Origin of the sequence: Ferrimicrobium sp., assembly GCA_022690815.1 — a bacterium.
Taxonomy (GTDB): Bacteria; Actinomycetota; Acidimicrobiia; order Acidimicrobiales; family Acidimicrobiaceae; genus Ferrimicrobium.
The window spans coordinates 57,672-115,342 of sequence record JALCZJ010000002.1; the positions used below are offsets into that span (position 1 = coordinate 57,672).

The window sequence follows — 57,671 nt, forward strand, 5'->3', positions numbered from 1 at the left end:
CTCGAGGCCGACATCGATGCGATGCGCTCAAGACACAAAGCTGGCGCCAAATTCTTTAAGGACATGGCCGGTTATGCGCCAACGCTCGGCATCCTCGGCACGGTCATGGGCTTGATTCACGTGTTGGCAAACCTCTCCTCGCCGAACACGCTGGGTCCTGCGATCTCGGCTGCCTTTACCGCTACCCTGTGGGGCGTGATGACGGCAAATGTCATCTGGTTGCCGATCTCCAACAAGCTTGCTCACCTTGCTGAACAGGAACATATGGCAAAGCTCCTCATCGTCGATGGGGCGCTCGCGATCCAGAGTGGCTCGTCGCCACGACTGCTTGAGCAACAGCTCATGACCTATCTCCCACCGGCCGATCGGGCCGGCGGCGAGACCCCGAAGCCGAACAAGGGCAAGGCGGCCTAGATCATGGGTAAACGTACCGAGGGCGAGGCGGAGGCAGAGAACTCCGAACGCTGGTTGCTTACCTATTCCGATATGATCACCCTGTTGCTGGCGCTCTTTGTCGTCCTCTTTGCCATGAGTAGTATCTCGCAAAAAAAGTTCGACGAGTTCAAGACGGGTTTGCTGCAGACCTTCTCGCAGATGCAGCTCCAGTCCGCATTGAAGGGTGGGACCGGTCTGTTGGAACATCGTTCGTTGATCACACACCCGGGCATTACTCCTGGTCCTCCACAGATCTCCATTCCACAAACCGGCGGTGGGACCCCGTCGAGCACGGCCCAACAGCAGAGTGCACAGATCGCAGCCCAGATCAACGCGGCGCTTCAGCAGGCGAATCTCGCCTCCGACGTGCAGGTCGCTGTCGAAAAGCGAGGCGTCGTGGTTCGACTCCTTTCGGATAAGGTTTTCTTCAACACCGACTCAGCCTCGCTTGGACCCGTCGGCAGTGAGGTCGTCAACATCATTGGCCAGGTCGTCAAGCCGTTGCCAAACGATATCGATGTGGAGGGCTACACCGACTCAGCTCCGATCTATGGCGGACCCTTCTCGTCGAACTTTGAGCTCTCCGCTGTGCGAGCAGTTACCGTCCTCGAACAGCTGATGCGCACGGATGGTGTCAACGCCGATCGACTTTCGGCCACCGGCTTTGGCGCGACGCACCCCATCGTTCCAAACTCGACTCCACAGAACATGGCGCTCAACCGACGGGTAGACGTTGTCATTCTCAATTCACAAAGTACGAATCGACTCTAAGGAGGCACCGACGATGGCAGCAAGGACAGCGACACCACCAGCGGCTCAGGCCGAGGAGCCGAAGAAGAAGGGGAAGGCCAAGTTTTTGATCATCGGGCTGGTGGTCGTCATCGCGGCGGCAGCCGCCTACTTCTTCGTTCTGAAGAAGCCGGCCGCGTCGACCAAGAGCGCAAAGACGGCCGCGGAGCTGGCTAGCGTCTCCTACACCATGCCAACGATCACCACGAACTTAAACGATGGTCACATCGTACAGGCCCAGATGATCCTCGAGCTTGCGCCCGGAGATACCAAAGCCGAGGTCGCTAAGGAACTGCCCAAACTCAACAATGCGGCCATTTTGACCTTTGGTAGCATGACTTATAGCCAGCTCCTACCGACCACTGGGAGAACCCAAGCGGCGGCCACCTTAGCGAATGCGTTCAACACCGTGTTGCACGCAGGGCATAAGCCCTTTGCCACCGTTGAGTCAATCCTGTTCGCGAGCTTCATAGTCCAGTAGCGAGAAAACTTCTTCAGTCGAGGGTTCTACGGTCGATGAAGAACCCATGAGTGGGGAGACCATAGAAGAGCAGAAGAAGAGATCGGTTCGACCGGTCGACTTTCGGCTGCCAAGAAGTTTTGAGCGCTCGCATCTGCGTGGGGTCGAGCTTTTGCTTGAGAGTGCGTCGCGCCCTAGCGCCACCCTGATCGGGGCGGCCTTGCGTCGCAACGTCAAGATCGAGCTCTCCTCCATCGATCAGCTCTCCTGGGAGAGTCTGCTCGCCGAGTTGACCGGCTCTGGGCTGGTGATCACGTTTGCCTTACACCCACTGGCCTCGAAGGCGACCATCTATCTGCCAGCAGCCGTCACACTCCGACTCATCGATCTGAGACTTGGTGGCGACGGAGAGGGCGCCGAGATCGAGCCACGCGAACTCACCGATCTCGAGCAGAATCTGGCATCCAAGCTCTTCGAGGACATGGTGACCCAGGTGGCCAGCGCGATCTCGACCCAGACAACCGTCGTTGCGGACCGTATCCACACCGAGCCTTCGCTCGAATTCATCCAGGGCATTCCGTTCTCGGAGATGTGTGTGTGGGCCAAGTTTCGCTTCTCGCTAGGGGATGACCAGGTCAGTGAACTTTCCATGGTGCTTCCCTACTCGATGCTGCGACCGGTGGTGGAGATGATCTCCTCACGCGCTGTCGTCATGCAAGAGAACGGGACAGACTTTCAGGCGGCTTTTGGTCGGCGCCTTCAAGACGTTCCGGTGGTTGCTCGTGTGTTGCTGGAGCCGACGACGATCTCGTCGCAGGCGTTTTTGCGATTGAAGCCAGGTGATGTGATTGGGCTCGGACATCGAAAGAGTCGGCCGATGTCGGTGGTGGTGGACCGAGTTGAACTGTTCAAGGCGGTGTTGGGCCAGGCTGGCTCACGGGTCGCCGCGATCATCGTGGACGAGGAGGAGTAATGGTAGATAACGAGGAAGTCGTAGAGCCTGTTCGGCCAGAGACGGTCGATAACTTGGCGGTGCTTCGCAACGTTGAGATGGAGTTGACCGTTGAGCTTGGTCGTGCGAAGATGCCGGTAAAGGCGCTTTTGAATTTGACCAGTGGTGATGTAATCGAACTAGATCGGGCCGCCAATGCTCCCGTGGATGTGCTGGTCAACGGGACGCTCGTTGCCCATGGCGAGGTAGTCGTCGTCGACGATGAGTTCGGAGTCCGCATCGTCGAGGTCGTGAACTCTGAAGAGGTCGACAACTTGCGGGCAGGGCGCTGATGGGCTCGATTGCGACCGCGCTGGTGGCACTCGCCGCAGTGATCGGGCTCATCGTGGTGATGGGCAAGGTCGCCAAGCGGCGCACACTGGGGTCAGTCGGCGCCGACCGAGGGCGAGGCCCTATCAAGGTCACCCAACGGGTGGCGCTTGGCCAGAAGGCGAACATTTTCGTGATCGACGCAGGAGACAAGCGTCTGCTGATCGGGGTCTCAGGGACCCAGTTGCAACTGCTTGGCGAGCTCGACGGAGAGCTCACCCCCGAAGAGCCTGTCGAAGTCCTGGATCTGTCAACGATTGACGATCCAGAGCGTGAACTGATTGCAGCATGGGGTAGTAGGACGAATGGCGATATCTGGCATGGACGACAGAAGGAGAGCGTGGTAGCTGGTGTTCGCCGGTTACTTGGCGGACGACAGAGCTAGTCGATGGGCGCCTCAATTGCAGGGACGGCCCTTTTAGCCTCCGTCGGGCCAGCCACGAAACTCCCAAGTCTCAACATCAGTCTGCATGGAGCATCTGGACCGAGTGAATCGCTGATCATCATCTTGGTGCTCACCTTGTTGTCGGTGGCACCGTCGTTGCTAATCTTGTTGACGGGCTTTGTCCAGATCGTCGTGGTCCTCTCCATTACCCGCAACGCACTGGGGTTGACGGCTACGCCTCCCAATCAGGTGCTAGCTGGACTTGCACTGTTCCTGGCCATTTTCATCATGGCACCGACGATCAAGACCGTCGACCACATCGCGGTGCAGCCCTATCTCCACGGGCAGATCAACGCCGTTCAAGCCTATGATCGGGCACAGACCCCGATCAAGGAGTGGATGCTCTCAAATACGAGAACCCAAGAGCTGGAGCTTTTTGCCAAGGTCAATCATCAAGGTACCGTTGCGCCGACGAAGGTCTCTATGGACGCGGTCATCCCGGCCTTCCTCCTCTCCGAGCTGCATTCTGCCTTCATCATCGGCTTTGTCATCTTCTTGCCGTTCTTGGTGATCGATTTGGTGGTCTCCTCGATCCTGATGAGCTTGGGAATGATGATGTTGCCGCCGACACTGGTATCGCTTCCCTTCAAGCTGTTGCTCTTTGTGATGGTCGATGGCTGGACCCTGGTGGTCCATGCTCTCTTGGTGAGTATGAAATGAGTGAGTGATGAACGACGGACCGGTACTCCAAATCGCTGGACAGACATTGTATCTTGCGGCCAAGCTGGGAGGTCCGGTGTTGGCTGGGGCGTTGGCGATTGGTCTCGTCGTCGCCTTCATCCAAACCTTGACACAGATCCAAGAGGCGACCTTGAGCTTCTTGCCCAAGCTGGTTGTCATCGCGCTCATCATCTTCCTGGCTGGTCATTGGATGCTCTCTGAGCTGGATGGGTTCACTGTCCAGATGTATAAAGAGATTCCCTCGCTGGTGCAATCACTTTGAGATGGCCACGATCAGATCAGGTACACGGGTATGCAGGTAGCTTTTGATGCTCGCTGGTTGATCGGGTATCTCCTGGCCTTTAGCCGGTCGATGGGGTTTATCATGGTGGCGTTCCCGTTTGCCATGCCGGTTGTTCCGATCACCGCAAGGGTAGCGATCGCGGTGGCTTTCGGGCTTGGCACCGAAGGTCCGTTGGTACATGCAATGGCCCTGCCCACCACTGCGGGCGGATTGATCGGCTCCAGTGCCGAACAGCTACTTATCGGAGCCGCTCTCGGCTTCTTCGCGATGCTCTTCATCTCGCTCGGGGAGTCTGCGGGTGGTTTAGTCGGACTGTTCGGTGGCTTCTCAACGCCACCGGCGCTCGATCCGCTGTCACTTAACGAGACGCCGGTGACCGGCGAATTCTACAACCTGATGTGGATCGTGCTGTTTTTTGTCTCCGGTGCCGATGTCGTGGTCATCCACGGGTATTTCGCAAGCTTCTTGACCCCGAACCTCTTTCATCTCTCCTTCACCCTCGGCATTCTCGTCAAGTCGGTGACGATCCTGTTTGTCTCCTCCCTTGAGGTTGCATCACCTGTTCTCGCTGTCATGTTTTTCTCACAGATTGTGGTGGGAGTTCTGACCAAGGTCGCCCCTCAACTCTATGCGCTCACCTTCATCTTTCCACTGCAGATTCTGTTGTCCTTCATTTTGATGTTGGTGGCACTGCCGCTGTTGCCTCACCTCTTTGACGCCTCGATCCGAGATCTACTCGCTGCCGAGCACGATCTCTTGGGGGGGTAGATGCCCAAGAACGAAGGTACCGAGCAGGCAACGGCGCACAAACTCGAGAAGGCGCGCAAGGAGGGGACGGTCGCGCGCTCGGCGGAGCTCGCGACCTGGCTGGTGATCTTGGCCTTTTCGTTGGCGATGCCGTTGGTGTTCAGCTTGGTGGAGGGCAAGATCGTCGCCTTTGGTCACCTCTCCTTTGATGGCAACGCCGCCGTCACATCGGCGACAGCGTTGCGTCGCCTCGAGACTGGTCTCGAGACGGTTGGTGAGCTCGCCATCATCGTCGCCACACCGATCGCGCTCTTTGTTGCCCTTATCAACGTGGCCCAGGTTGGGATCCGCTTCGTGCCAAAGAAGATCAAACCCGACGTCACCCACTTTTCGCCAAAGAAGAATCTGTCGCGGATCTTCTCGACCACGCCCGCCATCGAGGCGCTCAAGTCGTTGGTAAAGCTTCTCATTGTGGTTGTGGTCTCGGTGCTCCTGCTGCTTGGGGGGATCGATTCGCTGACGTCGGCTTCACTCTCGCCGATGGCCGTCGCCACGCAAGTCGCCTCGATGAGCGTCGAATTGGTGCGACTTACCGGTGTGCTCGGGCTGGTCATCGCGCTCATCGACTACGGGCGTTCCCGCATCCAGGTTCGCAAGCAGCTGATGATGACGCGTCAAGAGGTCAAGGACGAGATGAAGCAGTACGAAGGCGACCTCCAGACCAAAGGCCGCCGGCGCCGCGTTGCTCGTGAAATCTCGCGACGACGGATGATCGCCAACGTTGCTCTCGCCGACGTCGTCGTGGCTAATCCGACGCATGTGGCGGTGGCACTCAAATACGAACCGCTTACCCATCGGGCTCCAATTGTGCTCGCCAAGGGGTCAGAATACATCGCGGCCACCATCCGTGAAAGGGCCCGAGCGGCCGGAGTTCCGATTGTCATCGACCCACCGCTCGCGCGAGCACTCAACATCGCGGTACCGGTCGGGGAATCAATCCCGGGTTCGCTCTTTTTGGTCGTGGCCCGTCTGTTGGCGTTCGTCTATCAGCTCTCGACGACCGCGCGCTACTACGAATCCTCTCATCAGAGCAATCTCGACGAGATCCCGGAAGATATCTTGGAGCGCGTCCTGAGTGAACTGGCCACCTAGTTGACGTAGTTGGCAATTGAATGATCTTTGAATTAAAGGTCAGAGATTTGGGTGACGAAGCGTTTCATACAGGGAAGAGCTCGGTTCTCACGGATGACCAAGGTTCTAAAGGGAGGACCATGGAGAGTGCCCGTATGCGCCGGCTGGCGTTAGCGGTACCCATCGGCATCGCCGTGATTGTGGTGATGTTGGTTGTCCCAATTCCTTCACAACTCCTCGACGTCTTGATTACGGCCAACATCACTTTTGCCTTGGTCGTTCTCGGCGTTTCCCTGCGGGTGACCGATCCACTTGAGTTTGCCGCCTTCCCGTCGGTGTTGCTGATTGCAACCATGTTCAGGCTGGCATTGAATGTGTCGGCAACCCGTTTGGTGCTCCTGCACGCCTACGCTGGATCGGTAATCGAGAGCTTTGGCCACTTTGTGGTAGGCGGTTCAGTGGTGGTCGGGCTGGTAGTTTTTGCCATCCTCTTCATCATCCAGTTCGTGGTCATCACCAGTGGCGCCGGACGCGTCGCGGAGGTTGGCGCTCGTTTCACTCTGGATGCGATGCCGGGCAAGCAAATGGCGATCGATGCCGACTTGAACGCTGGGCATATCGACGAGGCTGAGGCACGCCGTCGCCGGGAACGCATCTCCAAAGAGGCGGACTTCTACGGCGCCATGGACGGTGCATCCAAGTTCATCAAGGGCGATGCCATCGCCGCCGCGGTGATCACTGTGATCAACCTGATCGGTGGGTTCATTGTCGGTGTCGTCCAGCACCACCTGTCCATCACGCAGTCGATCGACACCTACTCGCTGCTCTCCGTCGGTGACGGGCTGGTCAGCCAGATCCCGGCGTTGTTGCTCTCGATCGCGACCGGTTTGGTCGTTACCCGAACCGCTAACGATGCCGACTTTGGCCTCGATCTGCTCCAACAGCTGCTCAAACAGTCGGTGGCTCTCCAGATCGCCGGGGGAATCATTGGAACCCTCGGTCTCTTGCCTGGTCTGCCGAAGCTTCCCTTCCTCCTGGTCGGCGGTGCGGTGTTCGTGATTGGATGGCGAGTATCAAAGTCGCCCGACAAGACTGAAGCAACCGAGACCCAGACGCTGACTCAAATAGCTGCGCCGGAGACAGCCCAAGATGTCGTCGGTGTCGAGATTCTCGAGCTCCAGCTCGGCTTTGAGCTCCTCGATGTGGTCGATCCCACGAAGGGCGGTGATCTCCTCGAGCGGGTCAAGGGGCTACGCCGCAAACTCGCAGGTGAACTTGGCTTTGTGCTGCCGCCGGTGAGGACCCACGATAACCTCGATATCGGCCCAACGGAGTACGTGATTAGGATCGCGGAGACCGAGGTGAGCCGTGGCAAGGTCCCGCGAGATCGGGTGCTCGCTATCGGCGATAATCTGGATGCCCTCCCTGGCGAAGAGACCGTCGATCCAGTCTTTGGCCTGCGGTCTCGGTGGATCCCACCGGACTACAAGGCCCAAGCACAGGTGCTCGGTGCAACGGTGGTCGATCGCTCATCGGTGATCGTGACACATCTTTCAGAGGTCGTTCGACACCACGCAGGGTCGTTGTTGACCCGTCAGCAGACCAAGGAGATGTTGGATGCGCTCAAGCGAGTCGCTCCGGTGGTTGTTGACGAACTCAACACCGCCCAGGTCGCCATGGGTGATATCCAACGAGTGTTGCGCGAACTCCTCGATGAGCAAGTTCCGGTACGCAACCTTCCCGCCATTGTCGAGGCCATTGTCGACCGCTACCGCAGCTCTAAGGAGCCTGATGCACTGTTAGATGCGGCCAGAGAGGCATTGGGTGGATCGATTTCATCGAGTTTTGCTCAAGATGGCATGTTGGCGGTCCTCTATCTCTCGTCGCAATTAGAGATGCGTTTTGCCGAGAGCCTGGTGACCGTCGATGGACGAAGGGTGCTCGGGATCGGGATGGACGAGATCGTGCGCTTGCGTGAGGAGATCCGTGCAGCAAAATTGCGCGCCGAGATCGAGGGCCACGAACCCGTGTTGGTGTGTATGCCTGCCATCCGGCGCGCGTTGTTCCAGACCTTGCGTTCAGGAGATGCATCGATTCCGGTGCTGGCCGTGAGGGAGCTTGCTCCTTCACTGAAGTTGATACAGATAGGAGTAATTGGCGATGTCGAACCAGCTACGGTTTAGTGGAAAATCGATTGAGGAGGCACTGGCAAAGGCTCGTGCCACCCTCGGCGAGGGTGTACGTTTGGTGGCTGCCGAGCGTGTGAGTAAGCCTGGCTTTGTCGGGAAACGTGTGAGTTTCACCGTGGTGGTCGAACCACCGACGGCCCCGATCTCGGCCCCAGGTTTTGCGGCAGCGCTGCGTAACGCCTTGGTGTCCACTGGCCCGCGGTCCACGAGTGTCCTCGACGCTGATGAGTCAGATTATCGAAGCGTACAAGACGAGTTAGCCAGGACATACGAGCGTACCTCGATCCCTGAACCACAGCCATCGTCAGTGACACAAGCACCGATTGTGGCGCCCAAAATTTTCCGACGAGATGGCAAGGTGACCAAACTCACCAACGTCGCATCTCCTTGGTGGTCGTCGGCCAGTGATGAGACGGCCCAAGCGAGCCCGCCGATGGGGTCTCGCGGGATACAGACGATGACCCAAGGGTCCAGTGCGGGCAATGTCGATGAGATCATCGATCTCACCGGCACTGATGTCATGAGCGTTGAGTCGACTGACGATACGTCGAACAACCATGCGCCCGAAGATGTCGCACGGAATATGATCTCAGCGCCGATGTCGACATCGATGTCCCCGTCTTTCTCTCCTTCGCGAGATGAGGTACAGTTGTCTCGATCGTCGATCGATCAAGACCCTGCGACTGGCTTGAGCGAGGACGAGCTCGTCGAAGCGGCGCAGCGGGCGATGACAAACAGCCGTTCGGGGGCGGGAGATTTTCTCGTGGATCGAATCGACACCCTCGTGGTCGATCTCTCTAAGGAGTCACAGATCATCGATGTACGCCCACGCGAGTTCATGGCTGAAACCGCGTGCCTTGCGCCGACCACGCACCTGGTTGCCGTCGTAGTACCTTCTGCGTTTGACCCGATTGAACGATTCCGAGAGATCTGTGAGACCCTCGACATCTCGGCCGACGATCGCTTTGTGCTCGCTCGTCGTCGCCGAGAGATCCCGACGGCGATGCTTAGCTCAACCAACCTCGTTGCGCGCTCAGTGGTGCAGAGTGCAGACGCTGGTGGCTGCACCGGCGTCCTGGTCGACGCGGGGCAGCTTCGGTTGCTTCGAGGTTCGTTTCTTGATTCCATGATGGCCGTCGTCGTGGCGATCGAAGGAACGGAGACGGTTGCTAGGTTGGAACGAGAGATGAGCCCATGTGGGCAGATCGATGCGCTCTGGTACCAGGGTGACGATCAGATTGCGGCAACGCTTGGCATTGCCCGATTGCGGTCATCGATCGACGGAGATGATCGGTGAAGTTCCCCTGGCGAGTGAGATTGACCATCCTCGGAGCATTTCTCGCCACGTATACGAGCCTCATGAATGTGCTCGATGGCTACAACGGTTGGGGTACCTACCTCGAACACCTCCTGATCGCGTTGTTGGTGGTCTATGTCGGTCTCTCCATTATTGCCACGGTGACGGCCTGGTATAACCTGCAAAACTTGGCGGAGCGACGCCGTCGCCAAGATGAGTCGTCCTAAAAGTCTGGCCACTCATCGAGCGTGTCCGGAAACAGATCCGTGGCGGCGGGGCCATCTCGGTCAGCATCGCCTTCCCCACGAGCGATTGCTGCTGGTAACTCGTTGATGAACGGGTTTTGTGCCAAGGCGGCGATCCTCTCTAGCCGCGCCCAAAAGGATTGCAAAAGCTTGCGCGGTGACAAGGGTTTGTCGTTTTTGCTCACATTGTCCACACCGATAGGATAGAGTGTTTCCATCAACGTTTGATGGCTTACGGGGTTTCATGGTTAGCAGGGACTGTGTGCGTGTTGACCGAGTGCTTGTCGCCATCGCCGTTAACGGTCAATGACGTTGGCGGTGGGCACCATGACCGTGGGCTAGCGCTAACATTGGCCTGAATCGATGGGGTTGGCCTGAATCGATGGGGTCAGTGAGGATTCGTGGGCCGTGGCGTTCTTTGATGAGGCCGGGGCTTGCGATGAGGTCTGAGTTGACAAAGAGGACAGGGTCCATGGATGAGGTTCTGTTGAGTTAGTCGGTGACCAGGACGGCGGATTGATCGAGATCGGTCGTGGACCGGGGAAAAATCAGCTAGTGGATAACGATTAGGGGCAAAATTCGGATTGTCGGTGCAGTGGTCCGACCTGGAGAAGGTTGTGTTCGTTTGACCTCATAAAGGTCGATGGTAAATAGCAATGGTCCGCGACAAGGGGGTAAGAGTTGGCTGAGGTCGAGGTTCAACAACAGGGAGCGACGATGATCGTTACGATCAATCGTCCGGAGCAACTGAACTGTGTCAATGATAGGGTTGCCGAAGGTATCACCGAAGCTTTGCAGGATGCCGAGACCGATGCGTCGGTGCGGAGTGTGATCCTCACCGGAGCTGGGGACCGGGCCTTTTGCACCGGAATGGACCTTAAGTTCGCGTTGGCCCATGGGAGCCATGGCGTGGTCATTCCCGGCCGAGGCTTTGCCGGAATCGGGGGGTACGACTTCCCGAAACCCCTGATTGCTGCCGTCAATGGCTACGCCGTCGCTGGCGGATTCGAGATCGTGCTCAACTGTGATCTCGTGATCGCAAGCGAAGGCGCTCGCTTTGGGCTTCCGGAGGCAAAGCGTGGTCTCTTGGCGACTGGAGGCGGCCTGGTGCGTTTGAGTGAGCTTGTTGGCCGCAGTGTTGCCATGGAGATCGCGCTCACCAGTGAACCGATCGATGCCAGCCGTGCGCTGGCACTCGGGATGATCAATCGGGTGGTCCCGCGCGACCAGTTGCTGACTGAGGCGCTGACCATGGCCACCAAGATCGCCAAGTCTGGCCCGCAAGCGATTCTCAACTCGAAGCGGCTGCTTCGGGGTGCCTATGCACGGGCGACCGAGACGATTTGGCAGCTCAATTCGGAGCTTGCGGTGATCACCATGGACTCGAGTGAAGCCGCCGAGGGCATGGCCGCATTTGTCGAGCGACGTGAGCCACGTTGGGTTGACGTGGAGGAGGAAGAGTCCGTCTCCTAACGACTCGCTCGGCTACGCAGATGATACGGCATCGCAGTCACTGGCCTTGGGCCAAGGACGCGTGCTTGCGACAAGACCTGACTGTATAGTCTCGCGCGAGTGTCTCAGAGGGCGCGTTGGGTAAACGCTTCTTGTGCAAGCTGATGAAAGTTGTTGACGGCGGCGAGCAGATGACCCCGGTGGGCGAGCAGAGCTGAGCCGGAGACGAGGATCTCGGCACCATTCATGACACAACCGGCCAACGTCTCCTCCGAGACCCCCCCATCCACCTCGATCTTGACCAAGGGGTTGGTCGCTTCGCGCAGGGCAACGGCGGCGAGAATTTTGGCATCCATCGCCTTGATGTAATGTTGGCCCCCAAATCCAGGGTTGACGGTCATAATCATCAGCACATCGAGTTCATCCATGACGTGCTCGACTGCACTGAGAGGCGTTGCCGGATTGAGGGCGACCCCGGCGCGTACTCCGAGGGATTTGATCAGTCCGAGCGTCCGATGCAGGTGTCGTGTTGCCTCAGCGTGTATGGTGATGAGCTCACATCCAGCATCCGCGAATTCTGCGACGTAGCGCTCAGGGTCAACGATCATAAGGTGTACCTCGTAGGGAAGCGCGCTATAGCGTCGGCAACTGGTGATGACCGGTGCGCCGATGGTGATGTTTGGAACGAAGACCCCATCCATGACATCCCAATGGATTCGATCGACACCAGCCTCCTCAAGGGCTGCCAGCTCCTCGCCCAGGCGCCCAAAGTCGCAAGGCAAGATCGAGGGGGCGATTTCGATCACGCGCTCGCCATTGTGGTGATCGGTTGTCTTCGTCAATGGTTGCTCCTTGTCTCATGGTAGTGACACCAACGTTGGGGTTGGCAGTGACTTTCGATTGTTTCGATGCGATGCGAGCCAGTTTGCTGTGCATGGCCGTTGACCAGTGGCGTGCTCAATGGCACCCAATCAGTTTCAGATTTATCTGTCTTAACGAAATTCTGACCGGATAGATCGGTCCTGGAGGTCGCAAGAGCACGGTGGCGTCGGGATCGTCGTACATTGCGAATCTTGCCGTCGATGGTCGATACCAATGCATACCATTGTCGCACGGCATTGTTGTGCGAGGATGGATTGTTGTACGATGATGGCTGTTCATCCACGCCGATCGATTGACATGCCAACGAGTTCGCTGGTTCCCTTGGGCCCAGGTCGTGACCTATGTCGTATCTGGGTGGCCGTATCGCGCATGGCCAGCTGTCCACAGGCGGCGTCAATGGATTGACCCCGGGTGGAGCGGATTGTCGTGCGGATGCCATTGGCCTGTAGCCCTCGTTGAAAGGCGATCACCCGGTCGCGGGTGCTTCCTCGAACGAGATACCCGGGCGTCGGATTCAAAGGGATGAGATTGACGTGAGCCCGTAATCGCAAAGCGATCTCGGTGAGCTCAGCGAGCGCCTTGGGCGTGTCGTTGAAGCCGTCGATCATCGCCCATTCAAGGCTGATGAGTCGCGACGTTGCCTTGGTCCAGCGTTCACAGCTGGTCACGATACGCTCGATCGGGTAGCGCCGATTGAGAGGGATAATGGTCGACCGATCCTCGTCGTTGGCGGCGTGGAGTGAGACCGCAAGGGTGAGTGGCAGACCTTCCTTTGCGAGCCGTTCGATCCCGGGAACGACACCAACCGTGGAGACAGTGATCCGTCGGGGCGAGATCTTGAAGCGCTCAACGATGGCGTGGAGCGCAAGGGCCACCGAGCGATAGTTCGCAAGTGGTTCCCCCATGCCCATGAGGACGATGTTTGATAAGCGGCGTGGCAGCGCGGCCTGCTTTGCCCGATACACCTGTTCGATGATCTCGGCGCTGGTGAGTTGGCGCCCAAAACCTCCTTGACCGGTGGCACAGAAGCTGCACGCCATGGCACAGCCTGCCTGGGTCGATATGCAAACGGTTGCCCGCTGCGGGTACTCCATGAGGACGGTTTCGATACGGTGACCTCCGTCGATGGCAAAAAGCCACTTACGGGTGCTCGCATCATCGCTGGTGGTGGCGGTGAGCTCATTGAGGCCCAAGGGATACTCACGTTCGAGTTCGTTTCTCAGGCGAACGGGAAGCGAGGTGATCTCGGCGACGGGTAATGCCTTGTCAAAGAGTCCCTCAAAGAGTTGGTCTGCCCGATATCGCGCCCCGAGTGCCGTCGCGGCACCATCGTGGTCAAGATCGAAAATCGAAGGCATGGCCCTCAGGCTAGTCTCCGTCGACGGTCTTTGGGTGAGGTGTCACCCGTGAGCTGTTGAGCACAAGCCACGATGCTACTTAGCTTGCTGGCACCCTATCGGCAAAACTTGTATCAACGTAGGCGGAAGTGCTGAGCGCGTGGTGGTAGTCGACAAGGCCGTTCGCGATGTACACATTTTGCATGGCGGTTAGCGTCGAGACTGGAGGTGCCAGGTTGGGGGCGTAGATGCTCGGTGGTTCGGCCTTCAGGATGCTCGTGGACTCGCCAGTCGCCTTCGCGATGATCGCGAGGTTGGCCGCGCTCGTTTGGGCAGACCCTTGCAGATCCTTGGAGCCCTCGGCTAGTGCGTCAAAGAAGCGTTGCGCTGCCGGTGTCTTGGCAAATGCACCTCCGTAGATCACGCCGACGACGGCGGCATCTACTGGTGCTGGTTGGACCAACGTGCCATCCTTGGCAGCCAAGATTGCCGAAAGGAAGGGGGCTGAGGGGTAGGCGGCGACCACCGAACGATTGGCGAGTGCCGTCTGCATGTCAGGGAGGCCCAGGTTGACCACGTTCACATCTGCCAATGTGAGATGATACGGCTTGAGGGCTTCAGCGAGTAGGTAACCACCGGCGGCACCAGCGCCACCGTCGATGCCGATCTTGGCGCCGCGAAGTTCGGAGGCGGTCAGCTTCTTACCGGCGGGGACGACGCCATTGGCCACCACGAGGCCATTGGCGGCCTGCCCAGGTGCCTCTGCCGCCATCGAGCCGACAACTTTAAAGTTCAACCCCTGCTTGATGGCATCGAACATGCCAGCGGAGAAGCCACCGAGAACGACTTGGACTCGGTTCGTCGCTGCAAGTGTCGTTGCACTTTGTCCGGAGGAGACGACGGTGAGGTGCACATTGACATGCTCCTTGGCGAAGTAACCCTTTGCCATAGCGATATACAACGGATCGAAGAGAGGGATCGGCACATAGGCAACCGTGACGTTGGCTGTGGCGGTAGAGCTTGGCGAACTGGTTGAGCTCGAAGACGTCGTGGAGCTGGTACTCCCACAGGCGGCGAGGATGCCTGATGCTGCGAGAGCTAGGGCTGCGAAGCGCTTGCGTTGAGTCATGTCGATCTCCTCAATAAATTCAGGTTGGTCATGTCTTGTGGTGAGACAGTCAGTCAACCTCATGAAACGAATGTTTCAGGCGATTATAGCAATAACAGCGTTCACTGACGCGCCCTTGACCATTTTCCTTGCCAAACAGTTAGTCCCGGGTGTTGCGGCCGGACCAGGGCATGATTCTGCGGCCAACGAGCTCGACGATGCCGGTGAGGACGACACCGACAAGGGCGATCGTGATCAGGCCGACATACATCTCGTTGGGTTCAAAGAGTTGCCAGGAGTTCCAGACCAGGTAACCAAGTCCGCTGTTGGCGGCGACGAACTCGGTGGCCGTGACGACCACCAGCGCGAGCGCTGCGGCGACGCGAAGCCCGGTAAAGATCGCTGGAAGGCTGCCTGGGACCAGCACGTGCCAAAACAGGCGTCGCCCCTTCGCCCCATAGGCCCTCCCTGCCTCCAGCAGTTGGGGATCGATCGACCGGACACCGGCCATCGCGTTGATCTCGAGGACGAAGAATGATACTGCCGCGACGGTCAGGATTTTGGGAGTCTCGCCGATGCCGAAGATGACGAGCAGGAGCGGCAGAACAGCGATCTGAGGCACGGCATAGAGTGCGGCGAAGAGCGGAGAGAATGCGGCTCGCAGGGTACGAAAGATCCCCAAAAAGATCCCGACGACAATGCCAAGAGCACCACCGAGCACAAATCCCACGATCAGCCGTAAGGAGGTGATGGCCAGGTCGTGGGTGAGAACGCCGTTATGAATGAGGGTGATGGCGGTCGTAAAGATCGTGCTGGGTGGCGTGAAGATCTTGGCGTCGATCAGGTTTGTTGAACTTGCAGCTTGCCAGCAGATGAGCAAAACGATGGGTGTCGCGATGCCTAGCAGCGCGTCGCGTCGGCGGAGGCGGCGGCTGTGGCTCGTGGAGCGTTCGAGTTCTTCGTTGATTGGACTCGTGGTGGATGGACTCTTGATCGAGGTCATCGAAACTCCATAGAGGCCATGACCTCGTCATGAAGGTCACCAATGATGGTGTCTTTAAGGGCTACAAAGCGGGGGTCGGCCATGGTGTGCAAACTGCGTGGTCGTTTGAGATCTACGTCAAGTATTGCCTTGATTCTCCCGGGGCGTCGACTCATAATCGCGACACGATCGCCCAAGAGGATAGCCTCATCGATGGAGTGCGTGACCAGCAGGACGGTTTTACGGGTCTCCTCCCAGAGGCGGATGAGATCTTCCTGGATCAACATGCGGGTCTGCTCATCGAGCGCGCCCATCGGCTCGTCCATGAGCAAGATGTCGGGCTCGGTGACGAATGCACGGGCAATGGAGAGGCGCTGGCGCATGCCACCCGAGAGGGCATCGGGAAAGGCACGCTCAAAGCCAGCGAGACCGACCCGTTCGATCCACAGTTGAGAACGGCGGTAGCGTTCCTTGGTCTCAACCCCCGACATCTTGAGGCCGAACGCCACATTGTCACGCACCGTGAGCCATGGAAAGAGCGCATGATCCTGGAAGACGAAGGCAATCCGAGGCGACGCTTGTTGGGCTATCGACCCTTGGCTCGGTGTTTCGATTCCGCCGATGATGCGCAGCAGCGTTGACTTGCCACAGCCTGATGGGCCGATGAGCGACGTGAACGATCCTCGTTCGAGAACGAGGTCAACGGCTTCCAAGGCTAAAACACCCTGGCCATTCGTGGTGAATACTTTGGTGATTTGGTTGGCACGAACGAGCCAGTCTTGATCTTCCCCCGTCACTGCGTCGGTCCTCTCAGCCAGATTGGGAAGCATCCTAGCAACCACGCCGACGATCATGATCGTTTCAAGCGTTGGGATCTCTGGTGCGCTTTGGATCTCTGGACGAAGCGATCTTTGTATCGAGGGCGTGTCCATGGCGAAGTCGCCACTGACGATCAGAAGGCAACTCCGACCCTGATTGAGAGCGATGGCAATGGCAATGTCTTTCGGGAGGTGGCTCAAGCGCTAGACTAAGCAAGCAACGTCGTACAAGTCGACGCGGTGCCAAGGTCAACGTCGCGAAGGTTGGGGCGGGATGGTCCAAGTATGTTAGTCACCCTCGAAAATCGACTGATCACCGTCGCCGACCGACTGCCAAAGCTCCCCGAGCTAGTTGTCTCCCGCTTGGTAAAATGGGCCTGGTTTATTGACCTGGTGATCGCGGTACTGGTGTTGCTCGATGCCTTTGATATCATCAGCGCAGCGACTGCCTTTGGAGGCTCGTGCTCCGGTGTCCTGCTCGGATGTGTTGGAGGGTCAGCGTTGTCGAGCTTTTACATCGCGGCAGGCCTCACGGCACTCTACGGTCTAATCTACCTTTTCGGTGTTCGGCCATTGCGCGAACTGCGGTATCGAGGATGGCAGATTGTTTTTCGGGGAACCATCCTCCAACTCGTGGTGGGCATGGTGTTGACCTTCTTCTTCGGACTCAATGGAATCTTGCTCGTGTTCGCAGAGGTGGCTTGCGGCTGGTATCTTCTGTTCTCCATTCGACCGTCTTTCAACTATTGATGCTCGTGAGCGCCTGCTAGGGCGGTGTTAACCGTTGGGCCGGTGGCTCTGGTTGTCAGTGCAGCTCATTTGTACAACCGGCCACAGCGAGCCTAAGTAGCCGTGGCGCGCTGGGTGTGATGACGATCCTGGCGTTGACCATGCTGGAGCGCTGATCAAAGTAAACTTGCGACCATGATGGATGAGGTCGAACAGGATCGCACCGAAGATACCCTGGGCGAGGTGGAGCGCACCTTGGCGGAGTTGCGGTCGTCATTTGCGGCGATCAGTGCCGAGATCGCTTCCTTGCTAGAACCCGAGAACACCGATGCTAGTTAGGTTTTTTGGTGCGGCCAAGGCGATTGCAGGTGCTGAGAGCGTTGAGATACCCGATGGCGCCAAGGATGTAGCCGAGTTCGCTTTCTTGCTTTCCAATGTGTGTGGTCCCGAACTTGCGGCCATGCTCCCGTACTGTCGTTTTGCCGTTGGTGCGAACGTGCTCGATGCGGCAAGTCGACTCCCATCCTCTGGCGAGGTTGTGGTCCTGCCGCCGGTATCAGGTGGGATGAGGTAGCTCAAGCGACGGTAGTTGTCGCCCGGTGAGCAAGTCGACTTCAGCCCAGCCGAGAGTCCAAGCGCGGTCAGGATTGCGTCGTCGCTTCTTCGGTAGCGTGGCCACCTTCGGTGGGGGATAGAGCCCCAGGGGGCACCAAATACCCAGGCGCTCTTGCGTGAGATCTGCCGCATGCCGTAGCGCTCGGGATGATTACAACAAGGGGTAGAAATGGGGAGTTAAACTGAAGGAGATCCATGACGGTGAGGTGCGCTTGCCTGTGAGCTGTTAGAGGGGTGACGATGCCAACGATGCATAACAACGTGTTGGTCTGGGGGTCGATTGAGGATGCGACGATCCAACAAGCAGCACGCCTCTCGCGGCTTCCGTTCGTTGTTGGTCATGTCGCCTTGATGCCCGATGCTCATGTTGGTTTGGGTTCGACGATTGGAACCGTGTTTGCGACATCGGGAGCCATCATTCCCGCCGCGATCGGCGTTGATATTGGGTGCGGCATGGTCGCATAGCGGTTGGGAATTTGTGCCAACGATCTCCCTGATGGGCTGGAGCAACTGCATCATTTGATCCAGGAGTCGATCCCAGCCGGAGTTGGCCGTGGTCATCTAGATGGAGCTCGTGTCTCAGAGGCCGACGCGACGATTGATAGGCTCTTGGCAACGCGTCGCGATTGGGACGATCGAGACAGGACCAGGCCCTACAGCCAGTTTGCAAGCCTTGGTAGTGGCAATCACTTCATCGAACTTTCACTGGATGAGCACGACGATGTTTGGGCGGTGTTACATTCTGGGTCTCGAGGCATCGGGAATGCGCTCGCGACCAAACACATCGAGTGTGCCAAGGGGCTCATGCGGCGATATTTTATTGAACTTCACGATCAAGACCTCGCCTACCTAGTCGAGGGGACCGATGAGTTTCGGGCCTATATCGATGACATGGAGTGGGCGCAGGCGTATGCTTTCGCTAATAGGGGCGCCATGATGGATGAAGTTGTCCGCCAAGTAGCTCACGTTCTTGGAAGAGAGCTTCACCCGGATCCGGCGATCAACTGTCATCACAACTACACCGTATAAGAGCATCATGGCAACCGTGACGTCTGGCTGACACGAAAGGGAGCGATTCGGGCAGGAAAGGGTGATCTTGGGGTGATTCCCGCTTCGATGGGCACGTCGACCTACATCGTCCGGGGACGAGGCAGTGTGTCGAGCTATATGAGTTCATCTGATGGTGCTGGCAGGAGGCTTTCACGTACTGAGGCACGACGAACGCTGACGGTGGAATCACTCAACGAACAGATGCAGGGTCTGGCATGGACCGCATCGGATGCTAAGTCGCTCTTAGACGAACACCCTGATGCTTACAAACCTATTGCCGACGTGATGGCGGTGCAGCAAGATCTTGTCGAAGTTGTTCACGAGCTGCGGCAGATCTTGAACTACAAGGGCGTAGAGGCACCGCGAGTTCGAGAGAGGGGCAACACACGAGTGCAAGCTCCGCCGCAGTCGATGCGCCGAGCCCGATGCCACGTTGCATTGACCCATTGGTACCAGATTGCCATGTCGCTGACCAAAATTGCGAGAGATGACAAAGCCGCTCCTGGCAGGGCCAGGAGCGGCTTCAAGAACTCAACCAACGCGTACGGCGTTAGGATTGCTTAGAGAGCATCGGCAAGGTCCGAGTGCTTGGCGGCTTCGGTCGAGGACTCAGCATCCGAGCAGACGGTGTCCATGATGAGACGACAGACGACGTATGGATCCATGTTCGCATTTGGGCGACGATCCTCAAGCCATCCCTTGCCAGCCTTGGCGGCTGCCCACGGTATGCGGACCGAGGCACCTCGGTTGGAGACCCCGTAGCTAAACTGGTCGTAGCGGGCGGTTTCATGTAGCCCGGTCAACCTGCGCTCAATCCCATGCCCGTAATTTGCAATGTGCTCCTCAACGTTGCGGCCGAGGGCCTCGCAGCCAGCGACGATGGCGTCAAAGTCGTTGCGCATTGCGAGGGTGGAGAAGTTCGTGTGTGCACCCGCACCATTCCAGTCACCCGCGATCGGCTTGGCGTCCCAGTTGACTTCGACCTCGAAGTCTTCGGCGATGCGCATCAGTAGCCACCGAGCAACCCAGAGTTCGTCGGCGATCTCCGGAGGAGCAAGCGTCCCTACCTGGAACTCCCACTGGGCCATCATGACTTCGGCGTTCGTGCCCTCAATGTGGAGTCCGGCCTCCATGCAGGCGAGCGTATGTGCCTCAACGATGTCTCGACCAACGATTTTTTGACCGCCAACGCCGCAGTAGTAGGCACCTTGGGGCGCGGGGAAGCCGTTGACGGGCCAGCCAAGCGGACGCCCATCTTTGAAGAAGGTGTACTCCTGCTCGATCCCGAACATGGGCTCTTGGTCGGCAAAGCGTTCGGCCACACTGACACACGTCGCACGCGTGTTGGTTGGATGTGGTGTGAAGTCGGTCAGCAGGACTTCGCACAACACCAGCACATTGTCTCCGCCACGGATCGGATCCTGGCACTGGAACACTGGCTGAAGCACGCAGTCGGAGTTATCTCCAGGGGCCTGATTGGTACTCGATCCGTCAAATCCCCAGATGTCAGGGGCTTTGCCGTCCTGGATGATGCGGGTTTTGTTACGCATCAAGGGGGTTGGTTTAGTTCCGTCGATCCAGATGTATTCCGCCTGATAGCTCATGGTTCATTCGCTTTCGGTTTCAGGTGCTGCCAATCCCATACCTGGTGGTCAGCTACACGCCAATTGCTACCCCTACAAGGCTACGGGAGGGTGAGGCAGCGCGCTAAGGGGTAATGTTAACTCCTTGTAACGATGGGGGTGAGTCGGGGCGAGCGTTGCAGGCCCGCGCAGCGGATGGCGCTGGATCGATTCGACACGTTGGGCGATTCTGCGCTCTGGAGCGGCACCCCACCCGCTCCTGCGCCAGCGTAAGCGCCCGCGCCGTCTGCGATCAATTGGGCTTTGGCGTTGCGAAGCGGCAGTACCTCCCACCTCGTCGCGACTAGCTCTCGCACCAACCGTTGCTTCTCAAAGCACGGGGATGTTTGCCTCTCTGGAAGAATTGGAAGGCGAGTTTTGCACTGCGAGTGAATGCGTGGTGTATCCTGGTGGTGCTAAGCGATGGACAGGGGGTTCTCATGGCTAAGGATGTAACAACCACGTCGGGTTCGACGCGGCTGCGTCAGAACTCACTGACCACGGCGGACATCCTCGGGGTGTCCCTCGCCGACACAGCACCGGCGATGAGCTTCTTCTTCTCGTTTGCTGCCATTGCTGCTGCCGCTGGGATCGCGAGCCCACTCGCGATCATCGTTGCGGCTGTTGCGGTGCTGCTCAAGCTCAATAGCTTGACCGAATTTACCAAGGTGTCGCCGAGCTCGGGCTCATACATCTCATATATTGGTAAGGCGTTTGGCGCTATCCCCGGCGTGATGACGGCCTGGGCACTATCGGTTGGCTACATCATTGCGGTCGGCTACGTGATGGCCATCATGGGGGGTTGGACGTCGCTGATCCTCTCCAAGTACGCCCACATCTCGGTTCCATGGGAGCCGATCACGATCGTCTTTGTGGCCTTCGTGAGTTTCCTCGTATACCGGGGCGTCAAGGTGAGTGCTCGTTGGGCAACGGTTGCCTTTATCTTTGAGATCCTCCTGATCTTCGTGAGCATGATCGCCATCGTCGTGACGAACTCATCGCACCTCAACTTCGCGAGCTTTGAGCCAAGCTTGATCAGCCGTGGTATCTCCGGAATGGGCTTGGCCTTCCCGCTAGCGATCTTTCTCTTTATCGGCGTGGGCAACCCGGGAGCGATGGTGGAGGAGACCCGCAATGCACGTCGCTCGGTGCCGAGAGCGATCTACATCGCCACGATTACCGTGGCTATTGTCTACCTTCTGATGGCGTGGACAACGTCGATCGCCTTCCACAACCACGCTGGTACCATTTCCAACCTGTCGGCACCCTTTGTTACAGCGGCCGACAAGGCTCTTGGCCCGGTGTCGATTCTGGTCTATCTGGCCGGTCTCACGAGTACGTTCTCGTCGTTGATCGGAGCGACGACCGCGCAGACGAGAATCATCTTTAGCGCCGGGCGAGAGAAGCTGCTCCCAAGCGTTTTGGGCAAGCTGAGTGATCGCTATGGGACCCCGATCATCTCGCTCATCGCCTATTCGCTCATCGCGCTCATCATCACGTTGCTCTGGGCGAGTCATGGCAATCCACTCGATATCGCTGGAGACATCGCCACGTTAGGGACAATTCCGATCATCCTGGTCTACCTTGCGCTCAATCTTGCCTTGCCTGTGTACTTTCTTCGAGAGCATCGCGCACAGTTCTCGGTCCTGCGACATCTGATCATCCCAATTCTTGGCGTGGCCGCCCTCGTACTACCGTTATGGGGGTTGATCAAGCCGGGGCAACCCTATCCCTTTGATATCTTCCCCTGGATCATCCTCGGTCTCTTGGTCGTCAGCTTCGTTTTTGCGGTGATCCGCAGCCGACAGATCCCAGACCTTGGTTCCAAGATTGGGAGTGTGCTTGCGGATGACTTTGAGTAACGTCGGCTAGCGCTCTTGGTTGGCAGCTACCAACACCTGGAGCGAGGTTGTCGCCACCAGAGCGGTTGTTGGACCGGTCAAGTTCGCCAACTGTGCGCTTGATTCGGGCATGACACACTCCGATGTGTGCATCACTGGCCGTGTCATTTGGTTGACAGGGTGATATGTCGGCAATCGCCGGACGAGCCCGGGCGTGATTCCGCTGCGATGCGCATTGACGTCGGTGGTGACCATTGACGTCGGTGGTGACCATGGCCACGTCGTGTCCTGGCGATCGGACTCTGCGGTAGATCGGTACTCCTCCTGTGCTAAGGACCCTGGTTGATGCACCTGATGGCTGTTGTGGCATCGATGGTGATAGCGTCAATGGTGGAGGTAGTTGATGTCGAGTACACGAACATGGTTCGAGTCAGTCGCGGAGGCCGAGCGTCGTGCACGCCGGGCACTCCCACCGTCAGTATTTGAAGCGATTCGGGCGGGTTCAGAGGCAGGAGTGACCGCCTCTGAGAATGTTCAGGCATTTTCCCAGCTCAAGCTCCTCCCCTCGGTTGCGGGCCAACACTCGGAGCGGACGCTTGGGACGAGCATCATGGGGATTCCAGTGAGCTTGCCGGTCTTGCTGTCGCCGACCGGAGTGCAGGCGGTTCACCCAGAAGGAGAGGTGGCCATCGGTCGTGCGGCGCGAGAGGCGGACACGCTCATGGGCGTGGCTGCCTTCGCATCGGTCCCGATTGAGGCGGTCGCCGCGGTCACGCCGAAGTTTCTGTTCCAGACCTATTGGTCTGGCCCGCGGTTGCTGATCGAGCACCGGCTTGACCGAGCCAAAGCTGCCGGAGCCCTGGGTCTTATTGTCACGCTAGATTGGTGCTTTGACTTCCGTCGAGACTGGGGCAGTCCTTGGATCCCGCGACGCATGAATGCTGAGGCCATCGCTCGCTACTTGCCCGAGCTGATGAGACGCCCGAGGTACGTAAGGCGGTATTTGCAGGCAGGTGGCCCCCCTGATCTCGGAGTTCCGAACATGGCTGACCAACGCGGAGAGGCTCCAGGCTTCTTCGACGCCTTCGAGGAGTGGATGCGCACACCCCCTCCAACCTGGGATGACTTGGCGTGGCTCCGAAGTCGATGGGATGGTCCGTTCATGGTCAAGGGTGTCACTCGGGTGAGTGATGCGCTCAAAGCCCGAGATATTGGGGCGACGGCGATCTCGGTGTCAAACCATGGCGGCAACAACCTAGATTCCACACCAGCGACGATTCGCTGTTTGCCAGCGATCGCCGAAGCGGTTGGTAGAGACGTAGAAGTCCTCCTTGACGGCGGTGTCCGTCGTGGCTCTGACGTGGTGAAGGCCTTGGCACTTGGTGCGCGAGCGGTAATGATCGGACGCCCCTACCTTTGGGGCCTCGCTGCGGCGGGCGCGCTTGGCGTGACCAATGTGATCGAGATTCTTCGGGGAGGAATCTCCGAAACGCTCTACGCACTCCAGAAGGCATCCGTCACTGATTTGGGGCCAACGGATGTCCTTGTGCCGGATGGTTTTGTTGTTGACCAAGACGTGGGCGACGGCGGCCGATGACGGTGGGGATCGCCATCACTGCGGACCCAGCAGTAGCTAATCAGGCGCCATCGAGATGGGGTCCTCTGGTGGTGTGGCGAGTGCCGGTCTTCGCTGGACGAGCCAGGCACCGATCAAAATGAGGATCGCCCCAAGCGCTTCGTACCAGATGAGGTGCTCACCGAGTACCACCGCCCCGGCCAGGGTGGAGAAAATGGGCATGACGAGTGGCGTGAGCGATGCACCGAGTGCGCCGGCTCGGTGAATCAAGGAATAATTCAGTATGTAGGCGACGCCGGTACCGAATGCCCCGAGGAGGACAACTGCGATCACCGACCGGATGTTGATGGCATGTCGAGGGTGTGCAAGAACGGCCCAGATGATGAGCGCCTCAATTGCGGCCATCGCTAGCTGTCCGCCAGCCAATCCAAGCCGACTAGTTTCGTCAATCACCATCGTCTTACGGATGTAGACATAGCCAACCCCGTAGAAGATGGCGGCGAGCAGACAAGCGGCGCTGCCGACGAGCGATCCAGTCGCGATGTTGCCCCCAACGCCGAGGACCGCAATGACGCCAACGAACCCAACCATGAGCCCAAAAATTCGACGGGCAGAGGAGCGCTCGACTCCGGCCACAATCGCGACTGGGAACGTAACCAGTGGAGTCATGGCATTGAGTAGGCCGGCCAAGATGGCGCTGATATGGGTCTCGCCATATCCGAACAGCACGTAGGGGATCGTGTTCGATATCGCCGCGGCGACGGCAAGATGTCCCCAGACGCGTATCCCCCGAGGGAAGGCGAGATGTTTGATCCCAACGATCGTGAGGATGACCGCCGATCCGAGGAGGGTGCGGATGAGGGCGATCTCGATGGGAGAGAAGCTTTCGACGCCAACCTTGATGAAGATAAACGAGCAACCCCAAATGAGCGAGAGCACCAGGAGTGTTATCCCAGCCCTGCCGTTCACTGGGCAACCCGCACGGTGTTGTCAACCTACTTTCTTGGACCAAAACGCATGGTCAGCATAGTGTCTAGCAGCGTACAAGCCTCGATCACGTGACCCGAGTATGTCGGCGTGGCAGGCTTTGTCGCCGGGATCGGCATGTAGCCACGGTGTGGATTGGACCCATCAACACACTAATCCCCCTCGAGGGAGGGGGATTAGTGTGTGCCTAGGGATGGGGTCTTGGTTACATCAGGTGTTGCTCGGGGTACCTGATTCGCTCGTTGTGTTGTTGTGAGTTCGCTGCCATGGGGTTCCAATCCGAGGGAGCAGGTAACGGTCGAGTCCGAGCCATCCAGCATTCCTCCAGGCCAGTACCAGGAGGATGCCGAGGATGATAAAGACCGGGTTCGTGCTGATGGCACCGGAGAAGACGTAGGTGAAGTTTAACGCCAATCCAAAGAAGGCAGCGATGGCGGTAAAGGCTCCAAGGACAAGGGCGATCCCGATGATGAACTCGGCAAGGGCATCCACCCTGGCAACCAGGAGATAATGAGGGAGTACCCCATGGCGAAGGATGGCTACCCACCAGCCATAGGAGACCTGGGCATGGGGTCCCTTGGACTCAGCGATGGCACCAAGGGCAAACCCCTTGACCCCAAGGCCAGTCTTCCAAAAGCCCGCCGACTCACCTCCCCAGAGTTTGGAGGCGCCTGCGTTGATCCACTCATAGCCTAACCAGAGCCTCACGATCAGCCAGATCCACGAGGCCGCCTTGGAGGCAAAGACATAGCGAGCAACCCGTGGCTCTTCGATGTTGGTAACATCGATGTTCTCGTGGGTATCTACCGATTCGAGATGACGTCGACTCTTAAGATTTGTCATGATCATTCCTTTCCCATCAGATGCTTGCAATAAGGCACGTACACCCAGGCATTCATAATGCCTGGAGCAAGCGCTCATTGGAGAGCTACCTTTTGATCTAGGAAGACGAAGGCGATCGACCAAGTGGCAAAGGGAGGGAACACGGAGGGACCAAGGGCCCGGGGAGGGAACACGGAGGGACCAAGGGCCCGGGGAGGGAACACGGAGGGACCAAGGGCCCGGGGAGGGAATTAGGAGTTGTGGCGGAGAGGGAGGGATTTGAACCCTCGGACCCGCATTACCAGGTCAACTCATTAGCAGTGAGTCCCATTCGGCCTCTCTGGCACCTCTCCGTAACCCACCATTGTACAGCGACGATGACAAGGTCCATGATCAGTTGGACGAATTTCGTCGCGCTTCCTCGGTTCCTCTCATCGCCATCACCCTTGGCACACCAAGAGCGCGCCTTCGGGTGCTGGGCCAACCCTCGACGCCGACAGCCAGCCTCGGCCACCGGTAAACCCACACGATATCGGATTCACTAGCATGTAAAGGATGCTGATCACCGTGCCCCAACGTTTCGCGCAACTTGTAGATCGCTTCCCTCAACTGCCGATTGCGGTGCAAGAGCCTGGGCAGGCATTCGACGAGCGTGTCGCTGAGACAACCTTCTATGTGCCTGGCTACATGTCAGGGCCAGTTGGCGTGGCACACCTTGGTGCCATGCCCCGCCTTGAGGTAGTTCAGATCTTGAGTGCGGGCGTCGATGCCGTGCGGGCGGCGATTCCCCCTGGAGTCACCCTCTGCAACGCCAAGGGCGTCCATGACGCCGCTACCGCTGAGATCGCCGTGACGCTCACGCTGGCATCGCTCCGTGGACTTGGAGCCTTCCGGGATCTCCAGCACGACGCAGTATGGGATAATCGCAGCTACGCATCACTCGCTGACCGCACGGTCCTACTGATCGGTTACGGCTCCATCGGCACGGCAATTGAGCAGCGGCTCAACGGCTTCGAGGCTGAGATCATTCGTGTCGCGCGGACTCCCAAGCTCAACCCAGCGGTTTTCGGATACGACGAACTCGACGAGCTTGTCCCCAAGGCCGACGTCATCATCATGATCGTCCCGCTCACCAGCACCACGAGGGGCATGGTCAACCGACACTTTCTAAAGCTGATGCGTGATGGAGCGCTGCTGGTCAACGTCGCGCGAGGACCCATCGTCGATACAGACGCGCTTATCGAAGCCCTCTCGACCGGGCGCATTTCGGCTGCGCTTGACGTGACCGACCCCGAGCCATTACCACCCGACTCGTCGCTCTGGCATATGGACAATTGCCTCATCACTCCACATATCGGTGGCGACACTGACGCGTTCTATCGACGTGCACTTGAGCTTCTCACCCGCAACATCGAACGCTATAGCAAGGGCCTTGGGCTTTTGAACGTCATCACCGGCGAATACTGAACCCACCGGAACCATGGCCAGACCCCGGGGCCACTGGCTACCCTTGGCCCACTTCATCGTTTGATTATGGATCCATAACCCAACGAATAGTCACCAGTGATCCAATCACTGAGACCATTTGAGCCCGCGTGAGCGCTGCTCTTTGCATCCTATCGACTCCCCAGGGCCCATCATTGCCGCTATGACACCTCACATCATCGCAGCTCAGTTAGACAATTAAAGGGCTACAATACGTCATTCACGCCGTCACCCCTACTTGGCCACCGCTCATCACGGCCCCAAATCCACGCCCGGTAGCGGCCATCACCGGATCTAAATCAATTGAGTTCATGAGTTAAAGGACTGAAGTCATCCGAAAAATGGGACTAAAGTCCTCTTTGTGGGCTCTACTCACACCTATGTGCCAAGAAAGGGGGGATTACAATGCCTGATGGACTTCATCATAAGGTTGTAATCATCGGAGGGGGGACTGCCGGTATCACGGTAGCCGCCCGACTACGCAATGCAGGGGAGGCCGATGTAGCGATCATCGAACCTTCCGAAGATCACTATTATCAGCCGCTTTGGACTATCGTCGGTGCAGGCCTCGCCAAGGCGTCGGAGACCTTGCATTCAGAAGCCTCCGTCATGCCCAAGGGGGTCAAGTGGATCCGCGACGCCGCCACCGAGATCGACCCTGACACCCAAACCGTAACCACTGCAGCTGGAGTCGTCGTCAACTACGACTATCTCGTCGTGTGTCCAGGCATTCAGCTGGACTATGAAAAGGTGCCCGGGCTCACCGAGACACTGGGCAAGAACGGGGTTTCGAGCAACTACCGGATCGATCTCGCCCCCAAGACGTACGAGATGTTCAAGGACATGACCTCAGGCACCGCCGTTTTTACCATGCCGTCCGGACCTATCAAGTGTGCCGGAGCTCCCCAAAAGATCGCCTATCTAGCCAGCGATCACTGGCAAAAGCGAGGAGTACTCAACAATATTCACGTGATCCTTGTGCTCCCGACTCCTGGCATGTTCGGAGTCCCTGAGTTCTCCAAGGTCCTTGATGAGGTGGTCAAGAAGTACAACATTGACGTTCGCTTCCAAAGCGAGATGATCGAGATCGATGGGGACAAACGCGAGGTCGTCATCAAGGACAACAAGGATGATACGACCTCCACGATCAAATTTGACTTCCTCCATGCAGTCCCGCCCCAAAGTGCTCCTGATTGGATCAAGCGCTCTCCGATCAGTGACAAGACACCGAATGGCTATGTCGAGGTGGGGAAGCACTCACATCAACATCCGACCTATTCCAACATCTTCGCCCTCGGGGACGCCGGGAACACCCCGAACTCAAAAACCGGCGCAGCCATTCGCAAGCAAGCTCCAGTCGTGGTGGCCAACCTGCTCGCCCAGATGCGCGGACAGTCGCTACCTGCCGAATACGACGGCTATGCATCATGTCCGTTGGTGACTGCCCATAATCGCATGCTTCTCGCTGAGTTCGACTACACCATGAAGCCTCATCCAACGATCCCGATTATCAACACCCAAAAAGAACGTTATGACATGTGGCTTCTCAAGCGCTACGGACTCCCGTTCATGTACTGGAATCTGATGTTAAAGGGGCGGGCCTAGCAGATGAACTGGTGGCGGATGCCGCCAGTTCAGGACGCGTAGTGATCCAGCGCCAAGGCAGACAACGCCTCACGGCACCCGTGAGTCTCGATTCGAAGCCATCCGAGCAGTAGCTTAGGCGATGGACGCCCCGGGATGCGTTATCGTGAGTTCTACTGCTCCTTGGACCGCCCAGCTGGCCGAATTCAGCGTTCCAAGGATCCCCCCGTTTGTCGTGATGGTGCGTGACGGAGTCCACCGGCTACAAGCGCCGGTCAGCTGCGTGGGTCCCAGGCCAAGGAGTCAAGAATCGCTCGAACGTCATCAAGGGTTGTGAGAGGGTTGACGAAGCAGAAACGCAACACCTTCTCGCCATGATGCTCGGTGGGTAGCACGAAGCCAACGCCGTCCCGGAGCGCCTGGGCCGACCATCGGTCGTAGGCCTCTGGCTCCCAGCCAAGCCTACGGAAGAGCACCACGGACAGCTCTGGTTCCATGACCATCTCGACATACTCACGGCGTTGGATTTCGGCGACCGTTGCCCTTGAGAGATCGATAGAGGCCTGGATGTCCTCCTGGTACCGCCTCGTCCCATACGTTGCCAGCGAGAACCAAAACGGAAGCCCTCGCACCCTTCTACTGAGGTGGTAGCCATAGCTCGACGGATTCCACTCCTCGGCCTTATTGATGTCATCCAGGTAGGCGGCTTCCTGGGTTAGCGCATGCTTGGCATATTTTGGCTCCCGGTAGAGAATAGCGGCGGCATCAAAGGGAGCAAACAACCACTTGTGTGGGTCGATCACCAAAGAATCGGCATGCTCGATCCCCTCAAACCGCCAGCGCTCCTTAGAGGCGAGCGCCGCGCCGCCATAGGCTCCATCGATATGGAGCCATAGATCGTTTGCCTGAGCAAAGGTGCTCACCGATTGCAGATCATCAACCAGGCCAGCGTTTGTCGTCCCCGCGGTGGCGACCACCGCGACCACCGAGCTGCGGATCTCGTCGTCCAATTGCGCCCACACCTCGTTTAGGCCAATGCCGGTGAGTTTTCCATCGGATCCCGTGGGTACATAGATCACCTCCAGATCCATAAGGCTTGCCGCCGAGGCGATCGAGGAGTGAGCCTCGTGTGATGACATCACCCGCCAACGATCGGGACGTTGGAAGTCTCGCCTCTCCTTTGCACGCTGACGTGCCGCATGGAGACCCGACAGGTTCGCCAGCGAACCCCCAGACACGAAGGTACCCCCAGCGCCCTGGGGCATACCGGCAAGATCAGCAAGCCAACGCAGCGCCTCATTTTCACAATGGACCGCCCCGGCAGCCTCGAGCCACGACGTACCTGAGATGCACGAGGCGGAGACCACCATATCAAAAAGCACCGAGGCCTTCGTCGGAGCAACCGGAACGAAGGCGAGAAACCGGGGGTGGTCGCTCGATAGCGTTGCTGGCGCGTAACCCTCGATGAAGCGCCGGAGAGCCTCCTGTCCACCGATGCCTTCGTCGGTAACATTTGGGCCGTACAGCGCGCTCAATTCGGTCTCACTCCTTGGACCATCTAAAGGAGGTGGCTGGAGCGCTACCCGTTGCAGCGCGTACTGGACGATCGCCTTTTCCAGCTTGAGCGTCTCTTCGTCAAGACGATGCACGAATCCTCCTCAATGAACAGTGGCCAAGCCCTGAGTTTATACGAATCGTGGATAGGTTCCCCGTTCTTGCGCAACCCTGATACAATGACATACGGCCGTCCAGGTGAACCCGACAACCAAGGAGTTCTGATGCCCACCGCTACTCCCACAACCACCCACACCCTCGACGAGGTGTTGTTCACGCTCGGGCAGTCACTGCGTCGTCTGCGTATCTCCATTGGAGACGAGTCGGACTACGCCTATGCGATCGGCTCTGGCTTTTGGCAGCTGGTTCTGCTAGGCAACCGTGGCGAGGAACGAGTATCCGAGATTGCGTCAGCGCTCAACTTAGACATCTCTACCGTCTCGCGCCAGCTCAAGTTGTTGCAGTCACGTGGGCTCATCGAACGAGTCTCTGATAGATCCGATGGTCGCGTCTCGAAGGTGCGACTCACTGCACTCGGCAAAAACATTCTCGACCAGCTGGTCACGGCACGGCTCGCCGTCATAAACGATGCCCTGTCCACGTGGAAGGAAAGTGATATCGAGCAGTTGATCCTTTTGCTCGATCGGTTTTCACAAGACCTCGGCACCACACTGGCCGAACCCGTTAGCTGCTCAGCGCCCAAGCCCGACGAAGATCTCCCATTGGGCGGACACTAAGACGTTGTCTCTTAGTCAGCCACTCGCATTTGTATTTGGTGGGGGTGGTGCTCGCGGAGCCTGTCAGGTTGGCATGTTGTTGGGGCTTTTGGAAGAGGGCTTCTTTCGGCAGGGGCTCAACCCCGACCTCGTGCTTGGAGTCTCCGTTGGGGCACTCAACGGCGCCGTCTTTGCCGAAGAGCCTAACGAGGATGGCCTTGACCGATTGGTAAAACTTTGGTCAACGGCACGGCTTCAATCCCTCTTCCCTCGCCGCCGGACCTTTGGCTACCTCGCCAACCGTCAGGCGGTCTATGCAGCTGAACCGCTGCGACAACTCATCCGCGATAACCTGAGGATCGAGGATCTCGCCAACACGAAGGTGCCACTCCACGTGTTGTTAACTGACACCGACACCGGCACCGAAGCCTGGTTCAACCAGGGATCTGTTGTTGATCTACTCTATGGCTCCGCTGCCATCCCGGGCGTTTTACCTCCGCTTCGGTTCAACGATCACCATTACATCGATGGAGGCATGGTCGACCCCAACCCGATCCGTCGTGCCATCGAACTCGGCGCCCACAGGATCGTTCTGTTTCTCTGCGGATCGCTCACCCCGTTCTTTCACAGCAAGGGTCGACCGCTGACCACGCTCTTAATGGGCTATAGTCTTACGCAACTCGCACTCACAAAGCGCGAACTTGCGCGAGGACGGTCAACGGTCGAGGTTGTGACGCTCGAGTGTGGTGCCGCCGACTCCGTTGATGCGCTCGACTTTCGACAGACCCAACGGCTGATTTCGGCGGGCAAACGGAGTGTGACCAATGCACGGGAACAGCTCATCGAGCTCATCGAAGGTCAATAACGACCCAGGCCTTACCGATTCACCGTAGACATGTCGGGGTACCGATCGCCAGCAGTCACACCAATCGGAAAGACCTGATCGATCAGGGCCAGCTCCTCGGGCGCCAGGACGACATCGATGCTGTTGGCATTTTCGCTGAGACGATCCAAACTCCGCGTGCCCGGAATTGCCACGACATCCTCGCCCTGTGCAAAAAGCCAAGCGAGAGCCACCTGAGCCGGCGTATGGCCAACACGCTCGGCCAACTCGCGCACCGTCGCAACGAGCTTAAGATTCTTGGCAAAGTTCTCGCCAGCAAAACGAGGGTGCCTCCGGCGGGTATCGTTCTCATCGAGATCGTCGATGCTCTTGATGGCACCGGTGAGAAAGCCACGCCCGAGTGGCGAATACGCGACAAAGCCGATGCCGAGCTCTCGTAGCGTCGGTAGTACCTCGGTCTCTGGGTCTCTCGTCCAGAGCGAATATTCGCTCTGCAGCGCGCTAATAGGGTGTGTCGCATGAGCACGGCGAATCGTTGCAGCCGAGGCCTCTGAAAGTCCAAGATAGCGGACCTTGCCGGCTGTGACCAGCTCAGCCATCGCTCCCACCGTCTCCTCGATCGGCACCTTGGTATCGACTCGGTGTTGATAGTAGAGATCGATGTACTCGACTCCCAGCCGGAGCAACGATGCATCACAGGCCCGCCGGACGTAATCAGGGTCACCGCTAATGCCTTGGAACTCACCATGTTCACCACGGACATTACCGAACTTGGTGGCCAAGGTCACCTCGTCTCGGTGCCCCTTCAAGGCACGGCCAACCAGGACCTCGTTGGTGAACGGACCGTACATGTCAGCGGTATCGAGAAACGTGACACCGAGTTCGATAGCCCGATGAATGACCTTGATCGAGTCAGCATCATTGGCCGGCCCGTAGAACTCGCTCATCCCCATACACCCAAGACCCACCGTGGAAACCTCGAGGCCTTGGTGGCCCAACTGTCGTTGTTGCATCATGACCATCCTTTGCAGGTTGTAACACCATATCTCATGCACCACCCGATGACCTCGTACGATCGCGAGTGGACGCTCACGCCTCATTCTTGCCCAAGGCGAGGCCGTTACTAGGAAGCGACCCGGCGTGTGAGTAGCATAGATCCATGCTAGCAAGCCTGAACTTTACTGAAGATCCCCGGCATGGGATGACCCACCATCACCGATTAGCTACGACTGAGCCAAGGTTCGTGGGCTAGGTCCATGACAACGCTGCGCTTCGTGCTCGCGTTTGTCGGCGGAGCCATCTATCTCATCGTGTCGCTCAATGTCGTGCGATCGTTGCTCGTTCCTCGAGTCGATCGCTCAAGCCTTCTCAGGTTCGTAATCCGGACCCTCACGGTTCCAGGCCAGATCGTGAGACACAAGATACGACACTACGAAACCCGCGACCGCATCCTCGCCTTTGAGGGACCGCTATCGCTGTTAGTGTTACTCGTGGTCTGGGTACTCGGCTATCTTCTCGCCCTGGGTCTCCTATTACTCCCGAGCGTCCACAGTCCCGCTAAGGCCCTTGCCCAGGCCGGCTCCTCAATGGTAACACTCGGCATTATCAGCTCTCCACGAGGATGGGCCCAAGGCATCGACATCCTGGCAGGTCTCACAGGCCTCTTTATCATCACCTTGCAAATCGCCTACCTGCCGACGATCTACGGCGCATACAACCGGCGCGAAACCGAGGTTACCATGCTCGTTGCCCGTGCTGGTGAGCCGGTTTGGGGGCCAGAAATCCTTGCGCGAACACAACTGATGTCATTGACAGAGGACCTGGCGGACTTTTATCGCCAATGGGAGCGCTGGGCAGCAGATGTCCAAGAGAGCCACGCAAGTTACCCGGCACTGATGCTCTTTCGCTCTCCGAGCGCCTACTCTTCATGGGTTATCGCCCTGTTGGGCATTTGCGATTCGGTGGCACTGTTACATTCGGTCGCACCAGACCAAACACCCATTGAAGCCCGGCTGGCGCTTCGCATGGGCTACCTGTGCTTTCGTCGACTCAGTGCAGCGCTTGGCCACCCAGTCTCCGAAGATCCATCACCGACGGATCCCATCTTGCTCGAGCGCGCAGAGTTCGACCGCGGTATCGATCGACTCATCGCTGCTGGCCTCCCGATGGAGCGGAGTCACGACGAAGCCTGGCCTCACTTTCGCGCATGGAGAGTCAACTACGAAGAAGCTGCCTACTTCCTTGCAAATCGGATCGATGCAGTTCCGGCACCCTGGAGTGGACAACGCCTTTCCGGTCAGCGCGAAATCCCGTTTCAACGCCTCAAGAACCGAACCCCAGAAGATCCAGAGGGCATCTCGCACACACCGTACTATCCCGATGACCCAGATGTCACCGTTTGATTGGGAGCGGATAAAACTGAAGCGCAACCACGCTTTCATGGTTCCCCATCGTGCCCTCCTCAGCTAGCGTGAGCATATGGCACAATTGATCGGTCACCGATCTCTCCATGATGTAGACCCTCGATGTCTCCCGAGTTCGACGTGGGATCACAACCAAGCCGGTGTCACTGCTCGATGACCGTTCATATGCAGGACCCTCCGCGCCGTGTGGGCACTCGACGTCGTTGCTTGGCGCCAAGCAAGCTTCTCATTTTCGGCGCTACGTTGCTCGGCGCTACGTTGCTCGCCGCCTGCGGTCAAACGTCCACAGCTACCGTCACTCTGACGTCCGTGAATCGGAAACAGACGTCGCTTGCGGACATCGTGCAACAATACTCCACTGCAAACAACCATGCCAACGAGACACTGAGTATCGCCGATCAGAACCGCGATGAGCAGGGTACGGCGGCCGCAATCGACGACACCGACTTTGCGATCTCACGTGATGCTGGTTACCAAACCGCCCAGGGCAATAGCTACAAACCCTTCTATGAGAAACTCGATAGTGGTGTCCGACTTGGATCGAGCAAAGGCTATCCAAAGTTGCTGGTCACCGTTGATGCTCAGTACACGAGTGACCCGAGGACAGCCAATCGTTCCGCCTGCCGCTTCCTTGGGGTGTTTGCCAAGAACTCGTCATCGCAACCGTGGCGGGTGGTTGACGAGCCCACCGTCACCTCAGCGCTCCTACCAAAAGTCAAGGTCACCAATGGCGACGCTGGGATCGTTCCAAAGGCCTCGACCGAGCTCTCTGTCCCACTTGCCCGACTTGCCAAGTACTATGCCTTGGCGTTGACAACTTACTACCAGCAAGGGGTCCTATCGCGAGGATTGAAGCAAGCCGACTTCGCCACGACGGCCCAGTGTTGGTCGCTTCCTTCCCTTTCAACGAACCCCTACGTCTCCACCAGCTCGTCCAAGCGTCTCGCAACCGCCGCAACCGTTACCGCGGGGCACCCTCACATGATCGCTATGACCACCGCGAACGGTGGAGCGCTCGCTGTCCTTACGCTCCACGTCGACCTCATCAGCTCCAGTGCCCAGAATGCTGCGTTCACCTGGCGCCACAGTACGAGTGATCCTGATTCATACCTCTTACCGGCCGCATCTGGACTCCACAGTATTCAGATACCCCTCCTGTTTGACCTCGCCGTGTACGATCCACCAGTCGCCGCCACCAAACTAGCACCACGGCTAGTCGGGTCCTATTGGGGTCCTCTGCTCGGTGGCAACGAGACTTTCCAAGCCCCGGTTAACGCGTGACTAGCCTCCACGTGGAGGCTTGTCAGCGTTGATCACCTCATGTTAGATCACCACATCGACACCGATGGATGCTCCAATCACATCGCTAGTCTTGCGGGGTCGATGGATCCTCGGCGAGCATCTGGTACAGGTCACGGCGCAGCCGAGCAAGTAACCCTTGCGCGCGTTGACGTTGTTCCACGGTGCCAACCAAATCCAGTTGCCGTAGCGCCTGAAAGGTCGCCCGAATTTCACGACCCAGATCGATCTCTCGCCCCGAATTTTCCTCATCAGGCCCCAAGGTCATCGTCTCGGCTTCGGCTCTTCCTGCATCGGTAAGGGTGTAGACCTTTCGACCCTCTTCATCCTGACCTACAATCAGTCCAGCGTCCTCGAGCATCGACAGCGTCGGATAGATCGAACCCGGGCTCGGCTGCCACACGCCGCCATTGCGTTCGGCGATCAACTGCATCAGCTCGTAACCGTGTTTGGGCCCCTGGGTTAAGAGCACCAAAATTTCGCGACGAACGCGGCCTCGAGGAGACCGACGTCGGCGCATGCCTCCGCCGCCCTCGCAACCGCCGCCACCGCAACCCGGGCCGTGCATCCGCCCTCGGTGCATACCGTGTTCATTCATCATTCTTGGACCTCCTCCGTGTTGCTGGCCACAGTTACAGCCGTGTGCCTCGCCTTGGTGCATTCCGTGTTCCTTCATCACTTCCTCCTCTAACGTTATATCGTTAGATACAGTTTAATGACTGGTCCCGGACATGCTGCAGCGATCGTGATCGGACGCCGACCCTCTGGCGAACTCCACCAAAGAGCTGGGTTGCTAGCGCTTGCTCTCCCTTGATCATCGACCTCCCATTGGCGTCAATGAGTGAACTCCTATGGAATGCCACCAGCAAAACTTGAAGCCCCATCAATGAAGGCTCTACGTCCAGCCCTACCAGCGAATGCCCTTGCACCACCGAAGGCTCCAAACCCGCCAAACCCGCTCGTGGTTGTTGGCAAAGGTTCGTCTAGTCTTGCCAAAGCCACCTGCTCACCAAAGACCAAGCCCTTTGTCACCTGGGTATCGACGACGCCGACTACTCCAGTGGCTACGGTGGTTGGTCTCAGCTTGCCTCCCGTGACAAGATCGACAAACATCCGGCTCCCAATCCGTCGTATGGCGGACGTGGGCACCACGACTACATTGCGAGCCTGAGCGGTGTCAATCGTCGTCGTCGCCGTCACGCCATCAAAGATGGTAAGTTTTGCATCTTTGAGTTGCACCGTCGCCTGCACGGTGGTCAACCCGGTGGTGGCGCTCGTGGTTGGCGTTGTGCCGATCGCCACGACCGTTCCACGGTATCGAACACGAGAATCTACCGGCTCCACCACAGCACCATCTCCAACGCGCAGCTCCGCAGCGTCGGTCAAACTCACAGGCACCGCATCGATGATCGCCCCAGGGCGAATAATGGTAATGGCCTCGGTGGAGCTATCCGGGGTTACCTGCTGATCTTGAGCAATCCCGACGCTCGCAACCGTACCGGTAATCGGTGCGATCAGACTCGCTACATTCGATGTTTGCAACGACGCAATCTGCGCTTGATCCGCCGCCACGACAGCCTGGTCATCAGCGACAGCCGTGGTGGAAACTGTTTGAGTCGGAGTCACCGCTGTGTCTCCCTTTCCTTGAGAGCTCAACGCAGCCTTCAAGGTTGAACACGCCTTCTGCTCTTGCGGGCTGGGCGTAGTACATAACGTCGCTAGGGCCTGAGCCGTATCAGCCTTTGACGTGGGGCCCGACGCATCCGGGGTGCTCGGCGTGTCCGATCCCTGCGATGCTGGATCTTCAGCTTCGGCCAGCGCTGTCTCCGCCTCAGCGAGCGCAGCCTCCTCCGTCTGTAAGGAGGCGGACGCATGTTGAGATGGGTCTAGCGTTGCCAACGTCGCTCCCTGTGACACCGCTTCACCAACGTGTACATTCAACGCAGCTACCGTCCCGCTCACCGATGGCACGACCGACACCTGCGACGCCGGGGCCAACACACCAACGCCGACCACCGTCGCTTCGACCGAACCGCGCGTCACCTCAGCAACCTGGTAGCTCCCTCCAGAGTGGCGAAGACCGATAGCGACACCGACCGATGCCCCGACAACTAAGACCAGCACAGCCGCTGCCACGGCAGCCACCCGCCACCTAGGCACTAGCGCCTCCACCGAAACCGCCACCACCACCGAAGCCGCCACCACCGAAGCCGCCGCCACCGAAGCCGCCGCCAAAGGCAGAGCAACTCCCATTCGTTGGGTCCGAGATGGCGATTGACTTTGCCGTGACTACCCCGATTGAGTTCGTCGTGCCCTGCACCGTCACACACTTTCCGACAGCGAGATCCGATGCCGTCGCCGACGAATGTTCAGTCACGGCCGTGGTACTCGAGACCGGAATCGTGACAACAGTCGATCCCTTCGTCTCGACAACCACCACCGCGTTCGTCTCCACGGTCTTGACCGTACCGACAATGGCCTTGAAACTACCGAAGTTAAACTTCCTGTTCCCAAAGGAACCTGACCCGAACGCTCGGCCTGGCCGATCACCACCCGTCGGAAATGTTGCAGCGGAACAACCGTTGGTGGCAGGCAGAATCGTCAGAGCTCGCACCACTGCCGTCGATGAACCAGATGGGGTTACCTCCACAGCCGAAACACACTCACCAGCACGCAACGAACTCGCCTTGGTTGTCACAGTCTGGGCAAAGGTGGTCGATGAACCCCACTTGACTGTCGACTCACCCGTCGAAGTTCCCTGAACCTGCATGCTTGCGCTCGGTGAGATGGCTTCAATCACTCCGGATGCGGCTGGTGGCGTAAAGTGACCCTTCCCAGGAAAGCGTGCAGGGAATTTTGATGTTCCTGGAACCTTCGAACCCGACGTTGCTGGAGGCGTCGTCGCTGATGACGTCGCCTCGGTGCTTGCCGTCGACCCACAGGCCGCCAAGAGCAGTCCAGCCCCAAGCACGACCACCACCGTACCAATCCACTTGGCCTCTTTCATTACTCCTCCTTATTCGGTCCGCAACGCCTCGATCGGCGAAAGTCGTGCTGCTCGGGTCGCCGGGTAAACACCAAAGACGACGCTGATCACCATGGCGATAGCGATCGCTCCTGCCGTTACCCACGCCGGGATGCTGATCGGATCTGAGATCACCGATGGCAAGACGTGTTGAGCGACAAGGGCAATACCCGCGCCGATACCGCCACCCAAGATGCCGAGCATTAGTGCTTCCACCAGAAACTGTGCTCTGATATCTCGTGGTCGAGCTCCTAAGGCCTTGCGCAATCCGATCTCGCGCGTACGTTCGCTCACTGACACCAACATGATGTTCATCACACCGATACCGCCGACCAACAGTGAGACTCCAGCAATCCCGGCTAGGAGGGCTGTCAAGGTCGAACTCACCGATGTCGCTGTCGTCACCAGTGACTGTTCTGCCGTGATGGTGAAGTTTGCGTCAGCAGGGTTGGAGATCTGGTGGAGCATCAGGAGTTCATTGTCAGCCTCCTGGTAGGCGGCCGACAACGTTGCTCCACTGGTTGCTTTCACCAAGATGGAGTCGACCGCGTCGTTAGAGGTCGTACCAAACAACGAATTGTCAGCGCTTGTCAATGGCACAATGGCCAGATCGTCCTGGTTCGACGTCGGCGAGGTGCCGGAACCGACTGAGTTCAGGACCCCGATGACCGTCATCGGGGTCGTTCCGACCGTCACCGTCTCTCCGACCGGATCGCGCCCTCCAAAGAGCTCGGAGGCCGCTTGCGAACCAAGCACCACGACGTTAGCTCCCTCCGCCTCGTCGTTGGCGGTGAAGAACTCACCGGCCGCCACCGATCGAGACCGAACGGTCAACCAATTTGGTGTCGACCCGTAGACGATCATCGATGTGCTCGTCGTACCATAGGTGATGGTTTCATTGCCTTGCACCAACGGCGCAACGGCTTCGATCGCAGGGGCTACACGATGCGACGCGAGGGCCAGCACGTCTTGGCGGGTCAGTGTCTCGCCTGAGGCAGCCGTCGCCGCAGTCGACCCACCCGGCGAGATCGTCAACAGGTTTGACCCGAGGGCGGAGATCTCATTGGTCACCTTGGCCTGCGCACCTTCGCCAAGGCCAACCGTCACCATCACAGCGGCGATACCGATGACGATGCCCAAAATTGTCAGCAGCGAGCGCATCCGGTTCCACTGCACTGCCTCGAACCCAACGCGAAGCAACTCACCAAATCTCATGCGGCGTCTCCAAGAATCCGTCCATCACGCAACGCCAACGATTGCGAACCCCGAGCAGCCACCTGTTTATCGTGGGTGATCACGACGATCGTCCTACCACCAGCGTGAAGCTCATCGAAGATAGTCAGTATCTCCTCAGCACTCACCGAGTCGAGGTTGCCTGTGGGTTCATCTGCCAGGATGAGATCCGGATCGCCAACGAGGGCGCGGGCGATAGCGACGCGCTGTTGCTGGCCACCAGAGAGCTCCATGGGCCGATGCCGCAAATGGTTGCCGAGGCCAATCCTATCGAGGAGCTCGCTGGCTCGCTCACGACGTTCAGCCTTCGGAACCCGAGCATAGAGAAGGCCCAACTCGACGTTCGCCACCGCGTCCACCGACGCCAAAAGATTAAACTGCTGAAAGACAAATCCGATTCTGCGATTCCTCAAACGAGCGAGCTCAACCTCTCCCATCTGGTCCACTCGCTCACCCGAGATCAGTATCTGTCCGGCAGTTGGAACATCAAGACAGCCGAGAAGGTGCATGAGCGTCGACTTACCGGACCCGGATGGTCCAGTAATCGTGAGAAACTGTCCCTCCTCGACCGTCATCGAGACTCCACGAAGGGCTTCAACCACCACCGAACCCAACAGGTAGCGCTTCGTAACGTCGCGAACGGAGATCACATCAGCCACCGAAGGCTCCTCCTCCACCGAAGGCTCCTCGCCGACCGAAGGCTCCTCGCCCAATAGACGTGGTGCCTGTTGCCCCAGCGAATGACGGAACATCTTCAACAATCTTGTCACCACTCGCGAGTCCCTTGGTCACAACCACCTCAGCGCCTGTGATGGAACCTACCGAGATCGGAACCTTCCGTTGACCCGACCGAGTCGACTCAAGAACGTACGGCGACGAACTCAAAGAATGTACAGCGAGCGTTGGTATCTCGATGACGTCAGGCTCTACCTTGGTGACGATACTCACGGTGGCTGGCAACCCTGCGTAGAGACCTTTTGGGTCTCCAGTGACCGAGATTGTGACAGGAAATGTCGCTACGCCACTCGACGTCGTCGCCACGAGACCAACCGACGTTACGGTGCCATACACGTTGCTCGATGTCCCCTGTACACTCACGGTCGCCTGTTCGGAGTCCTGGACCCCCGAGATGTTGGCATCGCTCACAGCGGCGTTGACGACCCAGGAACTCGACGACTCAATGGTGATACCGACCGTTTGCGCTTTGGTGGCGCTACCGCCGGACGAGGGCCCAACGCTTTGACCGGTAGCGAGATCGACAGCCGTCACGGTTCCGTCAAATGGAGCATACAACGATGCATCTGATAGATTCTGCTTAGCGGTATCCAGAGCTGTCGTATCAGCAGTGACCGTCGCCTGATCTGCTTGAATCGTTGCACTTGGAGCCGCGGCATCCTGATCGGCGGTGAGCTTCGTCTCGGCGGCAGTGAGCTGGGCCTGGGCCTGGGCCTGGGCCGCCTGCAGCGGAGCAGTATCAAGGCTCGCCAATAACGTTGAGGGCGTTACCGCCTCACCCACCGTCGCCTCGACCGAGGCAACCGTTCCTGAAGTCAGGAAATCAACCGTCTGGTCTTGGCTCGGCTCAACCGTGCCTGAGGCTGCAACTTGCTGAGAAGCGGATGTCTCCGAGACGGTTAGCGTCCGTGGAACCAATACAAAGCTCTTCGCGCTCGTCGCCGATGTGGTGAAACTTCTCAGACCATAACCGACGCCGACAAGCGCCAACCCAACGATGACTCCCGCCGCGACGCGTTGCCACCGTCTCCAATGCTGTGCCATGGAACCTAACTTTCAACACGATGAACGATATAGCTACGAGCGCGTAGCCTAGGGCGGTACCCCTGGGAGATAGCTAAAAACCACCAGAGCATCTGATACGAAAGTTAGTTAGTGACTGTCCTAATATATCACTAACAATTCCCTCACAAACCCCTCATACATAGCCACCTGATGCCTCTGTTGCACAACCTTTGTCTCTGAGGAGAGGTGAACGTGGCGACAGCTGACCAAAGGTGAGCATCTCACTACTGTTGGGCGAGAATGGCCTCTATCTCAGCGAGTGGATCACGTACTCGTGGCCCCATTGCCTCGATCACGGCACGCTCAATGGTTCCTGTGAACGCGAAAGGAGCCTCATAACCGTCGCCGACGGATGGCCCCCATTCATAACCACATGTCAACCCAGCACCTACCCCGTTCAACCCCGCAGGGGGAACCCGATCGAGGGCGATCGAGGTAGATTGATCCTCATCAACACTGAGTGTCGCTTGACCTCCATCGCGACCATCTTTACTGAAGACTAGTCTCACCAGGTGTCGACCGGTTCCAATGGCATCAGTGATCGCGATTGTGTGACGGGTTTTGCCGTAGAGGTTGTGGGTATAGTGAATACGCCCATCGAGCACATAGAGCGACCAGCCGCCCAGCGCAGATCCTTGTGCAATGAGTACACCCTTGGGCATCACGCCAGCGGGTACAGTGCACTCCACCTCAATGCGATAGGAACGATACTTGAGATCGATCGCCACCACCTCAGGAACCTGGGAGACTCCAGGGAAGTAGCGCATGCGATCAGGATTGACGCGTTGATCCGGCTTTGGATGGACCAGGGCCCATAGAATCCGATTATCGAGTGGCAAAACCTGATTGCGCTCCGCCTCGAGCCACCACTGTTCGACAAGGTTGGCCAAGAGCTCGGGGTGTTGTTGTGCGAGATCTTCCACCTCCGACAGGTCATTTGCTACGTGGTAAAGCTCCCAGACATCATCGTCGAAGTCGTCGTTCGGGTTTTTGTCGTCATAGAGCGGCGCAATGGGATGGAAGGCGACGGCTTTCCAGCCATCGCGGTAGATGGCTCGCGAGCCGAACATCTCGTAATACTGAGTCGTTCGCAACGCAGGAACATCCGCTGAGTCGGGCCGTAGTAATGAGGCAAAGCTAAGAGAATCCACTGGCGTCTGAGGTACGTAGTCGATCACTGCAGGCTCAGCAATGCCTAGGAGTTCGAGAATCGTGCCGCGCACATCGATAGCGTGGCAATACTGATGTCGGATTCCTCCTTCATCGAGATGGCCATTGGGCCAAGACAAAATGCAAGGATCCGCGACACCCCCTTCATGCACCTCACGTTTCCAACGCCGAAATGGCGTGTTCCCGGCCATCGTCCAACCCCAGGGGTAGTTGTTGTGGGTAAAGGGTCCACCAATCTCATCGATGCGGTCAAACATCTCCTGTGTCGTGGCTGGATCAAGGTTCGCCAACCGAATATCGTTGATGGAGCCTTCCGGCCCGCCCTCGGCGCTCGCTCCGTTATCCGACACGAGTACCACGATTGTGTTACCGAGCTCACCAAGATCATCGACAAAGTCAAGCAGGCGCCCAATTTGTTCGTCGGTGTGGGAAAGAAAACTGGCAAAGGCCTCCATGAAACGCGCGGCGACCGCGGCCTCGGTCTGGTCCAGCTCCTCAAAGGGACGCACCCAATCTGGGCGCATCGAGAGACGGGTACTCGAGGGAAGGATCCCACTTTCCAGCTGCCGAGCGAAGGTTGCCTCCCTCCAGCGGTCCCAACCTTCATCGAAGGCGCCTCGGTATCGGTCTGCCCATCGCTTGGGCGGTTGATGGGGGGAGTGGCAAGCTCCAGGGCAAAAGTACAAGAAAAATGGACGTGACGCCTCAACAGCTCGAAGATCTGCGATGAACGCTGTTGCATGATCGACAAGATCTTCTGTTAGATGGTAGCCATCGTTGTAGGAGCGTGGTGGACGCAGCGAATGGTTGTCGTGATAGAGCGCTGGGAAGAACTGGTGTGTCTCTCCCCCATGGAATCCATACCACCGGTCGAAACCACGCCCAAGGGGCCATGACGCACGAGAGGCTGCCATGTGGGTCTCATCATCTGGGGTCAAGTGCCACTTACCGATGGCATAGGTGGCATAACCTTGAGATCGCAGCACCTCAGACAGGAATCCATTTTCTTTGGGGGGTTTGCCATAGTAGCCAGGGAAGCCAATAGCCAGATCGGCCACACGACCCATCCCATTACGGTGATGGTTTCTGCCTGTCAACAGACAGGCTCTGGTCGGCGAACAAAGTGAGGTGGTATGGAAATTCGCCATCCGTACACCTCTGGCTCCAAGTGCATCCATTCTCGGTGTTGCGATGTCAGATCCGTAACAACCAAGTTGGGCAAAACCAACATCGTCCAAGACTATCATTACCACGTTTGGACTTGCCGCCTTCGGGCGAGGTTCCTTGGGCCACCAGGGTACTGAAGTACGCCAATCTCGACCAATTGTTCCATGGAAGTCCACTAGATTCCTCTCTTTCTCTCACCCGGTCGCCAGCGAAGGCCCAGGAGCGCTAGAGCCCAGCTTCGCCTGGATGCAGTCCTCCTGACCCGGTATTCGGACGAGTGCTGCCGACGGTGAGTCCGCAGTATCCACGCCCTCTTAGATGCCAACACTACCACTACACTTAGGTAGTGCGCCTCCGGCATTTCTTTGCACGACCAACCGTTCGCATGGTAATAGGAATCATCGTCGCCGGTGTTGTCTTCGTCATCCTGTTCCACTCCCGATCAGAGCTTGTCTTCGCACTCGACCGGCTCAGGACGCTTCGCTTTGGGTGGATGCTATTGGCTGGACTTGCGGAGTTCCTCTCTGTGGTGAGCTATGCCCTTCTCCAGCGCAAACTGCTCAACGTCACTGGTTTTCGCATCGGGTTGCGTTTCTTACTGGGTATTACGCTGGCCACCGACGCGATCGCCGATTCGCTTCCGGGCGAGCCGGTCTTTTCCAGCGCCTTTCGATTTGCCCAATATCGCCGCCACGGAGTCGATGCAGCCAACGCGACCTGGGTCATGGTGACGGTCCTTGTCGCCCTTGCACTTGGATTATCCGCGTTAACACTGCTCGGCCTCCTCATCGCTTTGATCTTCGGCAGCAAGCGCGGGCCAGCGAGCCTAGGAGCGCTCGCCGTGATTGTGCTTACTGTAATGGTGACCGTGCTCACGCGGGTGTCGCTGTGGCGGCGAGTGCTTGACTGGAGTCTTCGAATCAGCCAACATCTCCCTCCCCGCCTTCGCAACCGATTACACCCAGCGCTCCAGCAATGGAACACGCTCCTCGACGACATCCATGTAGGCGTGCTCGACAGCTTCATCATTGGGCTCCTCGGCGTCTCCGAATGGGGGCTCGATCTCGGCTGTCTCATCCTCGTCTTCCCAGCTCTAGGATTTCCGATCCCGTGGACCAGTGTAATTCTTGGATACGCCGCGAGTCAGATCATCGGCGTCGTTCCCATCACTCCAGGTGGGCTGGGGATCATTGAGGGCAGTCTGAGTGCGGTACTCATCACCTTTGGGGCCCTAGCGCGTCATGCAATCACCGCCGTTCTGGTCTACCGCCTCATCTCCTATTGGCTGCTCATACCTATCGGCTGGATAGCCTTTACCATTATCAGGATCAAAACTCGTCGCGAACGCAACCAATCCAGTGAGACAGCTGACCGATAGTAGCATCACACACAGGTCGTCCAGGTTCACTGCCTTACAACGTCTTCGGCCAGTTCGCGCGTTGGTCTTCGCCAGGGCTCTTGCACCCGCGCCCTTCCACCAGTCTGTCTAGACGGCCCCTGGCCATTCGATGCTGCGTATGGGGTCAGCCGCAGGCTTGGCAAAAACAAATCCTTGGATCAGCGTCACACCAAGGTCAACAACACAGGAGAGCTCGGCTACCGTCTCGACTCCCTCGGCAACCACCTCAATGCCCTCTCCCCTTGCGGCAGTGATGACCCCGGCGGCGATCGCCCGCTGGAAGCGTCGTTGATCGATGTCATGAATGAGGTCACGATCGAGCTTTATCACATCGGGTACCAGCTCAATCAGGGTGTTCAGTCCGGCATAGCCGCTGCCGACATCATCAAGTGCTACCTGAAACCCATGGCTGCGATAGTACCGAAAGATAGTCTTGAGATGAGAAAAATCAACGATCTGTTCGCTTTCGCTGACCTCAAAAACAATGCGGCTAGGGTCAAATCCACATGCATTCGCGATAGCTAGCGTCGTCTTGAGACATTGACGTGGGTCATAGATGGCGTTGGGGAGGAAATTTATGAATAGCCTTCCCTCAAGGTCCACCTTTGCCGCCGAGCGGATCGCCGTCTCTCGCGCGAGGCGGTCTAGGTAAAAGATCGAATCGGTTTGTTGAGCATAGCTGAACAGCTGGTACGGAGTGATGATCTCGCCACGAAGGTCACGTCCTCGACTCAACGCCTCGTAACCAACGATCTGGTGGGCCTGGACACCAACAATGGGTTGAAAATGTGTCTCAATATCACCACGTTCAAGGCACGCGCCGACCTCAGGCATCTCTAGAGCTGTCACGAGCGCCCCAAGTGTTGTTGACATTCCCAACCAACCGAGTTCACGAGACGATGGATCGATGCGATAGATACGAATTCGATCTTGTTGGAATTCCGTTAGGCGATCACCATCGCCCAATAGCGCAACAACCCGGTCAATCGCGACATCGCTCGGAATCAACACTGTGCCCTGCGTGGCACATTCGATACCCGCGCGCACCAGAAGTTGACGTACCCGCCGACGCAACTCATCATCGGCAACCACTAAGACTCCCGGATCTTCGGTCACTAGATCAGTCGACCGATAGGTTCCACAGGTCTCACAGTTCGCCACGATGCGCCCCTTGTCCGCTCTTGATGCCTTGCTCAGAGTAACTATCGGCACCGAGAGCAACGACTGAACTATGTTGGGCACTCCGACCACACGAGCCAGTGTTCGTGCGTTAGCGATTCAATATCTCAGTGGTGGCGCTCACAACAATCGACGAGGACGCCAGTGGCCAGCCTCGCAGACTGGCTGTCTTCGACACCACAGTAATCAGCTCTCCAGCAGACAGCGAAGGCTTCGTCGTGTCTGGCACCGGCCTACGTCGAGCCAGAACCACCCCGGCTACTTCAAGGCGACGACCGAGACACCAACGGTCGATGAGCTACCCTCAACCAGTACCTCCCAATGGGTATCGTCCAAGCTGTAGAGAGCTGAAGGCGTGTTGGCATACGAGTCCTGCTTCTGGACAAAACCGAGGCCTTTGAGCGCCTTGACGTAGCGATTCATGAAGGCCGCTTGCGACGAGGGACTGGGGGCGTAGGTCAATTGAAACTGAGCCCGGTGTTTGGTGGAATCGTTAGCAACATTGATGAGCGAGGCACCTTTGGGCAAAGGCACAACCCGAACCGGGAAGCTCTTGGGAAGCCTTGCCAAAATGGAGGTTGGCTCCGAGGACGTATCAACCGGGTGAGATGCCTGCGATTGCACCTTTGTGCTTCCGCAGGCGGCGAGCAGCACTGAGGCGACCGCAAAACCTGACACCAGGCGATGGAGTCGAACACGCATACGACCACCCTAGCGCACCATCACCTTGGCCATGATGTTCACGACTCAGCCGATCAGCGCACGTGGCCGCGGCATCGTGAGTAATGCTATCCACGCCACCATGCAGAGGCTGAACAAGAACTCAACCTTAGAATCGTCTGAAGTCATCCGCGGACACCTGATGACATCCGGCCACTGGATCAGGCCAGCAGCTAGCCACAACAAAGACATCGAAGAGTCTGCGAGGCGTGGTTATCGTCGGCACGCTGTAACGCCGATGGCGTGCCGGTACGCTGGGCTCAGCCTCAAATATCGACATCCGCAGCGTCAGATGACGTGTCAGAACCTCGAATCGGCAGGGAACCAAAGATGTCGCCCGGCTCTGACCACGTGGACCTTTGACCCGTTTTGGTAGCGTCTGCGATCGCACGCCAAACCCTCTCAGGGGTACACGGCATGTCGATGTGGCGCACGCCTAGATGTGACAGAGCATCAACGACCGCATTGACTACCGCGGGTGTTGAGCCAATTGTGCCCGACTCGCCAATCCCTTTCGCTCCAAGTTCGTTATAGGGGGTGGGAGTCTCGGTGTTCAACGCTTCGAACGATGGAAGCTCGGCTGCCGAAGGGACAGCGTAGTCGGCAAACGTCGCCGAGAGGGGGTTCCCATCGCCGTCATAGATAGCCTCCTCCCACAGCGCTTGCGCCATTCCCTGGGCGATACCGCCATGTTGTTGGCCATGGACAATCAATGGATTGAGGATACGCCCGCAATCGTCAACGGCGACGTGGCGCAGCGGCCGTACTTTACCGGTTTGGGTATCCACCTCTACGACACAGAGATGGGCTCCAAACGGGAATGTCGCACTCGCTTGGGTGAAATCGAAGATCTCACGTAATGGAGCGTCCTGTTGGGCGGCAAGCTCTGCTAACTGTGACCATGTTAGATGGGCACTTGGTACGCCAGCCACGCTCAGGCCACCTTCCGCTACGAGGATGTCATCCTCCGCCGCCTCAAGATGATTGGCCGCCAACCGCCGCGCACGATCAAGCACCAGGGTCGCAGCGCCAGCAACCGCAGACCCTCCTATCTGGAGCGACCGCGACCCTCCGGTGCCTCCTCCGCGGGGAATGATAGCGGTATCAGACTGGCGGAACTCGATCCGATCCAGCGGAATACCTAGACGATCGGACACAATCATTGCAAACGAGGTTGCGTGTCCTTGGCCATGTGCTGAGGTGCCAACGTCAATCGTGGCCGATCCATCAGGGTGAATCTCTACCGACGAGTATTCGTTTTGGCCTCCTCCCGCAGTGATTTCGACATAGGTCGCCACGCCAATGCCGAGCTGCATCGGATCCCCTTGTTCTCGCCGGCGCGCCTGTTCTTGACGAAGCTGTTGGTAGTCGACGGCCTCCAACAGGCGATCCAAGGCCTTGCGGTAATCCCCACTGTCATAGGTGGTGCCAACCTGGGTTGTGACCGGGAACGCATCCGCGCTCAAGAGGTTGCGCCGGCGAATCTCAACCGGGTCAATCCCCAGCTCGTCTGCTGCCATATCGACGATTCGCTCTAAGAACGCAGCCGCTTCGGGTCGTCCTGCTCCTCGGAATGCGCCGACTGGGGTGGTATTCGTAAAGGCAGCGACGGCGCTATAGGCGATTTTCGGGATCTGATAGACCCCTTGTGCCATTGTTCGGGTCGGCCCCAATACCAGCCCGCCACCAAAGCCACCATAGGCACCACCATCACCGATCATCCGGCAACGCAATCCCGTCATGACCCCCTCTCGCGTGAGTCCGAGTTCGACATACTGGACCTGGCCACGGCCCTGGGGCATAGCAACCATGTTTTCGGATCGACTCTCCACCCACTTGACCGGCATCATAAGACGTCTTGCCAGTGCAAACGCTACCGCGTGCTCAGCGACGATGCCAGCCTTACCCCCAAAGGCGCCTCCAACATGAGGCGCGATCACCCGTATCAATGAGGCATCAACGTCAAAGACACCTGCTAAGAGATCGGCGACGGCATGTGGCATCTGGGTTGAGATATAGACCGTCCATGGGTGCTGTTCATCCTCGGGTGTCGGAACGACCAAGATGGCGTTACCCTCCATTGGTGCAACCGATACACGTTGATTGATGAAACGACCACGGACGATCACTTCGGCGTCGTCGAGGACATCGGCGTCGCCCGGGTCACGGTAGCCCGCGGCGATATTGTGCAAGGCTCCAGCGTAGAGCTGAGGAGCACCAGTGGCGAGGGCATGCTCCATGTCCACTACAGCCTCGAGGGGCGTATAGTCAATGGTCACCATGTCAGCGGCATCGAGGGCTTCGGCCCGAGTTCGCGCAACGACCGCCACCACTGGATCACCGACAAAGTACGCCGTCTCGCTAGCCAACGGCGGGCGTGGCACAGCTTTGTTGAGTGCAGCAAAACCGTGAAATGCCGGAAGGCCAAGTGTTCGGGCGCAAAAGACTCCAACCACCCCTTCGGCTTGTTCTGCCAAGCTCATATCGATACGGTCAATGTGCGCATGCGCGAACGGAGAGCGTACAAAGACCAGATGTACCGCGCCCGTGATCGGAGTGTTGTCGACGAAGCTACCAGCCCCGGTAAGCAGGGCCGGGTCCTCAACGCGAACGACTGATGTTCCAAGTATTGATCCAGGCATAGCTTCAGGTTAACCCGGCGAGCAGCCTCCTACCGGCCCACACGATCACAGGATGAGCGATTCAACACCAAAAGTCGACCGGGTGACCGCGTCATGGTTCATGTAGTGGTCAAAGCAGTTTGCGGCGACACGCAAGATGCCCGAAAAATGTTGGTCCGCAACAGACAGTTACTTGGTACAAGCAAATAAACTGTGGAGGCGTAAGGGAGGTTTTGTGACAACGTTAACGTCTCACGAAGACCGGTACAAGTGGATTGCACTCAGCAACACAACGCTCGGCGTCTTACTCGTTGCAATCAACGAATCTATTCTCATTATCGCGTTGCCAGCGATCTTTCGTGGCATCAAGTTGAATCCGCTGATCCCGGCGAACTCGTTTTACCTGCTGTGGATTCTGCTAGGCTTCATGCTCGTTACCGCTGTTCTCGTGGTGACGCTCGGGCGCATCGGCGACATCTATGGTCGAGTTCGAATGTACAACCTAGGTTTCGCGATCTTTACCTTCTTTTCGATCCTACTCTCCGTCAACTGGCTCCACGGGCAAGCTGGTGGTGCCTTCATCGTCGGCATGCGCCTCGGTCAGGGGGTTGGTGGTGCCTTCCTTTTTGCAAATTCGTCTGCCATTTTGACCGATGCCTTCCCAAACAACCAGCGTGGACTTGCCCTCGGTATCAACAACATCGCTGGTATCGCCGGGGCATTTATTGGACTGGTCGTTGGCGGTCTCCTGGCACCGATTGACTGGCGGCTCGTGTTCGTCGTCTCAGCTCCGATCGGGCTCGCTGGAACCATCTGGGCCTACCTCAAGCTCCGTGACAACGGAGTTCGCACACCAGCAAAGATCGATTGGCTAGGCAACGTGCTCTTCGCCGTCGGACTCACCGTTCTCCTCGTCGGCATCACCTACGGTATCGAGCCCTACGGGAGTTCGGCGATGGGTTGGGGCAGTCCAAGGGTGTTAATCGAGCTTGCAATTGGTCTCGTTCTGTTGGTGGCGTTCGTCATTGCGGAAACCAAGGTCAAGTACCCGATGTTTCGAATCCAGCTGTTCAGAATTCGGGCATTCTCAGCCGGTAACTTCGCGTCACTACTTGCCGCCATCGGGCGCGGTGGGTTAATGTTCATCTTCGTCATGTGGCTCCAGGGCATCTGGTTGCCACTCCATGGTTACAACTTCTCGGTGACCCCACTTTGGGCGGGTATCTACATGCTTCCGCTCACCGCGGGATTCCTCATCGCCGGGCCCGTGTCTGGCATCCTCTCTGACAAGTATGGTGCTCGACCCTTTGCGACGACAGGAATGGCGCTCGCGGCACTGACCTTTGTTGGTTTTGACTTTCTCCCGATCAACTTCTCGTATCTACCATTCGCGCTGCTCATGCTCGGTAACGGGCTCGCGATGGGCCTCTTTGCATCCCCGAACCGTGCAGCCGTCATGAACAGCCTCCCTCCCAATCAACGCGGCGCTGGAGCTGGTATGTCAGGTGTCTTTCAAAATGCCGCCATGGTCCTCTCGATGGGCATCTTCTTCACGCTGATGATCTCGGGAATCGCCTCGGATTTGCCTGCTGCACTCTACCACGGCTTGGTAGTCAACAACGTGCCAAGTGCAGTGGCGACCAAGGTCTCCCATCTGCCACCGATATCGAGCCTCTTTGCCGCGCTGCTGGGCTACGATCCAATCAAGAGCATCCTCGGCGCGGCGTTCTTGAGCCACCTGCCTGCACATTCAGCTGCGATCTTGAGCGGACGCCGCTTCTTCCCAACATTGCTGAGCAAACCATTCTCAGACGGGTTGAACTTGGCATTCCTCTTTGGCGCCATCGCTTGCGTGCTGGCTGGTATCGCCTCATTGCTACGCGGTAAGAAATACGTCCATGGAACCGAGACGACGGCCGAGCCATCACCGAACGAGGCAGTCGTCGACTAGCAGGACCGCTAGCGAATATCAAGGGGGCAGGCAGCCTTTGTCAGCAAGCATCAGCAATCTCCCGAAAGACATCCGCCGCCATAGCACCAGCTTGCTGGGCCTCGGTCGTACAAGCGGTGCGGTCGAGAACACAGCATCGCCCAACCCTTTCCCTGTTGACCCGAGTCCCGGTGGCGAATCAGCACCGTGGCTCTGGGTCAACAAGCGATCGATTCGTGCGAGCCGCTGGGTTGCGAGGGCCCGATCTCATAGTGCAAAGGGGCGGCCATAATCGGATCGAGGTCCAAACGATGGTGATCGAACGTTGAGGCCGGTGCTTGTGACGTCTCGGTGCCTGGACTTTTGGAATTGTGCTACGGCGCTGCGTGTGATCCAAACGTCATCGTCCTACGATGAACTGTGAAGAGAGACATCCAACCGATTCGGGCATCGTTGGCGCCGATGACAGGTTTGTAATCACTTGAACCAGACGACGTGTACTGACCGGTCTCACGCTTACGCGCTGGGTGTCGATCGACGAGATGCCGAGAAACGAAGGGGCACAGCGACATGCGACCATTGCAAGCAGAAGATCTCATACGACTCCGAACCGTCGGCGACGTTCGAACCTCACCTATCGAGCACAGAGTCGTGTTCGTTGAACAGTGGGTTGATCAAGAACACAACACCAACTGCCAACGCATCCGCACCATCGTCGCGGGGGCCAAGCCCATCGACCTCACACAGGGAACCTCTGACACGCATCCACGCTTTCGTCCCGACGGCCGAGCGCTTGGCTTCTTGCGCCGGGTCGATACCGTCAATCAAGTTTGGGTACTACCCCTCGATGGTGGTGAGCCCCGTTGTGTCTCCCACTTCCCTGGTGGCGTCGACGCATTCGATTGGTCGCCCGATGGGACACACCTGGTCGTTGTCGCCCGGGTCGCACAAGACAACAGCCTTGAGGCACCGGATCCATCGCATCTCACACCTCGGGAACGGCACACCACCCAGATCAAGGTCATCACTGAGTTGTTCCACAAGTACGATGGTGACGGTTACTTCGACCCATACCGTCCGTATCTGTTTACCATCGATCTTGCCAACGACGCATGCGAGCAGTACACCTACTACCCCTACCGGGTGAGCGAGGCTCACTACGGGCCGGACGAACATACCCTCATCTTTCGCTCCAGACGTGGTGAGGCCTACGATCGTGGGGCCGACGAGGGCATATACTCCATCGATCTCACGACCCGCACCATCACCGAACTTGTCGCCCCGGGCGCTCAGGCTTTTCTCATGGGACCAGACGGAACACTCGTTTACACATGGCAGAACCCGACGTTGATCGGTTACGATCACGCACAGCTCTACCTCCTCCCCAGAGGAGCACACGATCCCCAGCTCGTCAACCCAACCTATGACTACCCAATCAGCAACGAGGCGCTCAGCGACGTTCTGAGCCCGGCTGGTGACACTCTCGTCTGGGACAAGCCGGGCGAAAGTCTCTTTGGACTGATCTCTCAGCGAGGGTCCGTGGAGATCGCTCACATTTCGCTTGCTTCAGGCACGGTATCTAAGATCACCGCGGGCCAACACGTCATCTCGTCCTTTGCACGATCCTCGGTCGATGGCGGGCTGTATGCGGTCATCACCACGGCCAGCAAGCCCAGTGAGCTCTACCGCCTCATCGACGGCGAAAGCCTACCACTAACCGATGTGAACGCTGAACTCGCTGGCGAGGTCGCCTTCACTGAGCCTGACTACTTTCAAGCAGCCAGCAACGAGGGTCATGCCGTGGACACCTGGGTGTATCTACCACCCAAGACCTATGTCGAACCCGTTCCCGCTGTGGTTGAGATACATGGTGGACCAATGGCGATGTACGCCCATGCCTTCTTCTTTGAGTTCCAACTACTCGCCAGCCAAGGATTTGCCGTCATTGCCGGTAATCCACGTGGATCCACTGGCTATGGCAAGGAGTATTGTGCAGCCATCTTTGATCGTTGGGGCGAGCGAGACTGGGCCGATATCGAAGCATCTGTCGATGCGGCCTGTGAGCGATCTCCGATGATCGACCGCAACAGGCTTGGCATCGGGGGTGGCTCCTATGGGGGCTACATGACCGCTTGGATCATTGGGCACAGCGATCGGTATCGAGCAGCCGTCATCGGTCGCCCGGTCACCGACTGGGTCTCGATGGTCGGGTCCAGTGATGTCGGATGGGATGAATCGCTTCGTGCTGGTGGCAAGCATCCGTGGGAGGATGACAGTTGGTACCGACAACAGAGCCCTCTCACCTATGTCGGCAACGTTCGCACCCCCGTTCTTATCGAAGCACAGGAGGGGGACCTCCGTTGCCCGATCGAACAGGCCATGGAGTATTACACCGCACTGCGCTACCTCAATCAGGTGCCGGTTCGCTTTGTTCGCTATCCAGACGAGTTTCATGGCATGAGTCGCAGCGGCAAACCATGGAACCGCATCCACCGACTAGACGAGATTCTCAACTGGTATCGTCACTATCTGGCTGAGGGAGACGCCTGAGCATACAAGACCCAACCTCCGCCCCCCATTCCGGGGTCGCCAGTGCAACAGCCGTACTTGTGTCCGGGCATTGGCGGACCGGCGAACTAGAAATCCCATGATCGAACCGACCAGTTGCGCGCCGATTCGTTGCACATCGCCAAACTCGAAGGACCAGCCAATGGCGCCGACAGGTACGGCCGACGTCGGTACTGAACCCGGGAGCCAGTCGTGTAATCGCGCGGGTCGATAAGAGACCCGCCACCGGCAGGGCCTGGCAACGCAGCATCGCTCAGATGACGACCTCGCAGTTCGCGGCCGTCAAATACATGGACGGACTCTCATCGTTTGGCATCCATAAGCGGACGATAAATCTTGATAGTCAGCACACAGCGAGCTCCAGCAATCGCAAGGTCGAACACTTCGCGATCAAGGCCCTACCTACCAAAGATCGTGCACCAACCCAAGTAGCCACAGAATCGATCGAGCTAGAGTCCACGCATGAGGCTCCTATTCTGTCGCGTCTTCCATCCTCACTGCGTCGATGTATCCTGTGGACCCAGCGCGTTCGCCAGCTTCTTCTTGGCCGTGACGCAACAAGCCAAACGCGGGCGTTCCCAGGACTGAGCGCGGGCGCTAGCCGGATGAATCGCAGCAAGCATCGATACCCACGGCATCGATGGTGTGGGGCCAATCGATTGACGCACCAGTCCCGCAACACCTGTGGGCTCGACCCATCACTTCGGAGAAGGTCTGGGTAATCGCAAGGACCCACCATATCGCGGCCAGCACCGTAATCCGTGGACCTTTGATCGTTTCTGCAAGGCCGAAAGTCCTCTTCTTGATTCAGTCGATCGTGCTGCTACGCGAGTAAGTATACCCTTTAGGGTATGTGTAGCCGAGGAATCGATCGATGACTATCGCGGTATGTGCCAAGAGGGAGTCCCGCTGGGTTCTCCGCATGGCTAGGGCAGAACGCGAGTTGAGCATACCTCAATCCATCAAAGATCTTCGGTATCGCGAAGGAGAGAAGGAAAGGTAGATTGCCATGGCAAGGATAGTTATTTTGGGGGCAGGGATCTCTGGTCACACTGCAGCGCTCCACCTTAAGCGAAAACTCAAGGATGAGCACGAAGTCGTCGTGGTATCACCCAATGCCGACTGGAACTGGATTCCATCAAACATCTGGGTTGGCGTAGGTAAAATGACCACGTCACAAGTCACCTTCCCCCTCGCACCGATCTATCGCCGAAAGCGCATCGACTTCCGTCAGGCCAAGGCGGTCGCGATCTGGCCCCAGGGTAATGAGACCAACCCGCAGGGCGCCGTAGAGATTGTCTACACCGATGCAAAGCGACAGGGTCAAACCGAGCTTCTGCGTTACGACTTCTTGATCAACGCTACGGGCCCCAAGCTGAACTTCGAAGCCACACCTGGGCTTGGACCGGACCACAACTCATGGTCGGTCTGCACCGCAGACCACGCCGCAAAGACATCAGAGGCATTTGCAGAGATCGTATCCGCTCTTCGTCGCGGTGAAAAGAAGACACTCGTGGTCGGGATGGGTCACGGATCATGCACATGCGAAGGCGCCGCTTTTGAATATGCCTTCAATGTCGAACACGAGCTCAGGCAGGCCGGTGTTCGTGACAACGCTGAAGTCGTGTACCTATCCAACGAATACGAGCTCGGTGACTTCGGCGTCGATGGCATGAAGTTCTCACAAAGCGGATATCTCACCAACTCTAAGATCTGGACTGAGTCACTGTTTCGCGAACGAGGCGTGAAGGCAATCCTTGGTGCCCACGTGGAACGTGTCGACCCAGACACGGTGCATTATGAGCAACTCGACGGCACAAAGGGGTCGATCAACTACGACTTTGCGATGTTGCTCCCTCCCTTTCGCGGCGTCGATCTGAAAGCCTTCGACCGATCCGGACAAGATATCACCCAAGAGTTGTTTGCGCCCAATGGTTTTCTGCGCGTTGACGCCGACTACTCTGCCAAGCCCTACGAAGACTGGAGCGCCGCTGATTGGCCAAAGACCTACCAAAGCCCGTTGTATGACAATCTCTTTGGCATCGGTATCGCCTTCGCACCACCCCATCCGATCTCTAGGCCACGCACCAGCGTGAATGGGACCGTGATCTCCCCCGCCCCACCGCGAACCGGGATGCCCTCTGGAGTCATGGGACGTGTGGTTGCAGAAAACATCGCCCAAAGGTTGCGGAGCGGCTCCACAGCGAGCCCCAAGACTGCCTCCATGGCTACGATGGGTGCCGCCTGTATCGCCTCAGCGGGGGCTAACCTCCGCACTGGGTCCGCCGCGGCCATGACCATGTTCCCGATCGTTCCTGACTACCAGAAGTATCCGCTCACCGGTAGGGACACCAAGTCAACGACTGGGGAAATCGGACGCAGTGGACACTGGACGAAGCTCCTGCTTCACTACCTCTTCATCTACAAGGCTCGGGCCCTGCCTGGCTGGTATCTCATCCCGGAATGATGTTGAATCAACTCGTAGCTCTGCGCTCAAAAAGACACAACGGAGGACATAACTATGGATAACGCCAACCAAGACATCGCCAACGCGCCACTGCCGACACGACGAACCCTGCAAACCCGCCGGAGCCTAACGTATCAACTGCTTCGCTTCGCACTGTTCAACGTTCGCATGTTGAGAATGGTGGGCAAAGGGCACGAGTGAACAACCTCTCCCTGGAGGTATATACCTCGCTGATTCATCACAACCAAATGGCAATCGCCCTGTGACCATGTCTGTTTGCCAACCTTAACGGCTCGTCAATCAGCGGCGCCTTAGCAACGACCAACGGTCAATTCTCTGATTCGCACCCGCAGCAGGCATAATCCTTAGTTCCCGCGGATTGAATGAGCGGCAGGCCCTTCGGGAACGGCGCGGCTGACGATCAGCCTCTTGAGACCTAGGGCACCGCTCTCACGCTATCTGGTCGTTCTTGGCGACCGATTGGCAGACTTGGGCGAGTAACGCCGCCAACGACAAGATGTCCTTGCGAGCTTGCGCAAGCGCTGCATCTCGGTCTGGTGTCTTCATCCGAGGCAGCGAGCGATTGGACGACCGCCACCACTCATGGATCATCGTGCTGGGTCGAGGTGAGTCATCCCTACAT

The 57,671-nt window shown here is 57.9% G+C and carries 51 protein-coding genes, 1 tRNA gene and 1 pseudogene (1 of these 53 only partly in view); 31 read left to right on the plus strand and 22 right to left on the minus strand.

Annotated features, from left to right (window positions below; genetic code table 11):
- The 13 genes in view from MP439_01015 to MP439_01075 are tightly spaced (at most 46 nt apart) and all read left to right on the plus strand, a layout consistent with a single transcriptional unit that may run on beyond the window.
- Positions 1-414, plus strand: partial view of a MotA/TolQ/ExbB proton channel family protein gene (locus MP439_01015; GenBank protein MCI2974646.1) — the 3' portion only. The gene continues 381 nt to the left of window position 1, outside the view; only the last 414 of its 795 coding nucleotides appear in the window; the start codon falls outside the window, past its left edge; it ends in the stop codon at positions 412-414.
- 3 nt (positions 415-417) lie between these two features.
- A complete protein-coding gene (locus tag MP439_01020) occupies positions 418-1,206 on the plus strand; it encodes a flagellar motor protein MotB (protein ID MCI2974647.1) in 789 nt (262 codons plus the stop codon).
- A gap of 13 nt (positions 1,207-1,219) precedes the next feature.
- Complete coding sequence (locus tag MP439_01025; GenBank protein ID MCI2974648.1) at positions 1,220-1,705, plus strand: flagellar basal body-associated FliL family protein; 486 nt, start codon at positions 1,220-1,222, stop codon at positions 1,703-1,705.
- Positions 1,706-1,751: 46 nt separating this feature from the next.
- The gene (locus tag MP439_01030) at positions 1,752-2,657 is read left to right on the plus strand and encodes a FliM/FliN family flagellar motor switch protein (GenBank protein ID MCI2974649.1); all 906 of its coding nucleotides are present in this window, start codon (positions 1,752-1,754) and stop codon (positions 2,655-2,657) included.
- Positions 2,657-2,968, plus strand: a complete 312-nt coding sequence (gene fliN / locus MP439_01035) for a flagellar motor switch protein FliN (GenBank protein ID MCI2974650.1) — start codon at positions 2,657-2,659, stop codon at positions 2,966-2,968. Before MP439_01030 ends, fliN begins: the two co-directional genes overlap by 1 nt.
- On the plus strand, positions 2,968-3,390 hold the full coding sequence (locus tag MP439_01040) for a flagellar biosynthetic protein FliO (GenBank protein ID MCI2974651.1): 423 nt from the start codon (positions 2,968-2,970) through the stop codon (positions 3,388-3,390). The genes fliN and MP439_01040 overlap by 1 nt, the downstream gene beginning before the upstream one ends.
- 3 nt (positions 3,391-3,393) lie before the next feature.
- Complete coding sequence (fliP, locus tag MP439_01045; GenBank protein ID MCI2974652.1) at positions 3,394-4,110, plus strand: flagellar type III secretion system pore protein FliP; 717 nt, start codon at positions 3,394-3,396, stop codon at positions 4,108-4,110.
- Positions 4,111-4,117: 7 nt separating this feature from the next.
- The gene (locus tag MP439_01050; protein ID MCI2974653.1) at positions 4,118-4,393 is read left to right on the plus strand and encodes a flagellar biosynthetic protein FliQ; all 276 of its coding nucleotides are present in this window, start codon (positions 4,118-4,120) and stop codon (positions 4,391-4,393) included.
- Between the two features lie 30 nt (positions 4,394-4,423).
- A complete protein-coding gene (locus MP439_01055) occupies positions 4,424-5,182 on the plus strand; it encodes a flagellar biosynthetic protein FliR (GenBank protein ID MCI2974654.1) in 759 nt (252 codons plus the stop codon).
- On the plus strand, positions 5,183-6,313 hold the full coding sequence (locus tag MP439_01060) for an EscU/YscU/HrcU family type III secretion system export apparatus switch protein (GenBank protein ID MCI2974655.1): 1,131 nt from the start codon (positions 5,183-5,185) through the stop codon (positions 6,311-6,313). It abuts the gene before it with no gap.
- 20 nt (positions 6,314-6,333) lie between these two features.
- The gene (locus MP439_01065; GenBank protein MCI2974656.1) at positions 6,334-8,475 is read left to right on the plus strand and encodes a flagellar biosynthesis protein FlhA; all 2,142 of its coding nucleotides are present in this window, start codon (positions 6,334-6,336) and stop codon (positions 8,473-8,475) included.
- Positions 8,453-9,778 carry a hypothetical protein gene (locus MP439_01070; protein MCI2974657.1) on the plus strand — a complete coding sequence of 442 codons (1,326 nt, stop codon included), beginning with the start codon at positions 8,453-8,455 and terminating at the stop codon, positions 9,776-9,778. The genes MP439_01065 and MP439_01070 overlap by 23 nt, the downstream gene beginning before the upstream one ends.
- A complete protein-coding gene (locus MP439_01075; protein ID MCI2974658.1) occupies positions 9,775-10,005 on the plus strand; it encodes a hypothetical protein in 231 nt (76 codons plus the stop codon). Before MP439_01070 ends, MP439_01075 begins: the two co-directional genes overlap by 4 nt.
- On the opposite strand, the gene MP439_01080 is transcribed toward MP439_01075, so the two are convergent.
- Entirely contained in the window at positions 10,002-10,241 is a 240-nt protein-coding gene (locus tag MP439_01080) for a hypothetical protein (protein ID MCI2974659.1), read from the minus strand. The two genes, MP439_01075 and MP439_01080, sit on opposite strands and share 4 nt — an antisense overlap.
- 463 nt (positions 10,242-10,704) lie before the next feature.
- On the opposite strand from MP439_01080, the gene MP439_01085 reads away from it, so the two are divergent.
- A complete protein-coding gene (locus MP439_01085; GenBank protein MCI2974660.1) occupies positions 10,705-11,496 on the plus strand; it encodes an enoyl-CoA hydratase-related protein in 792 nt (263 codons plus the stop codon).
- A gap of 104 nt (positions 11,497-11,600) precedes the next feature.
- Here MP439_01085 and rpe read toward each other — a convergent pair whose 3' ends face one another.
- The 5 genes from rpe to MP439_01110 form a co-directional block, all read right to left on the minus strand.
- On the minus strand, positions 11,601-12,317 hold the full coding sequence (rpe, locus tag MP439_01090) for a ribulose-phosphate 3-epimerase (GenBank protein ID MCI2974661.1): 717 nt from the start codon (positions 12,315-12,317) through the stop codon (positions 11,601-11,603).
- A 315-nt stretch (positions 12,318-12,632) separates the two neighbouring features.
- Positions 12,633-13,715 carry a 23S rRNA (adenine(2503)-C(2))-methyltransferase RlmN gene (rlmN, locus tag MP439_01095; GenBank protein MCI2974662.1) on the minus strand — a complete coding sequence of 361 codons (1,083 nt, stop codon included), beginning with the start codon at positions 13,713-13,715 and terminating at the stop codon, positions 12,633-12,635.
- A gap of 79 nt (positions 13,716-13,794) precedes the next feature.
- On the minus strand, positions 13,795-14,823 hold the full coding sequence (locus MP439_01100; GenBank protein ID MCI2974663.1) for an ABC transporter substrate-binding protein: 1,029 nt from the start codon (positions 14,821-14,823) through the stop codon (positions 13,795-13,797).
- A gap of 139 nt (positions 14,824-14,962) precedes the next feature.
- The gene (locus MP439_01105; protein MCI2974664.1) at positions 14,963-15,805 is read right to left on the minus strand and encodes an ABC transporter permease; all 843 of its coding nucleotides are present in this window, start codon (positions 15,803-15,805) and stop codon (positions 14,963-14,965) included.
- Positions 15,802-16,803, minus strand: a complete 1,002-nt coding sequence (locus tag MP439_01110; GenBank protein ID MCI2974665.1) for an ABC transporter ATP-binding protein — start codon at positions 16,801-16,803, stop codon at positions 15,802-15,804. The genes MP439_01105 and MP439_01110 overlap by 4 nt, the downstream gene beginning before the upstream one ends.
- An 84-nt stretch (positions 16,804-16,887) precedes the next feature.
- On the opposite strand from MP439_01110, the gene MP439_01115 reads away from it, so the two are divergent.
- The 5 genes and pseudogenes from MP439_01115 (at position 16,888) to MP439_01135 (ending at position 19,560) form a co-directional block, all read left to right on the plus strand.
- Entirely contained in the window at positions 16,888-17,352 is a 465-nt protein-coding gene (locus MP439_01115) for a hypothetical protein (GenBank protein ID MCI2974666.1), read from the plus strand.
- Positions 17,353-17,529: 177 nt separating this feature from the next.
- Positions 17,530-17,670 (plus strand): hypothetical protein, encoded by a 141-nt coding sequence (locus MP439_01120; protein ID MCI2974667.1) that lies wholly within the window; start codon positions 17,530-17,532, stop codon positions 17,668-17,670.
- Complete coding sequence (locus tag MP439_01125; GenBank protein MCI2974668.1) at positions 17,660-17,905, plus strand: MoaD/ThiS family protein; 246 nt, start codon at positions 17,660-17,662, stop codon at positions 17,903-17,905. Before MP439_01120 ends, MP439_01125 begins: the two co-directional genes overlap by 11 nt.
- Before the next feature lie 281 nt (positions 17,906-18,186).
- Positions 18,187-18,411 carry an RtcB family protein gene (locus tag MP439_01130; GenBank protein ID MCI2974669.1) on the plus strand — a complete coding sequence of 75 codons (225 nt, stop codon included), beginning with the start codon at positions 18,187-18,189 and terminating at the stop codon, positions 18,409-18,411.
- A gap of 144 nt (positions 18,412-18,555) precedes the next feature.
- Positions 18,556-19,560 (plus strand): annotated as a pseudogene (locus MP439_01135) (RtcB family protein).
- On the opposite strand, the gene MP439_01140 reads toward MP439_01135, so the two are convergent.
- Complete coding sequence (locus MP439_01140; GenBank protein MCI2974670.1) at positions 19,557-20,600, minus strand: glutamine synthetase beta-grasp domain-containing protein; 1,044 nt, start codon at positions 20,598-20,600, stop codon at positions 19,557-19,559. The pseudogene MP439_01135 and the gene MP439_01140 sit on opposite strands and share 4 nt — an antisense overlap.
- 458 nt (positions 20,601-21,058) lie before the next feature.
- Here MP439_01140 and MP439_01145 point away from each other — a divergent pair, with 458 nt between their 5' ends.
- Positions 21,059-22,480: an APC family permease gene (locus tag MP439_01145; GenBank protein ID MCI2974671.1), complete on the plus strand. Its 1,422-nt coding sequence runs from the start codon at positions 21,059-21,061 to the stop codon at positions 22,478-22,480.
- A 382-nt stretch (positions 22,481-22,862) separates the two neighbouring features.
- Positions 22,863-24,056, plus strand: coding sequence for a mycofactocin biosynthesis FMN-dependent deaminase MftD (mftD, locus tag MP439_01150; GenBank protein ID MCI2974672.1), 1,194 nt, complete (start codon positions 22,863-22,865; stop codon positions 24,054-24,056).
- Between the two features lie 36 nt (positions 24,057-24,092).
- On the opposite strand, the gene MP439_01155 is transcribed toward mftD, so the two are convergent.
- The 3 genes from MP439_01155 to MP439_01165 form a co-directional block, all read right to left on the minus strand.
- Positions 24,093-24,974: a DMT family transporter gene (locus MP439_01155; GenBank protein MCI2974673.1), complete on the minus strand. Its 882-nt coding sequence runs from the start codon at positions 24,972-24,974 to the stop codon at positions 24,093-24,095.
- Positions 24,975-25,232: 258 nt separating this feature from the next.
- Positions 25,233-25,865 (minus strand): DoxX family protein, encoded by a 633-nt coding sequence (locus tag MP439_01160; GenBank protein MCI2974674.1) that lies wholly within the window; start codon positions 25,863-25,865, stop codon positions 25,233-25,235.
- Between the two features lie 240 nt (positions 25,866-26,105).
- Positions 26,106-26,197, minus strand: a tRNA-Ser gene (locus tag MP439_01165).
- Between the two features lie 214 nt (positions 26,198-26,411).
- On the opposite strand from MP439_01165, the gene MP439_01170 reads away from it, so the two are divergent.
- Both MP439_01170 and MP439_01175 read left to right on the plus strand, forming a co-directional pair.
- Entirely contained in the window at positions 26,412-27,311 is a 900-nt protein-coding gene (locus MP439_01170; protein MCI2974675.1) for a 2-hydroxyacid dehydrogenase, read from the plus strand.
- Between the two features lie 423 nt (positions 27,312-27,734).
- Positions 27,735-28,934: an NAD(P)/FAD-dependent oxidoreductase gene (locus MP439_01175; protein MCI2974676.1), complete on the plus strand. Its 1,200-nt coding sequence runs from the start codon at positions 27,735-27,737 to the stop codon at positions 28,932-28,934.
- A 254-nt stretch (positions 28,935-29,188) separates the two neighbouring features.
- Here MP439_01175 and MP439_01180 read toward each other — a convergent pair whose 3' ends face one another.
- Positions 29,189-30,562, minus strand: a complete 1,374-nt coding sequence (locus MP439_01180) for a pyridoxal-dependent decarboxylase (GenBank protein MCI2974677.1) — start codon at positions 30,560-30,562, stop codon at positions 29,189-29,191.
- A gap of 129 nt (positions 30,563-30,691) precedes the next feature.
- On the opposite strand from MP439_01180, the gene MP439_01185 reads away from it, so the two are divergent.
- Positions 30,692-31,204, plus strand: a complete 513-nt coding sequence (locus MP439_01185; GenBank protein MCI2974678.1) for a MarR family transcriptional regulator — start codon at positions 30,692-30,694, stop codon at positions 31,202-31,204.
- A 4-nt stretch (positions 31,205-31,208) separates the two neighbouring features.
- Positions 31,209-32,048 (plus strand): patatin-like phospholipase family protein, encoded by an 840-nt coding sequence (locus MP439_01190; protein MCI2974679.1) that lies wholly within the window; start codon positions 31,209-31,211, stop codon positions 32,046-32,048.
- Positions 32,049-32,059: 11 nt separating this feature from the next.
- Here MP439_01190 and MP439_01195 read toward each other — a convergent pair whose 3' ends face one another.
- On the minus strand, positions 32,060-33,040 hold the full coding sequence (locus MP439_01195; GenBank protein ID MCI2974680.1) for an aldo/keto reductase: 981 nt from the start codon (positions 33,038-33,040) through the stop codon (positions 32,060-32,062).
- Positions 33,041-33,283: 243 nt separating this feature from the next.
- On the opposite strand from MP439_01195, the gene MP439_01200 reads away from it, so the two are divergent.
- Positions 33,284-34,429: a hypothetical protein gene (locus MP439_01200; protein MCI2974681.1), complete on the plus strand. Its 1,146-nt coding sequence runs from the start codon at positions 33,284-33,286 to the stop codon at positions 34,427-34,429.
- A gap of 363 nt (positions 34,430-34,792) precedes the next feature.
- The gene (locus MP439_01205; protein ID MCI2974682.1) at positions 34,793-35,731 is read left to right on the plus strand and encodes a hypothetical protein; all 939 of its coding nucleotides are present in this window, start codon (positions 34,793-34,795) and stop codon (positions 35,729-35,731) included.
- An 85-nt stretch (positions 35,732-35,816) separates the two neighbouring features.
- On the opposite strand, the gene MP439_01210 is transcribed toward MP439_01205, so the two are convergent.
- The 7 genes from MP439_01210 to MP439_01240 form a co-directional block, all read right to left on the minus strand.
- Positions 35,817-36,425, minus strand: a complete 609-nt coding sequence (locus tag MP439_01210; GenBank protein MCI2974683.1) for a PadR family transcriptional regulator — start codon at positions 36,423-36,425, stop codon at positions 35,817-35,819.
- A 173-nt stretch (positions 36,426-36,598) separates the two neighbouring features.
- The gene (locus tag MP439_01215; protein MCI2974684.1) at positions 36,599-37,984 is read right to left on the minus strand and encodes an HlyD family efflux transporter periplasmic adaptor subunit; all 1,386 of its coding nucleotides are present in this window, start codon (positions 37,982-37,984) and stop codon (positions 36,599-36,601) included.
- On the minus strand, positions 37,902-38,756 hold the full coding sequence (locus MP439_01220; GenBank protein ID MCI2974685.1) for a hypothetical protein: 855 nt from the start codon (positions 38,754-38,756) through the stop codon (positions 37,902-37,904). Before MP439_01220 ends, MP439_01215 begins: the two co-directional genes overlap by 83 nt.
- Before the next feature lie 9 nt (positions 38,757-38,765).
- Positions 38,766-39,989: an ABC transporter permease gene (locus tag MP439_01225; GenBank protein MCI2974686.1), complete on the minus strand. Its 1,224-nt coding sequence runs from the start codon at positions 39,987-39,989 to the stop codon at positions 38,766-38,768.
- Positions 39,986-40,684: an ABC transporter ATP-binding protein gene (locus MP439_01230; GenBank protein MCI2974687.1), complete on the minus strand. Its 699-nt coding sequence runs from the start codon at positions 40,682-40,684 to the stop codon at positions 39,986-39,988. The genes MP439_01225 and MP439_01230 overlap by 4 nt, the downstream gene beginning before the upstream one ends.
- A complete protein-coding gene (locus MP439_01235) occupies positions 40,659-41,786 on the minus strand; it encodes an efflux RND transporter periplasmic adaptor subunit (GenBank protein MCI2974688.1) in 1,128 nt (375 codons plus the stop codon). The genes MP439_01230 and MP439_01235 overlap by 26 nt, the downstream gene beginning before the upstream one ends.
- A 245-nt stretch (positions 41,787-42,031) precedes the next feature.
- Entirely contained in the window at positions 42,032-44,224 is a 2,193-nt protein-coding gene (locus MP439_01240; protein MCI2974689.1) for an arylsulfatase, read from the minus strand.
- A 305-nt stretch (positions 44,225-44,529) separates the two neighbouring features.
- On the opposite strand from MP439_01240, the gene MP439_01245 reads away from it, so the two are divergent.
- Positions 44,530-45,522, plus strand: a complete 993-nt coding sequence (locus tag MP439_01245) for a flippase-like domain-containing protein (protein MCI2974690.1) — start codon at positions 44,530-44,532, stop codon at positions 45,520-45,522.
- A 108-nt stretch (positions 45,523-45,630) separates the two neighbouring features.
- Here MP439_01245 and MP439_01250 read toward each other — a convergent pair whose 3' ends face one another.
- From MP439_01250 to MP439_01260, 3 genes are all read right to left on the minus strand, one after another.
- Positions 45,631-46,704: an EAL domain-containing protein gene (locus MP439_01250; protein MCI2974691.1), complete on the minus strand. Its 1,074-nt coding sequence runs from the start codon at positions 46,702-46,704 to the stop codon at positions 45,631-45,633.
- A gap of 276 nt (positions 46,705-46,980) precedes the next feature.
- Positions 46,981-47,424, minus strand: coding sequence for a hypothetical protein (locus MP439_01255; GenBank protein ID MCI2974692.1), 444 nt, complete (start codon positions 47,422-47,424; stop codon positions 46,981-46,983).
- Between the two features lie 284 nt (positions 47,425-47,708).
- Positions 47,709-50,084, minus strand: a complete 2,376-nt coding sequence (locus MP439_01260) for a xanthine dehydrogenase family protein molybdopterin-binding subunit (protein MCI2974693.1) — start codon at positions 50,082-50,084, stop codon at positions 47,709-47,711.
- Positions 50,085-50,298: 214 nt separating this feature from the next.
- On the opposite strand from MP439_01260, the gene MP439_01265 reads away from it, so the two are divergent.
- From MP439_01265 to MP439_01275, 3 genes are all read left to right on the plus strand, one after another.
- Positions 50,299-52,014, plus strand: coding sequence for an MFS transporter (locus MP439_01265; GenBank protein MCI2974694.1), 1,716 nt, complete (start codon positions 50,299-50,301; stop codon positions 52,012-52,014).
- Positions 52,015-52,563: 549 nt separating this feature from the next.
- The gene (locus MP439_01270; GenBank protein MCI2974695.1) at positions 52,564-54,543 is read left to right on the plus strand and encodes a S9 family peptidase; all 1,980 of its coding nucleotides are present in this window, start codon (positions 52,564-52,566) and stop codon (positions 54,541-54,543) included.
- A 1,027-nt stretch (positions 54,544-55,570) separates the two neighbouring features.
- A complete protein-coding gene (locus tag MP439_01275; GenBank protein ID MCI2974696.1) occupies positions 55,571-57,028 on the plus strand; it encodes an FAD-dependent oxidoreductase in 1,458 nt (485 codons plus the stop codon).
- Positions 57,029-57,671 lie beyond the last annotated feature (643 nt).

Bases quoted from the DNA above. Each gene is read 5' to 3' on its own strand.
- MP439_01060 (MCI2974655.1), top strand. From the start codon at position 5,183: ATGCCCAAGAACGAAGGTACCGAGCAGGCAACGGCGCACAAACTCGAG.
- MP439_01270 (MCI2974695.1), top strand. From the start codon at position 52,564: ATGCGACCATTGCAAGCAGAAGATCTCATACGACTCCGAACCGTCGGC.
- MP439_01120 (MCI2974667.1), top strand. From the start codon at position 17,530: ATGGATGAGGTCGAACAGGATCGCACCGAAGATACCCTGGGCGAGGTG.
- MP439_01020 (MCI2974647.1), top strand. From the start codon at position 418: ATGGGTAAACGTACCGAGGGCGAGGCGGAGGCAGAGAACTCCGAACGC.
- MP439_01145 (MCI2974671.1), top strand. From the start codon at position 21,059: ATGGCTAAGGATGTAACAACCACGTCGGGTTCGACGCGGCTGCGTCAG.
- MP439_01140 (MCI2974670.1), bottom strand. From the start codon at position 20,600: ATGAGCTATCAGGCGGAATACATCTGGATCGACGGAACTAAACCAACC.
- mftD (MCI2974672.1), top strand. From the start codon at position 22,863: ATGTCGAGTACACGAACATGGTTCGAGTCAGTCGCGGAGGCCGAGCGT.
- MP439_01235 (MCI2974688.1), bottom strand. From the start codon at position 41,786: ATGGCACAGCATTGGAGACGGTGGCAACGCGTCGCGGCGGGAGTCATC.
- MP439_01275 (MCI2974696.1), top strand. From the start codon at position 55,571: ATGGCAAGGATAGTTATTTTGGGGGCAGGGATCTCTGGTCACACTGCA.
- MP439_01125 (MCI2974668.1), top strand. From the start codon at position 17,660: ATGCTAGTTAGGTTTTTTGGTGCGGCCAAGGCGATTGCAGGTGCTGAG.
- MP439_01185 (MCI2974678.1), top strand. From the start codon at position 30,692: ATGCCCACCGCTACTCCCACAACCACCCACACCCTCGACGAGGTGTTG.
- MP439_01225 (MCI2974686.1), bottom strand. From the start codon at position 39,989: ATGAGATTTGGTGAGTTGCTTCGCGTTGGGTTCGAGGCAGTGCAGTGG.
- MP439_01210 (MCI2974683.1), bottom strand. From the start codon at position 36,425: ATGAAGGAACACGGAATGCACCAAGGCGAGGCACACGGCTGTAACTGT.
- MP439_01195 (MCI2974680.1), bottom strand. From the start codon at position 33,040: ATGCAACAACGACAGTTGGGCCACCAAGGCCTCGAGGTTTCCACGGTG.
- MP439_01200 (MCI2974681.1), top strand. From the start codon at position 33,284: ATGACAACGCTGCGCTTCGTGCTCGCGTTTGTCGGCGGAGCCATCTAT.
- fliP (MCI2974652.1), top strand. From the start codon at position 3,394: ATGGGCGCCTCAATTGCAGGGACGGCCCTTTTAGCCTCCGTCGGGCCA.
- MP439_01115 (MCI2974666.1), top strand. From the start codon at position 16,888: ATGTTAGTCACCCTCGAAAATCGACTGATCACCGTCGCCGACCGACTG.
- MP439_01080 (MCI2974659.1), bottom strand. From the start codon at position 10,241: ATGGAAACACTCTATCCTATCGGTGTGGACAATGTGAGCAAAAACGAC.
- rlmN (MCI2974662.1), bottom strand. From the start codon at position 13,715: ATGCCTTCGATTTTCGATCTTGACCACGATGGTGCCGCGACGGCACTC.
- MP439_01025 (MCI2974648.1), top strand. From the start codon at position 1,220: ATGGCAGCAAGGACAGCGACACCACCAGCGGCTCAGGCCGAGGAGCCG.
- MP439_01100 (MCI2974663.1), bottom strand. From the start codon at position 14,823: ATGACTCAACGCAAGCGCTTCGCAGCCCTAGCTCTCGCAGCATCAGGC.
- MP439_01070 (MCI2974657.1), top strand. From the start codon at position 8,453: ATGTCGAACCAGCTACGGTTTAGTGGAAAATCGATTGAGGAGGCACTG.
- MP439_01040 (MCI2974651.1), top strand. From the start codon at position 2,968: ATGGGCTCGATTGCGACCGCGCTGGTGGCACTCGCCGCAGTGATCGGG.
- fliN (MCI2974650.1), top strand. From the start codon at position 2,657: ATGGTAGATAACGAGGAAGTCGTAGAGCCTGTTCGGCCAGAGACGGTC.
- MP439_01255 (MCI2974692.1), bottom strand. From the start codon at position 47,424: ATGCGTGTTCGACTCCATCGCCTGGTGTCAGGTTTTGCGGTCGCCTCA.
- MP439_01065 (MCI2974656.1), top strand. From the start codon at position 6,334: ATGATCTTTGAATTAAAGGTCAGAGATTTGGGTGACGAAGCGTTTCAT.
- MP439_01220 (MCI2974685.1), bottom strand. From the start codon at position 38,756: ATGAAAGAGGCCAAGTGGATTGGTACGGTGGTGGTCGTGCTTGGGGCT.
- MP439_01050 (MCI2974653.1), top strand. From the start codon at position 4,118: ATGAACGACGGACCGGTACTCCAAATCGCTGGACAGACATTGTATCTT.
- MP439_01240 (MCI2974689.1), bottom strand. From the start codon at position 44,224: ATGATAGTCTTGGACGATGTTGGTTTTGCCCAACTTGGTTGTTACGGA.
- MP439_01260 (MCI2974693.1), bottom strand. From the start codon at position 50,084: ATGCCTGGATCAATACTTGGAACATCAGTCGTTCGCGTTGAGGACCCG.
- MP439_01175 (MCI2974676.1), top strand. From the start codon at position 27,735: ATGCCTGATGGACTTCATCATAAGGTTGTAATCATCGGAGGGGGGACT.
- MP439_01055 (MCI2974654.1), top strand. From the start codon at position 4,424: ATGCAGGTAGCTTTTGATGCTCGCTGGTTGATCGGGTATCTCCTGGCC.
- MP439_01130 (MCI2974669.1), top strand. From the start codon at position 18,187: ATGCCAACGATGCATAACAACGTGTTGGTCTGGGGGTCGATTGAGGAT.
- MP439_01160 (MCI2974674.1), bottom strand. From the start codon at position 25,865: ATGACAAATCTTAAGAGTCGACGTCATCTCGAATCGGTAGATACCCAC.
- MP439_01245 (MCI2974690.1), top strand. From the start codon at position 44,530: ATGGTAATAGGAATCATCGTCGCCGGTGTTGTCTTCGTCATCCTGTTC.
- MP439_01030 (MCI2974649.1), top strand. From the start codon at position 1,752: ATGAGTGGGGAGACCATAGAAGAGCAGAAGAAGAGATCGGTTCGACCG.
- MP439_01105 (MCI2974664.1), bottom strand. From the start codon at position 15,805: ATGACCTCGATCAAGAGTCCATCCACCACGAGTCCAATCAACGAAGAA.